The 57,671-nt window shown below is 33.1% G+C and carries 50 protein-coding genes (2 of these 50 running past the window's edge); 20 read left to right on the top strand and 30 right to left on the bottom strand.

Going from position 1 to position 57,671, the window contains the following annotated elements:
* From EV143_RS03710 to EV143_RS03675, 8 genes are all read left to right on the top strand, one after another.
* Positions 1-475: the 3' portion of a GNAT family N-acetyltransferase gene (locus EV143_RS03710; RefSeq protein ID WP_133506619.1), read on the top strand. Its footprint begins 119 nt before the window's first position; only the last 475 of its 594 coding nucleotides appear in the window; its start codon lies beyond the left edge, outside the window; it ends in the stop codon at positions 473-475.
* 105 nt (positions 476-580) lie between these two features.
* Positions 581-784, top strand: a complete 204-nt coding sequence (locus EV143_RS03705; protein ID WP_133506618.1) for a hypothetical protein — start codon at positions 581-583, stop codon at positions 782-784.
* A 33-nt stretch (positions 785-817) separates the two neighbouring features.
* The gene (locus EV143_RS03700) at positions 818-1,624 is read left to right on the top strand and encodes a helix-turn-helix domain-containing protein (RefSeq protein ID WP_133506617.1); all 807 of its coding nucleotides are present in this window, start codon (positions 818-820) and stop codon (positions 1,622-1,624) included.
* A 73-nt stretch (positions 1,625-1,697) separates the two neighbouring features.
* Entirely contained in the window at positions 1,698-2,231 is a 534-nt protein-coding gene (locus EV143_RS03695; RefSeq protein ID WP_133506616.1) for a nuclear transport factor 2 family protein, read from the top strand.
* Positions 2,232-2,247: 16 nt separating this feature from the next.
* A complete protein-coding gene (locus EV143_RS03690) occupies positions 2,248-2,748 on the top strand; it encodes a nuclear transport factor 2 family protein (protein WP_133506615.1) in 501 nt (166 codons plus the stop codon).
* 137 nt (positions 2,749-2,885) lie between these two features.
* Entirely contained in the window at positions 2,886-4,340 is a 1,455-nt protein-coding gene (locus tag EV143_RS03685) for a serine hydrolase domain-containing protein (protein WP_133506614.1), read from the top strand.
* Between the two features lie 111 nt (positions 4,341-4,451).
* On the top strand, positions 4,452-4,868 hold the full coding sequence (locus EV143_RS03680; RefSeq protein ID WP_133506613.1) for a DUF6157 family protein: 417 nt from the start codon (positions 4,452-4,454) through the stop codon (positions 4,866-4,868).
* A 223-nt stretch (positions 4,869-5,091) separates the two neighbouring features.
* On the top strand, positions 5,092-5,538 hold the full coding sequence (locus EV143_RS03675; protein WP_133506612.1) for a hypothetical protein: 447 nt from the start codon (positions 5,092-5,094) through the stop codon (positions 5,536-5,538).
* Between the two features lie 85 nt (positions 5,539-5,623).
* Here the strand turns inward: EV143_RS03675 and EV143_RS03670 are convergent, their stop codons facing one another.
* Positions 5,624-8,005: a penicillin acylase family protein gene (locus EV143_RS03670; RefSeq protein WP_133506611.1), complete on the bottom strand. Its 2,382-nt coding sequence runs from the start codon at positions 8,003-8,005 to the stop codon at positions 5,624-5,626.
* Positions 8,006-8,120: 115 nt separating this feature from the next.
* Between EV143_RS03670 and EV143_RS03665 the strand changes: the two genes are divergently transcribed.
* Together EV143_RS03665 and EV143_RS03660 are read left to right on the top strand one after the other, a co-directional pair.
* A complete protein-coding gene (locus tag EV143_RS03665) occupies positions 8,121-9,677 on the top strand; it encodes a hypothetical protein (RefSeq protein WP_133506610.1) in 1,557 nt (518 codons plus the stop codon).
* A gap of 192 nt (positions 9,678-9,869) precedes the next feature.
* Positions 9,870-11,681: a hypothetical protein gene (locus tag EV143_RS03660; RefSeq protein WP_133506609.1), complete on the top strand. Its 1,812-nt coding sequence runs from the start codon at positions 9,870-9,872 to the stop codon at positions 11,679-11,681.
* 60 nt (positions 11,682-11,741) lie between these two features.
* Here EV143_RS03660 and EV143_RS03655 read toward each other — a convergent pair whose 3' ends face one another.
* The 20 genes from EV143_RS03655 to EV143_RS03560 form a co-directional block, all read right to left on the bottom strand.
* Positions 11,742-12,179: a YMGG-like glycine zipper-containing protein gene (locus EV143_RS03655; RefSeq protein WP_133506608.1), complete on the bottom strand. Its 438-nt coding sequence runs from the start codon at positions 12,177-12,179 to the stop codon at positions 11,742-11,744.
* A 257-nt stretch (positions 12,180-12,436) separates the two neighbouring features.
* On the bottom strand, positions 12,437-13,711 hold the full coding sequence (kynU, locus tag EV143_RS03650) for a kynureninase (RefSeq protein WP_133506607.1): 1,275 nt from the start codon (positions 13,709-13,711) through the stop codon (positions 12,437-12,439).
* Positions 13,712-13,897: 186 nt separating this feature from the next.
* The gene (gene queA, locus EV143_RS03645) at positions 13,898-14,947 is read right to left on the bottom strand and encodes a tRNA preQ1(34) S-adenosylmethionine ribosyltransferase-isomerase QueA (protein WP_133506606.1); all 1,050 of its coding nucleotides are present in this window, start codon (positions 14,945-14,947) and stop codon (positions 13,898-13,900) included.
* Positions 14,948-15,340: 393 nt separating this feature from the next.
* Positions 15,341-16,570, bottom strand: a complete 1,230-nt coding sequence (locus EV143_RS03640) for a 3-phosphoshikimate 1-carboxyvinyltransferase (protein WP_133506605.1) — start codon at positions 16,568-16,570, stop codon at positions 15,341-15,343.
* A 99-nt stretch (positions 16,571-16,669) separates the two neighbouring features.
* The gene (locus tag EV143_RS03635) at positions 16,670-16,996 is read right to left on the bottom strand and encodes a nucleotide pyrophosphohydrolase (protein ID WP_039112916.1); all 327 of its coding nucleotides are present in this window, start codon (positions 16,994-16,996) and stop codon (positions 16,670-16,672) included.
* Positions 16,997-16,998: 2 nt separating this feature from the next.
* The gene (locus tag EV143_RS03630; protein ID WP_133506604.1) at positions 16,999-18,972 is read right to left on the bottom strand and encodes a DUF3857 domain-containing protein; all 1,974 of its coding nucleotides are present in this window, start codon (positions 18,970-18,972) and stop codon (positions 16,999-17,001) included.
* A 1-nt stretch (position 18,973) separates the two neighbouring features.
* A complete protein-coding gene (locus EV143_RS03625) occupies positions 18,974-20,983 on the bottom strand; it encodes a DUF3857 domain-containing protein (RefSeq protein ID WP_133506603.1) in 2,010 nt (669 codons plus the stop codon).
* 31 nt (positions 20,984-21,014) lie between these two features.
* Positions 21,015-22,922 (bottom strand): DUF3857 domain-containing protein, encoded by a 1,908-nt coding sequence (locus tag EV143_RS03620; protein ID WP_133506602.1) that lies wholly within the window; start codon positions 22,920-22,922, stop codon positions 21,015-21,017.
* A 63-nt stretch (positions 22,923-22,985) separates the two neighbouring features.
* Positions 22,986-23,438 carry a D-aminoacyl-tRNA deacylase gene (gene dtd, locus EV143_RS03615; protein WP_133506601.1) on the bottom strand — a complete coding sequence of 151 codons (453 nt, stop codon included), beginning with the start codon at positions 23,436-23,438 and terminating at the stop codon, positions 22,986-22,988.
* A gap of 124 nt (positions 23,439-23,562) precedes the next feature.
* Positions 23,563-24,546, bottom strand: a complete 984-nt coding sequence (gene rsgA / locus EV143_RS03610; RefSeq protein WP_133506600.1) for a ribosome small subunit-dependent GTPase A — start codon at positions 24,544-24,546, stop codon at positions 23,563-23,565.
* A gap of 240 nt (positions 24,547-24,786) precedes the next feature.
* On the bottom strand, positions 24,787-25,869 hold the full coding sequence (locus EV143_RS03605; protein WP_133506599.1) for a bifunctional 3-deoxy-7-phosphoheptulonate synthase/chorismate mutase type II: 1,083 nt from the start codon (positions 25,867-25,869) through the stop codon (positions 24,787-24,789).
* A 13-nt stretch (positions 25,870-25,882) separates the two neighbouring features.
* Entirely contained in the window at positions 25,883-26,740 is an 858-nt protein-coding gene (locus EV143_RS03600; protein WP_133506598.1) for a prephenate dehydrogenase, read from the bottom strand.
* A gap of 93 nt (positions 26,741-26,833) precedes the next feature.
* The gene (locus EV143_RS03595) at positions 26,834-27,979 is read right to left on the bottom strand and encodes a pyridoxal phosphate-dependent aminotransferase (RefSeq protein WP_133506597.1); all 1,146 of its coding nucleotides are present in this window, start codon (positions 27,977-27,979) and stop codon (positions 26,834-26,836) included.
* 84 nt (positions 27,980-28,063) lie between these two features.
* Positions 28,064-28,903 (bottom strand): prephenate dehydratase, encoded by an 840-nt coding sequence (locus tag EV143_RS03590; RefSeq protein ID WP_133506596.1) that lies wholly within the window; start codon positions 28,901-28,903, stop codon positions 28,064-28,066.
* Between the two features lie 450 nt (positions 28,904-29,353).
* A complete protein-coding gene (locus EV143_RS03585; RefSeq protein ID WP_133506595.1) occupies positions 29,354-30,520 on the bottom strand; it encodes a DUF1501 domain-containing protein in 1,167 nt (388 codons plus the stop codon).
* A 12-nt stretch (positions 30,521-30,532) separates the two neighbouring features.
* Positions 30,533-31,930: a DUF1800 domain-containing protein gene (locus EV143_RS03580; protein WP_133506594.1), complete on the bottom strand. Its 1,398-nt coding sequence runs from the start codon at positions 31,928-31,930 to the stop codon at positions 30,533-30,535.
* Between the two features lie 257 nt (positions 31,931-32,187).
* A complete protein-coding gene (locus EV143_RS03575; RefSeq protein WP_133506593.1) occupies positions 32,188-32,670 on the bottom strand; it encodes a hypothetical protein in 483 nt (160 codons plus the stop codon).
* A gap of 116 nt (positions 32,671-32,786) precedes the next feature.
* Positions 32,787-35,180 carry a ribonucleoside-diphosphate reductase subunit alpha gene (locus tag EV143_RS03570; RefSeq protein ID WP_133506592.1) on the bottom strand — a complete coding sequence of 798 codons (2,394 nt, stop codon included), beginning with the start codon at positions 35,178-35,180 and terminating at the stop codon, positions 32,787-32,789.
* Between the two features lie 265 nt (positions 35,181-35,445).
* Positions 35,446-36,423: a ribonucleotide-diphosphate reductase subunit beta gene (locus EV143_RS03565; protein WP_059117724.1), complete on the bottom strand. Its 978-nt coding sequence runs from the start codon at positions 36,421-36,423 to the stop codon at positions 35,446-35,448.
* Between the two features lie 333 nt (positions 36,424-36,756).
* The gene (locus tag EV143_RS03560; protein ID WP_133506591.1) at positions 36,757-37,326 is read right to left on the bottom strand and encodes a DUF3109 family protein; all 570 of its coding nucleotides are present in this window, start codon (positions 37,324-37,326) and stop codon (positions 36,757-36,759) included.
* A gap of 552 nt (positions 37,327-37,878) precedes the next feature.
* Between EV143_RS03560 and EV143_RS03555 the strand changes: the two genes are divergently transcribed.
* The 3 genes from EV143_RS03555 to EV143_RS03545 all read left to right on the top strand — a co-directional run bounded on the left by EV143_RS03555 (position 37,879) and on the right by EV143_RS03545 (position 39,372).
* Positions 37,879-38,457, top strand: a complete 579-nt coding sequence (locus EV143_RS03555; RefSeq protein WP_133506590.1) for a MarC family protein — start codon at positions 37,879-37,881, stop codon at positions 38,455-38,457.
* A 107-nt stretch (positions 38,458-38,564) separates the two neighbouring features.
* On the top strand, positions 38,565-38,765 hold the full coding sequence (locus EV143_RS03550; RefSeq protein WP_017496183.1) for a hypothetical protein: 201 nt from the start codon (positions 38,565-38,567) through the stop codon (positions 38,763-38,765).
* A gap of 1 nt (position 38,766) precedes the next feature.
* The gene (locus EV143_RS03545) at positions 38,767-39,372 is read left to right on the top strand and encodes an FAD-dependent oxidoreductase (protein ID WP_133506589.1); all 606 of its coding nucleotides are present in this window, start codon (positions 38,767-38,769) and stop codon (positions 39,370-39,372) included.
* Positions 39,373-39,469: 97 nt separating this feature from the next.
* Here EV143_RS03545 and EV143_RS03540 read toward each other — a convergent pair whose 3' ends face one another.
* The 4 genes from EV143_RS03540 to EV143_RS03525 form a co-directional block, all read right to left on the bottom strand.
* Positions 39,470-39,784 carry a hypothetical protein gene (locus EV143_RS03540; RefSeq protein ID WP_133506588.1) on the bottom strand — a complete coding sequence of 105 codons (315 nt, stop codon included), beginning with the start codon at positions 39,782-39,784 and terminating at the stop codon, positions 39,470-39,472.
* Between the two features lie 131 nt (positions 39,785-39,915).
* Positions 39,916-41,493, bottom strand: coding sequence for a S41 family peptidase (locus tag EV143_RS03535; RefSeq protein ID WP_133506587.1), 1,578 nt, complete (start codon positions 41,491-41,493; stop codon positions 39,916-39,918).
* On the bottom strand, positions 41,493-41,924 hold the full coding sequence (locus EV143_RS03530) for a deoxycytidylate deaminase (RefSeq protein WP_053472503.1): 432 nt from the start codon (positions 41,922-41,924) through the stop codon (positions 41,493-41,495). Before EV143_RS03530 ends, EV143_RS03535 begins: the two co-directional genes overlap by 1 nt.
* Before the next feature lie 5 nt (positions 41,925-41,929).
* Positions 41,930-42,523, bottom strand: a complete 594-nt coding sequence (locus EV143_RS03525; protein ID WP_133506586.1) for a HupE/UreJ family protein — start codon at positions 42,521-42,523, stop codon at positions 41,930-41,932.
* Positions 42,524-42,694: 171 nt separating this feature from the next.
* Here EV143_RS03525 and EV143_RS03520 point away from each other — a divergent pair, with 171 nt between their 5' ends.
* The gene (locus tag EV143_RS03520) at positions 42,695-43,126 is read left to right on the top strand and encodes a tellurite resistance TerB family protein (protein ID WP_029270629.1); all 432 of its coding nucleotides are present in this window, start codon (positions 42,695-42,697) and stop codon (positions 43,124-43,126) included.
* 113 nt (positions 43,127-43,239) lie between these two features.
* Here EV143_RS03520 and fbp read toward each other — a convergent pair whose 3' ends face one another.
* On the bottom strand, positions 43,240-44,247 hold the full coding sequence (gene fbp / locus EV143_RS03515; protein ID WP_133506585.1) for a class 1 fructose-bisphosphatase: 1,008 nt from the start codon (positions 44,245-44,247) through the stop codon (positions 43,240-43,242).
* 262 nt (positions 44,248-44,509) lie between these two features.
* Here fbp and EV143_RS03510 point away from each other — a divergent pair, with 262 nt between their 5' ends.
* Together EV143_RS03510 and EV143_RS03505 are read left to right on the top strand one after the other, a co-directional pair.
* Entirely contained in the window at positions 44,510-44,983 is a 474-nt protein-coding gene (locus EV143_RS03510) for a GNAT family N-acetyltransferase (protein ID WP_133506584.1), read from the top strand.
* Between the two features lie 138 nt (positions 44,984-45,121).
* Entirely contained in the window at positions 45,122-46,381 is a 1,260-nt protein-coding gene (locus EV143_RS03505) for an aspartate kinase (protein WP_133506583.1), read from the top strand.
* 75 nt (positions 46,382-46,456) lie between these two features.
* Here EV143_RS03505 and EV143_RS03500 read toward each other — a convergent pair whose 3' ends face one another.
* Complete coding sequence (locus EV143_RS03500; RefSeq protein WP_133506582.1) at positions 46,457-46,699, bottom strand: hypothetical protein; 243 nt, start codon at positions 46,697-46,699, stop codon at positions 46,457-46,459.
* 297 nt (positions 46,700-46,996) lie between these two features.
* Between EV143_RS03500 and EV143_RS03495 the strand changes: the two genes are divergently transcribed.
* From EV143_RS03495 to EV143_RS03485, 3 genes are all read left to right on the top strand, one after another.
* Positions 46,997-50,428 (top strand): hypothetical protein, encoded by a 3,432-nt coding sequence (locus tag EV143_RS03495; protein WP_133506581.1) that lies wholly within the window; start codon positions 46,997-46,999, stop codon positions 50,426-50,428.
* A 64-nt stretch (positions 50,429-50,492) separates the two neighbouring features.
* On the top strand, positions 50,493-51,008 hold the full coding sequence (locus EV143_RS03490; protein ID WP_133506580.1) for a hypothetical protein: 516 nt from the start codon (positions 50,493-50,495) through the stop codon (positions 51,006-51,008).
* 241 nt (positions 51,009-51,249) lie between these two features.
* Complete coding sequence (locus EV143_RS03485; protein ID WP_133506579.1) at positions 51,250-52,320, top strand: glycosyltransferase; 1,071 nt, start codon at positions 51,250-51,252, stop codon at positions 52,318-52,320.
* A 2-nt stretch (positions 52,321-52,322) separates the two neighbouring features.
* On the opposite strand, the gene EV143_RS03480 is transcribed toward EV143_RS03485, so the two are convergent.
* The 3 genes from EV143_RS03480 to EV143_RS03470 form a co-directional block, all read right to left on the bottom strand.
* Positions 52,323-53,615 (bottom strand): porin, encoded by a 1,293-nt coding sequence (locus tag EV143_RS03480; protein WP_133506578.1) that lies wholly within the window; start codon positions 53,613-53,615, stop codon positions 52,323-52,325.
* A gap of 163 nt (positions 53,616-53,778) precedes the next feature.
* Positions 53,779-54,864 (bottom strand): sensor histidine kinase, encoded by a 1,086-nt coding sequence (locus tag EV143_RS03475; protein WP_133506577.1) that lies wholly within the window; start codon positions 54,862-54,864, stop codon positions 53,779-53,781.
* 210 nt (positions 54,865-55,074) lie between these two features.
* Positions 55,075-55,758 (bottom strand): response regulator transcription factor, encoded by a 684-nt coding sequence (locus tag EV143_RS03470; protein ID WP_026983516.1) that lies wholly within the window; start codon positions 55,756-55,758, stop codon positions 55,075-55,077.
* Positions 55,759-55,988: 230 nt separating this feature from the next.
* Here EV143_RS03470 and EV143_RS03465 point away from each other — a divergent pair, with 230 nt between their 5' ends.
* On the top strand, positions 55,989-57,671 hold the 5' portion of the coding sequence (locus tag EV143_RS03465) for a TonB-dependent receptor (protein ID WP_133506576.1). It continues 1,137 nt past the right edge of the window; 1,683 of the gene's 2,820 nt are visible here — the first part of the coding sequence; the start codon lies at positions 55,989-55,991; its stop codon lies off the right edge, out of view.

The following is a 57,671-nucleotide window of genomic DNA, read 5'->3' as shown; positions in this document are numbered from 1 at the left end:
GAAATATATGGGAATGTATGTAAAAAATGACATCGACTTCGAAAATTACATTCAAAATACTTTAAAACAAAAAGCAGACGGAATTTGTTATCCGTTTCTAATTATTAACAAAGTCACCAATAAAGTTGCCGGAAGCACTCGTTACGGATATTTAAATCATGCAAGTCAAAAATGCGAAATTGGCTGGACTTGGTACGGAAAACAATTTCAGGGAACAGGTTTAAACAAAGCCTGCAAATATGAATTGCTGAATTTTGGCTTCGAAAACATTCAATTCAGGAGAATACAATTCAGCGCTGATCTTGAAAACAAAAAATCGCAAAGAGCAATTGAAAAATTAGGTGCCGTAAAAGAAGGAATATTTAGAAATAATTATGTTGATGCTGAAGGGAAAAGCAAAGATGATGTTTATTACAGTATCATTTTAGAGGACTGGGAATTTACAAAAAGAGAATGTTTTTCTGAATTTATTTAAACTAGATTAATATCTTTAAAACTGAAACAAAATACAAATTCTGTCGTCTAATACAATTACAATGACCAATCATCATTTTTACAAAAATCATCAATCAATCAAATCATGAAAAAATCAATCATTTTATTATCTTTTATTTTGTTATTTATCGGAAAAGCTTCCGCACAAACAGATGTAAAAATTGCATACGGAAATAATAATGAAGCCGGAAACTACAAACAAATCAACGGCAATTTAGTTTTAATGAGTTTCTTCAACGATCCATTTAATAAAACATCGAGCGTAGAGTTATTTACAAGCAAAAAATAAACACTAAACAATTATCAAACAACATAATAACGCATGAAATTATATTCAGAATATTATGTAAGTGAAAATTGCGAACGTTTCGTGAATAAAATTTGGTGTCTGGACAACAGTATTGGCAAAACTATAATCGAAAATAAACTGGTTTTACCCAACGGTTGCTTTAATCTGGCTATTGTTAGTGGAAATTCTATTGAAGTTCATACGAGTAAAAAGAAGTATGAAATGAACGAGGGATTTTATTTTTGTTCGCAAATGACCAATAAAGTTTTGGTCAATATTCAGCCTAAAACCAAAGTTACGATCATACAATTTCACGCCTGGACACTTTCGATGTTTCCAAATTATGATTTGAGCAATTTTTCGGATTCAATTATTAAAATCACCTCAACTGAATTGCCTTTTAAAACTAAAATTGAAACGGGTTTAAACAGCGATATTGCATCGTTATTAAATATTATTAACGACTATTTTGAAGATTTAAACACCACGCATCCAAACAAAAATCTTGTTGAAAAAATATGCGAAATAATCAAGTTTCATAATGAAGAAATTAATGTTTCTGAAATTGGAAAAAGTTTAAATGCTTCACAACGATTACTTCAAATTAAATTTAAAGCAGCAACGGGACTGACGATTAAAAACTACATTCAGATCCTGAAATTCAGAAAATCGGTCGATCAAATGGTAAATTCTGATTTAGAAAAACTTAGTTTGACGGATGTCGCGCTTTACAACAAATATTTTGACCAGTCACATTTTATAAAAAAGTTTAAAGATGTGACGAAAACAACTCCAAAAATGTTCAACTCAAGCTCTTATTTTCTTTCAGAAAAAAGATAAAATTTCGCATTTGTACAATTTTGCGAATCAGGATTGAACTAATATTGCAAATCATCAATCAAATCAATCAAAAATGAAAATCAACAAATCCTCTTTCCAATTTAAAGCAATTTTAGTTGGAATATTACTTCTCCAATTCTACATTGGATTTTCTCAGGAAGAAAAAAACTCAACATTGTACAAGACAATTATGTCAAAAGACAGCCTACTCTTTAATGTTGGCTTTAATACTTGCGATATCTCACAGTTTGAAAATCTAATTAGCGACGATTTTGAGTTTTATCACGACAAAGACAGCATTTCTGATAAGACTCTCTTTTTACAGAATCTTAAAAAAGGCATTTGTCTTTCGGGTAAAAGCTATAAAGTTCGAAGAGACTTAATAACGGGAAGTACCGAAATTTATCCATTAACCAAAAATGGTGTATTGTACGGAGCATTGCAAACCGGAATTCATCAATTCTTTGAAATTTCTCCCGGTCAAAAAGACAAACCTGGCAGTACAGCAAAATTTACTCACGTTTGGCTATTGCAAAATGGAGTCTGGAAACTCGCAAGATCTTTTAGTTATGATCATCAGATGAAAGCAGCCAAAACGAATAAATAATAGTAAAATCGCAAGTATGATACCTATGATAAATGTATTATCGCTTTTTATATTATTTTTAAGCAAAGAAGTTTTGGGGCAAACGAATAGCGAAGTTTCAGAGATTAATTTTCTCAAATCTGAAATCATCAAGATGGACAATTTGCTGTTTGAAGTTGCATTTAATCAATGTGATGCAGCGGCTTTCAAAAAAATAATAGCTGATGATGTAGAATTGTATGACGATCGTTTTGGCTTCAATGTTTCCCGCGGAGGTAAAATAAAATCTTTAATTACTAAATCTGCCCGACCGGAAAAACTAACCCGAAAATTAAACTCCTGCACCATTGATAAATTGGGAGATTTTGGTGCCGTACAAGTAGGCGAACATACTTTTTATGTTGATGGGATTCCGGAAGCAACAGAAAAATTTATTCATATCTGGGAAAGAAAAGATAATGACTGGAAATTGAAACGAATTGTTAGTTACGAACACAGACCGGTTAAAAAAAATCTTAAAATTTTGTTGTATTTATAAGTTATTACGACAAATGATAAAAAATCGATTGATATTTGAAACAAAATGAAAGAATAGTCGTCTAATAAAATTAGAAGCGTTTCATTCATCATTCAAAATCAAAAAACCGTCGTTAACTCTAACCATTTATCAATCAAATGAAAAAACCAATCAAACTTATTGCAGTTTGCTTTTTTCTATTAGCTGCCTTCACTGTATCGGCTCAGGACAAAGCAAAACAAATTGACCAATTATTGAATCAATACAACCAGTACGGACTATTTAACGGTTCCGCACTTGTATCAGAAAACGGAAAAGTTATTTTCCAAAAAGGATATGGTTCTGCCAATATGGAATGGGATATTCCAAATAAACCTGATACAAAATTCAGATTAGGTTCTATTACGAAACAATTTACGGCGTTTTTAATTGTGAAACTTGCCGAAGAAGGAAAAATAAAACTGGATGTTCCTATTACAACCTACTTACATGATTATCCAAAAGAAGTTGGTGATAAAATCACGATTCAAAATTTGCTAACGCATACTTCCGGAATACCTAATTATACGAATGCTCCAGATTTTCTTAAAGAAAAGGCCAAAAACCCCTATTCTCCGGCTGATTTTGTAAAAACATTTTCGAATTTGCCACTTGAATTTAAGCCTGGTGAAAAATTCGCTTACAGTAATTCTGGTTATTTTTTATTAGGCTATATTATCGAAAAAATTACTGGTAAAACCTATGAGCAGTATTTACAGGAAACTATTTTTACACCTTTAAAAATGGTCAATTCCGGTTATGATCACAGTGACAATGTTATAAAAAACAGAGCTGCAGGTTATGAAAAACAAGGCAAAAAAATCATTAATGCTTCTTACATAGACATGAGTATTCCGTATGCAGCAGGATCTTTGTATTCAACTGTAGAAGACTTATATCTTTGGGATCAGGCACTTTATACTAACAAATTACTTTCAGAAAAATCAATGGAATCTTTGTTTAAACCCTACATTCTCATGGGAGATGGCGGTTACGGATATGGGTGGTTTATTAGTGAAATAACTATAGGAACTAAAGGAAAAGTAAAAATTATTGAACATGGAGGGGGTATAAATGGTTTTAATACTAATATCTCGCGCGTTCCTTCAGACAAAATTCTTATTGTTTTATTGAATAATACAGGTAGGACATTGCTTAGCGAAATGACAGAGTCTATTAGAAATATTTTATACAATCAGCCATTTAATCAGCCTAAAAAATCTCTTGCGTTTGAATTATTAGATGTATTCATAGAGAAAGGTATTAAAAGCGGAACTGAAACTTATACCAAATTAAAAAACGATCCAACGTATGGCATCAAAGAAGGCGATATGAATAATGTTGGATATCAATTATTGCAAACTGGGAAAAAGAAAGAAGCGCTCGAAATTTTTAAAATTAATGTAGAAGCTTTTCCAAAATCAGGAAATGCGTATGACAGTTTAGCCGAGGCATATTTAGAAGATGGAGACAAAACATCAGCGATTGCGAATTATAAAAAATCGATAGAACTTGACCCTTCAAATCAACATGGAAAAGAAGTGTTAGCCGAAATTTTAAAAAACACTAAATAAAAATATTGGTATAAATTATTAACTCCGGCAAATAGAATAAAATCTAATTGCCGGAGTTTTTTTATATAAAATCATTATTTTAGTGTAAAGGCAATTTAAAGAATAAATCAAATGAAAACGCATACTACAAATTATCAAAACACTTTTATTGAAGTTGCAGAAGATAGTCCTGCAACGCGAGGGGAAATTCCGCCAATGAAAGGCGAAAACAAAACAGTTGCCAATATTGAGTTTGAAATGATCAGCAAGAATCCGTACAAATATTCTTCAGATGAAGTTTTGTTTCAGGTATTTGCAGATAAAAATGATTTGACAAAATCAGAATATAACGAAGCCAGAGCACAGTTTTTCTCGAAAGGACAAGCTTGCCTTCGGGCTTCTCCCCTAACGAAACGTTACGGCTGGGGAATTCACAATAATGAAGAAGGAAAAATTGCCTTATTTGGAAGAGAAACTCCCGAGTATGAAAAACTTTCTAAAAACGAAAATTTAAAGATTGTAAAAGCAATGCGATCTTCAAGAAAATAGACTTAGGACAACAACATTATCAAGATCCGTAATTCTTATCCTACGAACTTCCGATGGTAGATTTTTAAAAATCTGTACGATCGGTTTTTTTTATTTAAATATTATTTTTCAATTGAATATTTAGAACAAAAAAACTATTTTAGCCCTGCCCAAAAGAAAGCTCTCAAAGCCCTAAATCAATCCATTTGCAATGCTAAATGTTGCAAGCAATTTGAAATAACCTATGAAAAATTTAAAAAAGCATGCCTTTCTGGTTTTAGCATTATTTGTATTTATCCCTTCTGTTTGTATTTCTCAAACTTCTGTATCGGTACCAATGCCAACGCAGCAAAATACAATTATTGTAAACAAAATCATCGATGCAACAAATTATAAAACCTATTTTGTTGATTATTGCCTGACTAAAATAAACGAAACAAGTTTCAAAGAAAAATGGAACGAGCAAAAAACAAAGGAAATTACAGAAAGCATCAATTTTAAAAACTTTAGAGATGCTGTCTATAATATGTTTGCTTTTTATAATGAAGTTGACTTAGAGACATTATTAAAAGCATACGAAAAAGATCCTGTTTACCAGACTACAAATGTTATGACAACCAATAAAGTCCTGCTTAACAATCTGGATATTTATGCCAAAGATATTGTTGCCGGGAAGTATTTGGCTAAGTAAGGTTCTAAGACACTAAGGTTCTGAGGTTCTAAGTTTTTTTCTTAAAACCTCGAACTTGAAACTTGAAAGAAAATTAATTTTTCTCTTACGGTTTCAAAACCAATTTCGTCGAAGTTTTTACAATCTCTTCCTTATTCAATTTCATTTTTCTGAATTTACCCGCCACAAACATTTCTGCCTGATCGTCGTAATGTTCGCTAAACGGATTTCCGGATTGTCCGGTTGGTAAAATGCTCCAGCTGTTTTCAATATCTGAAAAATCTACAATTCTTCTTGTCGAAGGTCCGCCTTTTACATAATATTTTCCTTCTTCGTTATAACCAAAAAACTGATTATTAATAACCTCGTTCGATCCCGGATCAGCAAAAGGTCCTACGTTAAATAATTTTCGCAACGCAGCGACTTTCCCCATTGGGTGTTCGTGTTCTACTGTATGCACTTTTCCCCAAGTCCAATCAGAAACTGTATTGGCAAATTGCTTTTGAAGTGCCGCAATAGCTTCATGAAACGATTTAGAAACGATTTCACTTCTGTTTTCTTTTTTATTCTTGGTTTTGATATTATCCCACCAAACCGAATTTTCATTCGCAACTTGTCTGGCAACAATTTGTTTTCCTAAAGATAATCCAAGAAACAAATTGAAATTATCTGAACCAATTTCGTCTTCAAAAGTGTTTTTCAAATACAAATAAACCCATTTGTTGTAAATCGTTGGCGCAACATCTTCTAAATTATGCGTTCCTTTCCAGGATTTCAAAGTTGATATGGCCTGCTTCTCTTCTGATGAAAGTGAATTAGTATTGACATTCGAAATTAAATTCGCAACCACGCCCGGCGCAACAGGAGATGTGTTATCAAAAATCATTTTACTTATTGCTTCTTTATCCCAATCCGATTTTGCATCCATTAAAGCTGAAATTCTTTTGGCGCGATCTTCGGGTAAATAATATCCCGGATATAAATAACCATCAATAGCCTCGGGTTGATTATTAGCAGAATATACATAACCCCATTTTGGATTTTCTGCCGAGGGATTTTTCGAGAAATCTAAATATTCAGCAATATCATCTTTGCCGCTTGCACCATCGAGAATAAAAAATGAATTCACGCCTTTATTGTGTTTATAAAGTGTTCCTGTTGCCCACCAGGCCACATTTCCTTTTGCATCACCATACATTACATTCAATCCCGGCGCCGCAACCAATTTTACCGCTTTTTTGAAATCATCTTTACTTTTAGCATGCGAAAGTCCGTAAACGGCATCAAGAATTTGAATAGGCTGTTGGGTATAAATCCACGACATGGCAATCGGATTTTTGCGATCTAAACGTTCCAGTAAATCATTCATAATTGGCCCGTGTCGGCTTGATTTAATCGTTAAGACAACATCAGAAGTATCTTTTACTTTAATTGTTTTCTTTATCGTTTCATAAGCTGCAAAACCGGTTCGCGTTTGGTATTGATTTGAATCTCCGGCTTTATTTTTTTCCTGATAAAAATCGATATCATCATTTTCGAACATGGTTAAACCATACGCATAATCGCGATTGTGTGCCAATAACGGAAACGGTGTTCCGGCCAGATAACAACCGTACAATTCATGATTTGGCGTTACAATATGCGCTTCGTACCAGGTCGCCGGCTGCGAGAACCCAATGTGCGGATCATTCGCAAAAATAACTTTACCGCTTTTTGTTTTGTTTGGTCCGGCAACCCAACTGTTACTGCCAACAAATGGCGGAATTGGAGATTTATCCAACAATGCTGCGACAGATTTTGCAATAGTAGTATATTCTTCAATATTTTCTTTTGAACTTCTAATTCTTGTGGTGTTAAATTCACCTTCAATTCCTAAATCTTTCAAGTATTCAGCACCATATTTATTGCGAATATCGGTCAATAAAGGATCTGTTTTTTGCGCCATTGCAAAACTAAAAGACATATAGCCGAAAATATTGTAAACATCTTTTATGGTAAATTTTTCCTTTTTTACTCCAACCAAAGTAAACTCTATTGGCGTAACACCTTCTTCTAAATACTGGTTAATCCCGTCTAAATACGCAAATGTCAATTGATAACTGGGACTGTTTTTATCTAATTTGGCAATAGCTTTCGCTGAAGCTTCTTCGATACCAATTCCGGAGAAAAACTTATCATTTTTAAGTGCAACCGACCCGAAAATTTCTGATAACCTTCCCGGCGCAATTCTCCGAAGCAATTCCATTTGCCATAATCTTTCCTGTGCATGAACATAGCCCAAAGCTGTCATTGCATCTTTTTCAGAATCGGCATAAATGTGAGGAACTCCAAAATCATCAAAATAAACTGTAGTTTCTTTTTCAAGATTTTTCAATTGTATTTCTCCTTCATATTGCGGTTTCAAATGAAAAATGTAGGCACATAAACCTATACCGGCAATGACAATCAAAACAAATAAAACCAACAGGATTTTTTTAATTTTTTTCATATTTCAAAAAAGATAAAAACAACGAAACGATTAAGATGTAACTTAAAGATAGAATCATATAAGAAACAGCACTTTTTAAAACCCTAAATTTATGTATTTAAAATCAATAGGATAAATGTCAATCTATAAAAAAATAGCAATCGGGGTAATTTCAGTCTTCATTTTTGTGATTTTAGTCAATGTTGGTCTCAATTATTGGATAAAAAAACAATTACCGATTATTATTAACGACAAAAACAATACTCCATACAACATCAATTACGAAAAAATTGAAGTTTCTCTTTTGTCCAGAAACATTCATGCAACTACTTTATTGGTTCATCCTAAAAATCAACCGGAAAATAGTAAAAATGGGCTTTATTCTAAAATTGAGTCTGTTACTATAAAACATTTTAATATTTGGGATCTGGCTTTTCGTGACATTATTGAAGCCGAGAGTATTATTATCGACAAACCCAGAGTTATTCTTTACAAAAAGGGCGATAAACTTTTAAACAGCAGCAAAAGTATTGAGAAGGAAATTGTTGCGCCTTTCAGAAAAATTATTGCGGTTTCTAATATTTATATTAATGAAGGAAGAGTTGATGTTGTTTCTCTGGACACTAATAAGCCCATTTTTAATGCTAAAAATATCATTGTAAAACTTGAAGGAATTTTGATTACTGACGCAACTTTAAAGGAAAAGATTCCGATCCAGTATGAAAAATATGTTTTGTTGTGTGACAGTATTTATTACAAACCAAGTCAGTTTTATAATATTACTATTGGACAAATTAGTACGGAAAACAACTTTTTGAAAATCAAAAAATTTGAACTTTTACCGGCTTATTCGCGAAAAGTTTTTGTTCAGAAACTGGATAAGGAAAAAGATATTTATACGCTAAAATTAGATTCTGCCATGATTAATACCCTGAAATGGGGTTTTAAAAATGATAAGTTTTTCTTTTATACTCCTTCGTTAGTTATCAATCACTTAGATGCTAATATTTACCGAAATAAATTGCCAAAAGATGATTTGAGCAAAAAATATCTTTACAATCATTTATTGCGAAATATCAAATTTCCGTTTCAAATTGATACACTGCAGGTTTTAAAATCTAAATTGGTTTACGAGGAAGAAATTGATTTTACAAAAGGTCCTGGAGTTTTAAATTTTGATCAATTTAATCTACGAGCCACCAATCTGAGAAGCGGATTTGGTTTAAAAAAAACCAACGATGTTAAGATTAAAGTAAATTGTGTTTTCATGAAAACTTCGCCATTAAATGTCGATTGGAGTTTTAATGTTTTAGACCCAAAAGACAGTTTTCATATTCAGGGCGTAATTTCAAATTTTGATGTTGCGGCAATGGGCAAATTCAGCAAGCCTTATATGAATGCTTCGTTTACCGGAGTATTTACCAAATATCGTTTCAATTTTTATGGAAATGACAATATAGCAAAAGGAAACGCATCTTTAGATTATGATGATTTAAAAGTGAAATTATTCAAAAAGAAACATCCTGAAAAAGAAGCAAAACTCAAAAGTGCGATTGTCAATTTACTTGTCAAAAATGATTCGAAAGATAAAGCTAAAAACGCTGATGTAGAATTAGAAAGAATTCAGGAAAAATCATTTTATAACTTTTTATGGCGAAGCATTGCTGAGTCGTTGAAGAAGATTTTGATATAGAATATTTTGCCACGAATTACACAAATTTGCACTAATTTTTAACTGCAGCATATAAAATGATTCGTGTAAATTTGTGAAATTTGTGGCAAACTTTTTTAGTGCAGACTTTTAAACCTATTCAAACCTGACAATTATCAGGTTTTTTAAAACTATTTTTTTCTTCATTTGTTTTTATTTTTAATTGAAAAACAAATGACAAAATCACCTTTACACACTTTTCATATTCCGGTAATGGGGCTTGCATATACTATTGACAGCCCGATTCGGGTGGCGCAATATGGCATTTCATCTGTAATTTCTATTGCTGATGATGACTTAATTGAGAAGATGCGTAATTTTTACAGCACAAAATTTAATCTTCCTTACGAAGAAATAACTCAGAAATTTCACGATTACCGCGCAGAAAGAATTACATCTTATCTAAATTTAGTCGATAAAATTGTAAAGCAAAAATTCGAAACTTTTAAAACTGAATTAGTTGAAAGCAAAACTGCATTAGAAAACTTTATGTTGATGTTACCCAATACGAGTGACATCAAAAAAGGTTTTCAAAATTTACTCGAAGACGGAATTTCTTTTAAAGAAAATATTCAGCATTTTATCGAAACGCATCTTTCAGCCGGAGCAATTGATGTGAATATCATGACAAAACTGGACAAAGATAATTTCATTAAAAACGAACAGCTTCCAATTGAATTTAACGATGCACATGCGGCTTTAAGAGGTTTTGCAAAAAGCAATCTTGAGTCTTCAGTTGTACTTTCTGCAGGAATGAATCCAAGACTGTATAGTTATTTCGAAAACTTTCCGGACTTTTTTCCAAATGAAAATAATGAACTCAAAAAGAAGATAATTCTAAAAGTAAGTGATTTTAGATCGGCAATGATTCAGGGAAATTTCCTGGCCAAAAAAGGACTTTGGGTTTCTGAATACAGAATCGAATCCGGATTAAACTGTGGCGGTCACGCTTTTGCAACTGACGGACTTTTACTGGGAACTATTTTAGAAGAATTCAAACAGAAAAAAGAACAATTACTTCAATCTTCGCATGAATTGATGGTAAAAGTTTTAGAGCAAAAGAATCTCCCGTTTCCTGATCAGCCTTTAGCCGTAAAAATAACGGTTCAGGGTGGTGTAGGAACTTCTGAAGAACATGAATTTTTATTAGACAATTATAATGTGGATTCTGTTGGCTGGGGTTCTCCTTTTTTGTTGGTTCCCGAAGCAACTTCTGTGGATGTTAACACGAGAAAATTATTAATAAATGCGAAGGAAGAAGATTTGTATTTAAGTCATATCTCGCCTTTGGGAGTTCCGTTTAATACTTTGAAAGGAACGTCAAATGAAATTTTAAAACAAAAACGAATTCAGGAACACAAAGCCGGAAGTTCCTGCCCGAAAAAATTCCTGGCTTTAAGTAAAGAGTACGATCCACACGGAATTTGTACGGCATCTAAAAAATATCAGGATATTAAACTAGAGGAATTAGAAAATCATAAAGAAAATCTTTCGCTTACTGCTATCGAAAATGCTAAGTCAAAAATTACAGAGAAATCCTGTTTGTGCGTTGGTTTAGCAAATGCTTCCTATTTAGAAAATGATATTAAAATAAAAGGACAAGCGCAAGGTGTTGTTATTTGTCCCGGGCCAAATATGGCGTATTTTGATCAAGAAGTTTCTCTTTCTGATATGGTTAGTCATATTTACGGAAATACGTCTGTTTTAAGAGCTAATAATCGCCCTAATTTGTTTGTGAAAGAATTGAAAATGTATGTTGACTATTTTAGAAATGAAATTGAAACTGCTTCCGGAGAAATTACAACCAATCAACTTAAAAAATGGAATAGTTTTAAAGCAAATCTTTTAGAAGGAATTGAGTATTATCAAACTTTATTTTCGACAAGTTTTTATTTTAAAAAGGATGTAGAAAAAATTAAAAACCAATTTGATTTTTATAAGGCAGAATTAATCACAATTAAAATTCCGCACCCGAAAATGGTATAAAAAAACAAACCCCAAATTAAAGTTTTAATTTGGGGTTTTTATTAAATAAGAATTTAAATCTTATTCATTTCTTTTATTTTTACTATCAATAACAGCACCTGTTCCAGTTCCTAAAGCTGCTCCGGCTAAACCACCAATAATGGCACCTTCACCTTTTTTCTTACTCACAATTGCTCCGGTTGCAGCACCAACTCCAGCACCAATTACGGCACCTTTAGCAGTTGCACTCCACCCTTTCTTTTTGGTCGTTGTGGTTGTAGTTGCAGTTCCGTTAGCTTGCTGCTGATGCACTACTACTACTTTTTGAGATTCAACTTTTTGTTGCTCTTCTTTTATCTTAGCCATTTCAGTCTTCATAGAATCAACAACTCTTTGTTTATCAATTTCAACTTTCATCGAATCGATACTGGCTTGTTTGGCTTTATTTAGATCTTCCTTATTTTGATTCTGACATGAAACAATTGATAAGGCGGCGAATAAAACATATAAAGTTCTCATAATTTTAGTTTTTATTTATTATATGCTACAAAGTAAAGAGTATTGTTTTTATTAAAGTTACATGATTTAGCCAAAAGGTTATATAATTTGACGACGATTATTTTAAAACGGATTAAACGGATTGTTAAAGCAAAACGCGGATTTAAAAGCGATCTTATTTTTTCACGCAGATTTAGCACAAGATCTAAATTAAAAAAATCTGCCTAAATCTGCAGAATCTGTGTAAAACAAAAACTCTGCCAATCTACGAGAGAACTTTACTTACCTAAAATTCCTCTTTTCAAAATCTGCCCAAAATCGAACATATCTTCATAAGAACAATATAACGGAACCGGCGCTAAACGAATTACATTTGGTTCACGCCAGTCTGTAATAACTCCGTTTTTCATTAAATAATCGAATAAACTTCTTCCTTCTCCATGTAAAAAAACAGACAACTGTGACGCTCTTTCACTTGGATTTGAAGGTGTAATAATTTCAAAATTCCCTTTAACTTCCTTATCTATTTCATGCAAAATGAATTCTAAATAAGAAGTAATATGATCTCTCTTTTTTATTAAAGCATCCATTCCAACCTCAGCAAACATTTCTACCGAAGCTAAATACGGAGCTAACGAAAGTACAGGTAAATTACTAATCTGCCAGCCATCTGCACCATGAACCGGATCAAAGTTTGGTTCCATTTTAAAACGACGTTCTTTGTTGTGTCCCCACCAACCCGCAAATCTTGGCAAATCAGAATTATGATGTTTTTCATGAACGAAACATCCAGAAGCGTTTCCTGGGCCTGAATTCATATATTTATAACTACACCAAGCGGCGAAATCCACATTCCAATCATGAAGTTCTAATTTGATATTTCCTGCAGCATGCGCCAAATCCCAACCTACTTTTGCTCCGGCTTTTTGTCCGGCTTCGGTTATTGTTTTAATGTCAAAAACTTGTCCGGTATAATAGTTTACGCCACCAATTAAAACTAAAGCCAGTTCATCGCCAACTTCTTCAATTTTTGCCAAAACATCTTCAAGGCGAATATTATGTTCTCCTTCTCTGCGTTTAATTTCTACAATGGCATCTTCCGGTTTATATCCATGAAAATGTACCTGACTCTGAAACATATATTGATCTGAAGGAAATGCTTTTTCCTCGCAGATAATTTTATATCGTTTTCCTTTGGGCTGATAAAATGAAACCATCAATAAATGAAGATTCACGGTTAAGGTATTCATTACCGTAACTTCTGATGGTAAAGCACCAACAATTTTACTCAATGGTTCTGCAAATCTTTCCTGATAATCCCACCAGGGTTTTTCGGCATAAAAATGACCTTCAACAGCAAGATCTGCCCAGTCATTCATAACTTCATCGATATAGGCTTTGGTTCGTTTTGGCTGTAATCCTAAAGAGTTTCCTGTAAAATAAATAACGCGTTTGTCATTTACTTTAGGAAAAATAAATTGTTCTTGATAATGATGTAAAGAATCTTGTGAATCAAGTTGTTTAGCGAATTCGCGTGTATTTTGAAAAGTCATTATGTATCTTTTGATTGGTAAAAATAACAACTTTTAAAATATATTGAATAAAATTAACAAAAGGTTTGTTGTCCCAAATTTCAGCCTTAAACTTTTACTGCCATCGAAAACCTAAAACTTAAAACTTTTTAACCATAAAAAAACCCGTCATCACTGACAGGTTTTTTTATTTGATTTGCAATCGAATTAGATGATTAACATCGCATCTCCGTAAGAATAGAATTTGTATTCTTCTTTGATCGCTTCTTCGTAAGCTCTTTTCATTAAATCATGTCCACAGAAAGCAGAAATCATCATTAATAATGTTGATTTTGGTGTGTGGAAATTGGTGATCATGCAGTTTGCAATACTAAAATCGTGAGGAGGAAAAATAAATTTATTTGTCCATCCTTCATAAGGATTTAAAGTATTTTGAGATGAAACTGAGCTTTCGATAGCACGCATCGAAGTTGTTCCAACTGCACAAATACGTTTTTTAGCAATTTTTGCAGCATTTACGATATCGCAAGCTTCTTGTTTAATGATTAATTCTTCAGAATCCATTTTGTGTTTCGATAAATCTTCAACCTCAACCGGGTTAAAAGTTCCTAAACCAACGTGAAGTGTAACTTCAGCAAAATTGATTCCTTTGATTTCTAATTTCTTCAAAAGATGTTTAGAGAAGTGCAAACCAGCAGTTGGTGCTGCTACAGCTCCTTCTTCTTTTGCATAAATAGTTTGGTATCTTTCAGCATCTTCAGCAGTTACTTCTCTGTTGATGTATTTAGGAATTGGAGTTTCTCCAAGTTCTGTCAATTTGTTTCTGAATTCTTCGTAAGAACCGTCATATAAAAAACGTAAAGTTCTACCACGAGAAGTCGTGTTGTCGATTACCTCAGCAACTAACGAATCGTCATCGCCAAAATAAAGTTTGTTTCCGATACGGATTTTTCTAGCCGGATCAACCAAAACGTCCCAAAGACGTTGCTCTGAATTTAATTCTCTTAATAAGAAAACTTCAATTCTTGCTCCTGTTTTTTCTTTGTTTCCGTACAAACGCGCAGGGAAAACTTTAGTATTGTTAAGAATCAAAACGTCTCCGTCATCAAAATAATTGATAACATCTTTAAACATTTTGTGTTCGATAGTTTGTTTTGCACGGTCAATTACCATTAAACGAGACTCATCTCTGTTTTCTGCCGGGAATTCTGCTAAAAGTTCTTTTGGTAAATTAAATTGAAAATGTGATAATTTCATATTTGAATTGTTGATTTTAAAGTGTAGATCTTAGATTTTATATCTAAAATTATAAATCGTGTGCAAATATACGATTGTGAGATAGGCGTTGTCAAGTGTTTTGCTGTTTATTTTCAAAAGTCGTTGATTTACTGCCACTTTGGGTTGATTAAAAATGAGATTTTAGTTAAATAAAACCAAATATTATTATTTGTGTCATTTAGTTGCGGCAGAAATAACATCTAGAGAGCAATGAACCAGAAATTCGTTATGTGATTTCTCCTTCGTCGAAATGACACATCTTTTGGTCACAGCATAAAATTTTCCACAAAAAAACCTCCAATTAAAACTGGAGGTTATTCAATTTAATTCATCTTTATTAAATAAACTTACATTTCTTATATGGTTTAAATTTTACAATTCTGAAATTTGAAAATTCAATGCTTTTAAATCATTCCAAAAATCCGGATACGACTTAGAAACCACTTCTGCATCTTCAATAATTATCGGAACTTTAATTGCCAGCGGCGCAAATGCCATTGCCATACGGTGATCGTTATAAGTGCCAATTTTTATATCATGGCTGATGTTTTGTGAAGCTACTAAAGTCAACGAATCATTGGTTACCGAAATATTAGCTCCAAGTTTTGTAAGTTCTATTCTAAGTGCTTCAAGTCTGTCGGTTTCTTTAATTTTTAAAGTATGAAGACCCGTTAAATGACATCCAATTCCTAAGCCTAAACAAGTTACGACTATGGTTTGTGCAATATCCGGCGTGTTGTTTAATTCAAAGTTTACAGTTTCATAGTTAAAATTTGGTTGTTTAACCAATGTCATTTTATTGTTTTGAAATGTCGTTTTAACTCCCAGTTTTTCGTAAAGAGAAACTAATTCCGAATCACCTTGAAGACTATTTTCTTTGTAACTGCTTAAAGTGATTGTTGCAGCATCGGCTAAAGCTACTAAACTAAAAAAGTAAGATGCTGAACTCCAGTCAGATTCTACGACCATCTCTTTTGAAACAACACTTTCTTTTGGATATACTTTGATTACATTTCCTTCAAAACTAGTTTGAATATCTAAATCATTAAGCAAAGCCAAAGTCATTTTGATATACGGAATTGAAGTGATTTCTCCTTCTAAAGTCAATTCTAAACCATTTTCTAATTTTGAAGCGACAAGTAAAAGTGCTGAAATATACTGGCTGCTTACATTTGCCGCCAAAGTTACTTTTGAAGCGGTAACTTTTTTTCCTTTGATTCGAATTGGCGGATAACCTTCTTCTTTTTCATAAGAGATTTCAACTCCCAATTGTCCTAAAGCCTCAACAAGAATTTTTATTGGGCGTTCCTGCATTCTGCCTGAACCTGTCATTACGACTTCACGGCCTTCATTTACAGCAAAGTAAGCTGTTAAAAAACGCATCGCAGTTCCTGCGTGGTGAATGTCTACAATTTCTTCATTCCCAATTAATGCTTTTTGCATTACTTCGCTATCGTCAGAGTTTGAAGTATTGGCAAGTGTAATATTTGGAAACAAAGCTTTTAGTAATAATAAACGATTGGTTTCGCTTTTTGAGCCTGTAATATTTAATTGTGAATTGTCAATGGTGAATTGTGAATTCGTACTTAATTTTAAATTCATGATCTTAGTTATGAGTTGCGAATTATATGTAATTTAATTCGAGCCTGCAATTTACCACTCCTCATTCATAATTCAAAATTCACCATTGATATTTCACAATTATTTCAATTTATCGTTGTTTTTGTGACGATCTTTATCTCTAACTGATTTCAGATCCATTTTTTTATCAAAAGCAGACTGTAAATCGATTCCTGTTTGATTGGCCAAACATAAAACTACAAAAACAACATCGGCCAGTTCTTCGCCCAAGTCTTTGTTTTTATCGCTTTCTTTTTCTGATTGTTCGCCGTACCTGCGTGCAATTATTCTGGCTACTTCTCCTACTTCTTCAGTAAGTTGCGCCATATTGGTTAGTTCATTAAAATAACGAACTCCGTGTTCTTTTATCCAGGTGTCTACGTCTAGTTGTGCATTTTTTAAATCCATGGTTATATTTTTTTAAGGACAATTTTTTCATTTTGACTAACGATTATCTTCTGAAAAAACTCTTTCAGCATATCGTAGTCGGTAGCTGCAAAAATAGCTTTGTTTATTCCTTTTGTCACCTGAATTTGTATTTTATTTTCTTCGGCAATCATATTCATTACATAAGAAGCATCTTTGTTTTCTGTCATGATCCTCATTGGTTTTGGCATTGATTCGATAACATAACCATCTGGAATTTCAAAGAAAACATTATAAGTATTTTGATCAGGATATCCAAAATAAATAGGCATTTGTCTTTCCTCCTGAACAAATGGATTTGTAATATCAGTGAAGAAAAGTAAAGGTTTTAAGAATATTTTTCCATCAATAACATCATATGCATTGTTAAATGTAAAACTAAATTTTTCGACTACTGGTTTAGATAAATCTTCATTTTTATTTTCTAACGAATAGTCATTGATTTCGATTTTACTCAGATCATTTTCTAATTTTTCAAGATAGGCATCTTCGTTATTATCGTTCAACTTTAATTCTCTAAATTGAAGTGCCGAATAATCTGCTCTTCTTATTCGTATTTGTCCTTCAATTTTTCTTAAATCAGGATTGATAGTAGCTGTTATTGTATAATTGGCTTTTGATGGAGTTTCGGGAATAAGATCAATTTCCTGTGAAGAACCGTCTGCTTTAATTAATCTTCCTTTCCAGTTTAAAAGATTTAATGGCAAAATATTTGGTGCTGCAAACTTGTTTGTTGCATCTAATAAAATTTTATTTCCATCGATTTCAGCCGCCGCAATAACATAATTAAAAACGGTGCGGTTCGGAAATACCGGTACTCCATTTTCGATTGTACTAACTAAAACGGGACTTACTTCTATACCTGCAGTTTTTAGCATCGAAATCAGAATAAAATTTATTTCGGCAACATTTCCTGTTCGTGCTTCGTATGCTTTTTTAACTCCTTTATCTACAAAATATCCTTTTTCTTTGTTCCAGCTCATTCTGTTTTGAACAAACTTAAAAATCGTATTTAATCTTTCCGAAGGTAGATTTGCATTTGCCAACAAACCTTTTAAATCTTCTGAATAATAATTCTTAAGTTTAAGTTCTTTTCCAAAACTATCATTTTCAAAAATACTTTTGGCAACGCCGTCCCATGTTTTTGTTAAATCTACAACGGGTTGTTGCGGAAATCTCTTTCTTTCTAGTTCATTCTGTATAGATCCCGTGTGATTGCTGATGTTGTCTACAAATCTTTCTTTCTTTAGTGCCGGAATATTTTCAGAGGTGTACAAACTATTAATTTGTTTGTAACCAGTAGCAAATATTTGTTTGCTTTCGACTATTTCGCTACTTGATTTAATATTTAATTGGCCAATAAGTATTGTTTTATAGATAAGAAATTCAGGCATCTCGGTTTTATACTCAAAATAATTAACCGGAATATCATATTGAAAATCAAAATCAGGAAGCCGAACTACATTTTGTGATTTTACTACATATTTAAATTCTATAACTGAACCTACTTTTACGTTAGGCAAAGTAATGGTTGTCTGGTTCCAGTATTTATTTATTTTGCTATTAAAAATACCTTCCTTCTTTATTTTTGTTTTTGTGATAGCACCGTTTTCAATATTATAGGTTACAGCACTTGAAAAACTCACATTATCATTATTCAAATTTCCGTATCCTACATAGTAAGAAACTTTATGGTTTGCCCAGCCAAGTCCTTCTTTTTTATAAATTTTAATTTTAAATTCATAAACATGGTTAGCAGTAAAACCTCTTCCTTCACTGTAGGTGAAAAATGTTTTCCCTTTTTTAAATAAAATTGTCGCTGGAGCTGTAGTATCTTTTGTATTTACTTTTTCTTGTAACTCTTCAATTGTTACTTTGTCTAATTCATAATTCTGAGCCTTAACTTTTGAAATACTTATAAGGAAAAAAGCAATTATTACTACACTCTGAAACCTCATATTATATTCTTTTTAAAACTATTTTTTCTGTTTCTTTTGCAATCATTACTTTGTAATATTCCTTAAGCATTTCGTATTTCTCTGTTCCAACAATCGCTTCATTAATTTGATGTGAAACAGTTAATTGAAGTACATTTGCGTTTGCTGCAATATTAAATTTAAAAGTCCCCAAATTATCTTCCATTACTACTGCTGCTGGAGTTGGTAATGTTTCTACTGTAAAGCCTTCTGGAATTTGAATTGTAATATTGTATTTATCCGAAAAAGGATAACTAAAATCTACCGGATACTCACGAACTTCCTGCTTAAACGGATTCTTTTCATTTGTAAAAAACAACATTGGGTTAATATATAATTTACCTCCAATTGATTCACATAAATTACTTCCTGTAAAGGAGTATGTTTCTATAATTGGCAATAAAATATCTTTTTCGTTTGTTCTTGAATATTCGCTTATTTCTATTTTGTTGTTTCTATTCTCTAATTTTTCCAAATACTCTTCTTCCTTTAAACTAGAAATATTTCCTCTGGTTACCAAAGCATTATAATCTGTATATTGTCTTCTTGTTTTTCCGGTAACTTTTCCTTCGGCATCTACACTATAAGTGATAAATACGTTGTCTCCTGATAATTTACTCGGCATTAAATCAACTTCATCAGATGTTCCGTCTTTTCTAATTAATCTTCCCTTCCAGTTCAAGGCTCTTAAGGGTAAAATATTAGGCCCTGAAAATCTATCTGTTGCATCTAGTAAAACACTGCCATTTGGGGTTTCAACCGCAGCAATAACATAATTAAAAGCTGTTCTGTTAGGAAATAAAGATATTCCGTTTGATCTGGTACTTACCAAAACCGGATTTGCGTTTAGTCCTGAATAACGTAACATTGCCGTAAGCATCAAATTTATATCACCAACATTTCCAGATTTTTCTTTGTAGGCCTTTCTTACCCCATTATCACAATCATATCCATGATATCCGTTCCATTTTACACTAGATTTAACATGATTTAAAATAGCCATGATTTTTTCCTCATCTGTGTCTTTACCTGCTAAAATCACTTTTAAGTCATTCTCAAAATAACCTGTTTTATTTAATTCAGGACCAAAAGTATCATAATTGTAAATTGTTTTGGCAACTGAATTCCAGTCTGTAGAATACAACTTTAGAGGCTCATTAGGAAATTGTACTGTCGATAATTCATGTTGGATACTTGAAGTGTAATTATCAATATTATTTACAAAAGACTCTTCTTTCATTGCCGGGAAATTCTCACCTACATAGGTAGTTTGAGTTTCCATATAATCTACTTTATCATGAGAAAAATCTGTTCTCGCATTTGATCCCTGATGTCTTTCTTTAGAAATGAACATGATTGATCTGTTGTTTTTTTTAGTCGAGACCCTAGGAAAAATATATCCTTTTTGTCGAGGATTGTAACTATAGTATTCTGGAACATAAGTAGAAAACTCCGAGTAATTTACAGGAATACTGGTTTGAAAATCCCATTCTCTGATCATCCTTGAAGGACTTCTAACCATATATTTAAATTCGATAACTGAACCTTCTTTTACATTAGGCATTGTAATCTTTTTTTGGCTTCTGTATTTATCTACAACTTCATCAAAAGTCCCTTCACTTTTTAATTTTGTTTTTTCTATTTTACCGCCTACAAGATTGTACGTAACAGCATCATTAAAATATACTTTTTCAGACAAGTCACTGTTGTTTGAATACCAGACACTATGATTTGCCCAGTTATAACCTTCTTTTTTATAAATCTTTATTCTGGTTTCAACTTCAGTAACAGTAATAAAGCCATCATTATCATTGTATTCGATTTTCGAACTTCCTTTTTTGTACAATATTGCAGCCGCGGCGGCAGTATCTTTTGGATGCACTTTTTCCTGAAGCTCTGCAATTGATACTTTTCCTAATTTAAATTCCTGTGCTTTTATATTTGTTATGAATAACAATAAAATGAACAGGCAGAAAGGTTTAAAAATTTTCATTGGTATAAGGTTTGGTTTTGATTGATTCTTGTTAGTTTTTGGTCAGAATAATTTTGGCATTATCGTTTCTTGATACTTGCTCCATAAAAAGGCGATATTCATCATATTCTTTATTCGAATATTTCCCTTTGTTTAAAAACATATAGCGTTTGTAAGTCAGTTTATTGTTTTCTTTTTTAATGATCTCGGTTTTGTATTCTCCAAATTTTCCTTTCAATTCATAGTTTGAAGGCAAAAATTCGATTGTAAATCCTGCTGGTAAATTAATTTCGATTTCATCAGTATCTAAATAGCCTCGCTGAATCTGAAATGGATTTTTTCGGTTTCTGATTCGTTTCACATTTCCTGAATTTTGATTGAAAGCATCAAGAGGAAAAATCATTTTATTGGCCGAAATCGTTGCATAGTTTAAAGCACTTAATTGAATATCTTCGGTAAAGCGAATATTTTCTTTATCGTTAGTAAAATTTATTTTTACAAGTTTTAAATTATTGATGTTACTCCAATATTCTTTATAGCGAGCTTCTTTTTCGGTTGGCTGCAAATGCTCAATTCTAGCCTTAGAATTGTATTGAGAACCTTCTGAAACGATAGAAATCGATCCTGAAAAATTTCCGTTTTCATCTATCGTATAAATTCCTTTATCAATTTGAGTATTGCCTGTGTCAGCATAAATTTTGGTTCTTACAATTTCACCTCCTTCGGGTTTAATTATCAAAACATCTCTGTCATCAGTAAATGTTCCCTGATATCCAAAAGGATCGTCCTGACTTGTACATTCCAGCCAGGTGTAATGATTTCCGCTAGGAATAGATAAAATCATATGATTTCCCTGCATTGCAACAAAATCAGATTCGATATTTGTTTTATATGAATCTCCGTATAAAACCGTATTGTATGACGGAACATCAACAGCCTGCAAAAGCGCTTTTGTATAATTGGTCAATGCCTTACAATCGCCATATCCTAAACGATCAACATCTGTAGCTAACATTGGTTTCCAGCCTCCAATACCAACCTGAATACTAACATATCTCGATTTCTTCTGAACAAAATCATACACTATTTTAGCTTTTTTTATAGGATCTTTTTCATCTCCTACAAGTGCTTTAATTTTTGTTTTTGTTTCTTCAGGCAAATCTGTTGTTCCTGCTAATATTTTTTCAGAATACCATTTCCCAAAATCTGTCCAATTTGTAGCGGTTCCGTCAACCCCTTCAAGATGAAAACGTTCTAAGGCCATCATTACGTTAGGAAACAAGTCTTTATAAGACGGACTGTAATCTTCTTGTTTCTGTGCTAAAATATTTGAAGCGGTATAAGACAGTTGCGTATTTGTATCTGTTATCTTTTTAATATTAAAATTTGAAAACTGAAATTCTTTCTTTTTAAATCCCAGATCATTTGGATAAATAACATTTAAAGAAGAGTTTTCTATACTCACAGCAAAGTTTCTCAAAGGCATCCATCTTGGAATAAATGCTGTTGATGAAGTTTGTACTTCGCTGCTAAATTCAATTGTGTAAGGATAAGAAATTGGAGTATAATCAAGAAAAACATATCTGCTGTCAGAAAAAAGCGTTCCGCCGCCAACAACACTCTGATCTTTAAAATCTTTCCTTTTTATTTTTTTTATTTCTTTACCGGAAGCATCGTAGATTATTGCCTCAATATTTTTAACAGAAGTTGATTTATCATAGAATTCATAAGCTTCTGTAGCATCAAAACCTTTTTCATTAAAAACAGTTACAACACGATGATTTTTTGCATTCATACTGCGTTGAGATAAAATCGTAATCTCTGTTTGATCCAGTCGAACTACAGCATTGGCATTTTCTTTAAGGCTGTCTGAAATTGTTGAAGCAGGATATTCACTCTTTTGAGCGACAGTTATAAGAGAAAAAAAGAGAAAAAATAACGCAAAAACAGGGCTTTTCATTAATAGGGAATTTCACCAAATATATATTATTTTTAGAAATTCTTAACATTTGTTTATGAAATTTTACTCTCTATTTTTGCTGTCCATCATTATAGTTACGGGCCCATCATTTAACAGACTGACTTTCATATCTGCACCAAAAATTCCGGTTTGTATTTTTTTATTGAAGTCTTTTTCTAAAGATTGTACGAATTTCTCATACATGGGAATGGCGAATTCTGGTTTTGAAGCTTTTATGTACGAAGGACGATTTCCTTTTTTGGTTGAAGCATGAAGTGTGAATTGACTAACCACAATTATATCGCCATCAATATCCTGAACAGAACAATTCATGACATCATTTTCATCACCAAAAATTCTCATTTTAATGATTTTCCCCACCAGCCATTCAATGTCTTCCTGAGTATCGACATCTTCAATTCCAACTAAAACCAATAATCCTTTTTGAATATCAGCAACAATTTTAGAATCTACTGTTACGGAAGCCTGAGAAACTCTTTGAAGAACAACTTTCATATTAATGGTGAATTATGAATTGTAAATTGTTATTGTACTTTGAATCAGTTTTTGTTTTAGAAATTATTTTATCGCAATGTGATTGGAATACAAAAATTTACAATTAACCATTTACAATTCACAATTATTTCTGGTTTCTTGTTTCATCACTAATTTTACGATCTTCATCATACGAATCTGTGCGATAATTTTCTTCATCACCTTCCAGAATCTTCAGGTAACTATTATAGCGGGTCCAGGAAATTTCATCTTTTTCTAAAGCGGCTTTTATAGCGCATTGCGGTTCTTCTTTATGCAGACAATTATTAAACTTACACTGATCTTTTAATCTGAAAAATTCAGGAAAATAACCGCTAATTTCTTCTTTTTCCATATCAACAATCCCGAAACCTTTAATTCCTGGTGTATCAATAATTTTTGCATTAAAAGATAAATCATACATTTCAGCAAAAGTTGTTGTGTGCTGACCTTGTTTACTGGCTTCAGAAATGGTTTTGGTTTTAAGATGCAAGGACGGTTCCATAGCGTTGACCAAAGTTGATTTTCCAACTCCGGAATGCCCAGAGAACATACTTACTTTACCAATCATCATTTCTTTCAGCTCTTCAATACCTTTCATTTCGGTTGAAGAAACACGAAGACATTTGTAACCAATTTGCTCATACACATATTGCATATACAATTGATCGTCGAGTGTTGCATCATCAAAAGTATCTATTTTATTAAAAACTAAGATAGTTTCTATATTATAAGCTTCGGCAGTTACCAAAAAACGATCAATAAAATTGAATGTTGTGGGTGGATTATTAATCGTAATCAATAAAAAAACGCGATCGATATTCGATGCGATAATATGCATTTGATGCGATAAATTAACCGATTTACGAACGATGTAATTTTTTCTTTCGTGAATATTATGAATCGTTCCGGTTAAAGTGTCCGAAGTTTCTTCGAGTTCATAATCGACAATATCGCCTACAGCAATAGGATTTGTACTTTTAATACCTTTCATCCTAAACTTCCCTTTCATACGGCATTCTATAAAATCGCCTTTTTCAGATTTTACGGTGTACCAACTTCCTGTAGATTTATATACGAGTCCTGTCATTCAAATTGTAGATTTTAGATCTTAGATTTTAGATTACTCTTAAAACTTATTAAAGTACAAAATTACTGTTTTACAATTGAAACCCACTGATTTCGGTATTTAAAATCATAAAAAAATCTCCAACACTTATTAAAGCGATGGAGATTTAATGTTATAACCTTATAATTGATATAAGAAAAATTAAAGATCTAGATTGTAAAACTTAAATTAACTTATATCACTTATATGATTTAATTCAAATTATGCGTTGAATATTTTTTCCTGGTGACCAATACTTTCCTGGTGAATTGCTTTGAACATTCTCAAAACAAACTCTTCCGTAAGACCTTTTTTCTCACCTTCAAGAATCATTTTTCCTAAGATTTCATTCCAACGATTATTTTGAAGAATCGCTACGTTTGCATCTTTTTTCACCTGACCAATTTCGTCAGCTACTTTCATACGTTTTCCTAATAACTCTAATAAGTTAGCATCAAGAACATCGATATTAGCTCTAAGCTTAGTCATTTTTTGAGTGTACTGATCTGTAGTATCATCCGTTTTTCTAATCGTCAAATCTTTAATGATTTTTTTCAAAGCATCTGGAGTAACTTGTTGAGCAGCATCAGACCAAGCGTTGTCCGGATCGTAGTGCGTTTCGATAATCATACCATCGTAATTCAAATCTAAAGCCTCTTGTGTTACTTCAAAAATCATTTTGCGATCTCCTGTAATGTGAGATGGATCAATGATTAATGGTAAATCAGGGAATTTATTTTGCAATTCGATAGCAATTTGCCATTCTGGAATGTTTCTGTATTTTGTTTTTTCGTAAGTAGAAAAACCTCTGTGAATAACTCCTAATTTTTCAATTCCAGCCATATGTAAACGCTCAACTCCACCTAACCATAAAGCCAAATCCGGGTTTACTGGGTTTTTAACCAAAACGATTTTATCTGTTCCTTTCAAAGTATCAGCAATTTCCTGAACCGCGAAAGGGTTTGCAGTTGTACGTGCACCAACCCATAAAACGTCGATATCATGTTCTAAAGCCAGTTTACAATGCGCTGCAGTCGCAACTTCAGTCCCCATTAATAAACCAGTTTCTTTTTTAGCTTTTTGTAACCATTTCAAACCAATTTCTCCAACACCTTCAAATCCTCCCGGACGTGTTCTTGGTTTCCAGATTCCAGCTCTGAATACACTAACTTTTGAATCTTTCAATTCATGAGCAATTTTCAACACTTGATCTTCTGTTTCTGCACTACATGGTCCTGCTATCACAAGTGGGTGATTTAAATTGAAATCATCTAACCACTTTCTCATTTCTTTTTTATTTTCCATCTTAATTTTTAGTTTATTTTTTAATTGTTAATCCGTTTAATATCTCTTTAATTTTATTTGTGCTTTCCATTTCTTCAAAAATGGCATTGTAATTTTCTTCTTTTAACAAATCCCTAAACCGACTTAGGTTTGAAATATATTCTTCTAATGTTTCGATAACATGTTCTTTGTTCTGCTTAAAAATTGGTGTCCACATTGCTGGTGAACTTTTTGCTAAACGAACCGTACTTTCAAATCCACTTCCAGCCATATCAAAAATATCTTGCTCGTCTTTTTCTTTGTTCATTACCGTTTTTCCGAGCATGAAAGAACTAATGTGCGACAAATGCGAAACGTAAGCAATGTGTTTGTCGTGTGAAGTCGGATCCATATATCGAATCCTCATTCCTATTTCGCTGAAAAGTTTCAAAGCCTTTTCCTGCAATTTAAAAGTGGTTTTTTCTACTTCGCAAATAATATTCGTTTTCCCCTGAAACAAACCTTTTATCGCCGCCGAAGGTCCAGAGAACTCTGTTCCCGCAATTGGATGCGTTGCAATAAAGTTTCTTCTTTTTGGATGACTTGCTACTGCTTCGCAAATTGGTTTTTTAGTCGAACCTACTTCAAAAACAATTGTTTTGTCTCCAACTAAATCCAATACTTTTGGCAAAACCACCAACGCCACATCCACCGGAACCGAAACAATTACGAAATCGGCTTCAGCCAAATCTTCAAAACTTCCTGCCTGATCGATAACGCCTAAATCAATTGCTTCCTGCAAATGTTTTTCGTTATTATCAATTCCAAAAATAGTAGAGTTCGGATGTTTTTCTTTGATGTCCAGCACCATCGAGCCACCAATTAATCCTATTCCTATTACGTATACTTTCATATTTATTTTTATTTTTTGTCATTGCGAGGAAAGAAGCAACCACACTAACAATTGACTCAGCAACTGAGATTGCTTTGTTCCTCGCAATGACTTCTAAAATCGATCAATCGCTTCTTGTACTTTTTCTTCCTTCACACACAACGAGAATCTGATATAACCTTCACCATTACTTCCGAAGATTGTTCCTGGCGTGATAAAAATATGTTTCTCGTATAATATTTCGTCAATGAACTTTTCTGATGATTCGATTCCTTCCGGAAGTTTTGCCCAGACAAAAAGTCCAACTCCTTCTTTATAAACTTCGCAGCCTAATTTTTCAGCTAACTTTTCTGTTAATTCTCTACGGCGTCTGTAAATTTTGTTTTGATCTTCAAACCAGGATTTATCGCAATTTAAAGCTGCGATTGCACCTTTCTGAATTCCGTAGAACATACCGCTGTCCATGTTGCTTTTCACTTTTAGAACTGCATCGATAATTTCAGGTTTTCCTAAAACCATCCCAACTCTCCAGCCAGCCATATTGAAGGTTTTACTAAGCGAATTCAATTCTAAAGCCACTTCTTTTGCGCCTTCGATTTGCAATAAACTCATTGGATTATCATTCAAAACAAAACTATACGGATTATCGTTTACCAATAATATGTTGTGTTTTTTAGCAAAAGCAACCAATTTTTCAAATAACGCTAAACTTCCTCTTGCTCCTGTCGGCATGTGCGGATAGCCCAGCCACATTATTTTTACTTTCGAAAGATCTAGCTTTTCTAAAGCTTCAAAATCCGGCTCCCATTTGTTTTCTTCTTTCAAATCATAATAAACCGGAACCGCTCCAACCAAATTTGTTACCGACGTATAAGTCGGGTAACCGGGATTCGGAATTAAAACGTGATCGCCTTCATTTAAAAAGGCTAACGAAATGTGCATAATTCCTTCTTTTGAACCCATCAAGGGTAAAATCTCATTGTTCGGATTCAATTCAACACCAAATTGATTCTGATAAAAATCGGCCATCCCCTTTCTCAACTCCGGTAATCCCTGATAGCTTTGATAACCATGTCCGTTTTCATCTAAAATTGCGGAAGCAACCGCTTCAATAACTTCTTTTGACGGACTCAAATCAGGGCTTCCGATTCCCATATTGATGATCGATTTTCCTTCAGACTGCAATTGACGAACTTCTCTCAATTTTGATGAGAAGTAGTATTCTTCAACTGTATCTAATCTTTTTGCTGTTGTAATCATTTTTTATTTATTTTTTGCTTTAAGCTTTAGGCCGTAAGCTTTATGCTCTTCTATTTTGACTTTATGACTTTCGACTTTCCAACTTTAAGACTCACTCAAAGGTTTTGTGTTTTTATATTCTCCCAATATTTTAAAATATTCTGCCATTATATTTAATAACGATTTGGCTTTTGCAAAATCTTCGTATTTCTCGAATGTTACGTCTACGAAAAAGGAATATTTCCAAGGTGTTTCAATTTTTGGAAGCGACTGAATTTTCGTCAAGTTCAATTTGCAGTCGCTCATTACATTTAGAACTGCTGCCAAACTTCCTCTTTTGTGATCCAATTCAAATTTGATGGAAGCTCTGTTAATTTCGTTTTCAGGCAAAAATGAATTTTGCTTTTTAATGATCACAAAACGAGTCATATTGTTTTTGATTGTTTGAATTTCCGGTGCAATAATTTCAAGATCATACATTTCTGAAGCCGTTTTGCTTGCTATTGCCGCAATTCCGGTTAATTGTTTTTCCTGAATTCTTCTGGCAGTTTCAGCTGTATCTTTATCTTCAACTAATTTGATATTTGGATATTGTTTTAAGAAATCCATACATTGCAAAATGGCCATTGGATGTGAATGAACTTCTTTTATGTCTTCAATTCTCTGACCTTTTAAAGTCATTAAATTTTGGTGAATGCTTAAATAATGTTCTCCAATGATGTGCAAATTATTCTTATCAATTAAAGCATAATTCGGAATAATTGGTCCCGCAATCGAGTTTTCAATCGCCATAACGGCCTGATCTGTTTTTCCTGAAAGAAGGCTGTCAATTAATTCTTCAAAAGACAAACATTCATCAATTTCCACGTTTTCAGAGAAATACTCTTTCACAACCTGATGATGAAAAGAACCTTTTATACCTTGTATTGCAATTTTAGTTGTCATATATTCAAAAAAAAATCCTGATTTTCATCAGGATTGTATATTAGTTTTATTTGTCTTTTTTAATTTTCTCAAATAACCATAGCACAATCCTTACTTCTACTAAAGAAGAAATAAAAAGAGTTGCTAAAATAAAAACGGTTATTAGACATTTTGTTTGTGTTTTTCAATAAATTCTCTGCGAATGTATAAATTATTTTCACCTCTCCAAAAAAAATATTGCATTTTATGAAACAAAAAGGGATTTCTTAACAAATTCCCTTGCTTTTGTATGATATCATAAAAAATACGGCTTTTTTTTCTAAGGTTCTGAGGAACTGTGTTGCTAAATTTCTGAGTTTATTTGTTTTTTGCCACAAATTAGCACAAATTAATATTATGATTTTAAAATCAAATTTCTCAAATTCTATATTAAAAATTCGTGCTAATTCGTGCAATTCGTGGCCAACTGTTTTAAAACAATCCCGAAACCGGCTTATTCTTAATACCAATTTTAGAATAATCAAAATTCATTTTTTGCTGTAATAATGAGGCGTACACACTTCTAAAGTCAGTTTCATATTTTAAATCGCCATTGTCTAAATCAGATAAATTCGGATTATTACCTAAAATAGTTCCTTTGTTATTTCCTCCAATAATAAACATTGGTGCTGCTGTTCCGTGATCTGTTCCGTTTCCGTTGTCTCTTACTCTTCTTCCAAATTCAGAAAACACAACAATGGTAACATTTTGAAGCAATTGCGCTTGTTTTAAATCCTGATAGAAACTAAATAATGAATCATTCAGGTCGGTTAATTTTCTTTCATGAAGTGCAAGTTGATTATCATGCGTATCAAATCCGCCAAGCGAAGTATAATATACTTTCGAATTCAGATTTCCTTTTATCAATCGGCCAATCCATTCTAGGTTTTTAGACAATTCGGTTTTTGGATAACTAATTTCTGATTTTGATTTTGCCAAAGCTTTCTGAATTTCATCAGATCCTTCTGTAACCGAATTGGCAATTTTTCGAACAAAGTCTAATTGAGGATTATCAGACAATTTTACATTCTCTTCTCTGTCTGATTTTATTTTGAATCGGTTTGGATCTTTTACGGTTATCGAATTTGGTTCCAATCCTTTTAAGGCCAAATTATCAATTGAATCCAGATTTATTCCTGCTGTTGCCTGATGTCCATCGCATTGAAGATCTAAATATCTTCCCAGCCAGCCTTCATTGATATACTTATTAGAATCTGTTGCGGTTTGCCAAATTTCCTGGCTTCTAAAATGAGATCGAATGGGTTCCGGATATCCAACATTCTGAATTACCGTTAAATCTCCGTTTTGCTGCATTTGAGCAAAATCTTTTAGAGAAGGATGAAATGCCATTCCTTTATTTTTTCCGATAACTACATCTTTACTTAAAGCTATTTTAGTTCTCAAATCATAATATAACGGATCTTCATAGGGAATAAAAGTATTTAATCCGTCATTCCCTCCGTTCAACTGAACAAATACAATACACTGCTCCCCAATTACCAAATTGTTTTGCGAACCAAAAGCATGTAAAAAGTCAGGAAGTACAAGCAATCCGCCTGTAAAAGTTCCTGTTAACGTTAGAAAATTTCTTCTGTTCATAGCTGTAGTTTTCTAAATTAATTGATATTCGGGTAACTTAGTAATGTAATTAAAGAGTCTTATTACGGCAAAATTGGCGTGAGCTTCTTTGGGATCAAAATCGTATTTCAGTAATTTTTCCATGTCTTTCTGTATGGAATCATTTACTTTAAATAATAATCTGTCTGATAATTCAGTAATGATGGTTTTATTATTTCCGTCTGAATCAAAAGCTATTTTTACTTCGATTTTTTCGAATTTTGATTTTGGTTTCTCCGTATCGCCAGCCATTGTTTTGATTACTTTTTTCGTAATGCTTCTGCCGCTGCAAAGCAAGTCTGATGTATTATTCCGTTGCAGATAAATTTGAGAAGTCAGCCATGAATTTCCGCCATCCCAACCTTTCACATTTATTTGATTGTATAAATCCATTCCTTGCTGTTTCAGGAAATATACAATCATGGCGTCATCGACAGTTTTCATTTGCAATTCATCAATAAGCTGTAAAATATACACCAACGGATCTTTGATTTTGGTTCCGGAAGTATCTTTAGCATATTCTTCAGTAAAAATTTTGGTTAGCAGCGGTTCTATTTCGAACTTTACTTTTCTGAAATAATCCCCATAATAAACCACCAAATTTTCCGGCGGTTTATCATAAACAAACCATTTTAGAATTTTTCGGGTTATTAAATACGGAATGTTTTTCTGTTCAAAAATAATATCAACTAAATCATCTGCTTTCCAGTTTCCGGTTTTCCCGAAATAGGTTTTATCGCTATTGTCTTCGGCAAATTTTCTGTAAACCGCTCCATCATCTCCTACATTTAATCCGGCTAAGGCTTTTGCACCTTCTTTGATATCGCTTTCGGTGTAATTCCCAATTCCGACTGTGAATAATTCTAATAATTCCCGGCTTAGGTTTTCGTTGATTTTACCTTTTTTATTGTCTCCGTTATCTAAGTATTTCACCATTGCATTCGATTTCAAAATCTGTTTGGTCAGTTGTTTGAAGTTTCCGAAAGCATGTTCGCGCAAAATCATATTGTGTTGGTAAACCCAATAATTAACTTTTACTTTTTGGGAAGTTGAAACAAAATGATTGTGCCAGAAACAGACCATATTTTCGCGTAATGGAAATTCGTCGTTTCGTATTTTGGAAATCCACCATTTTTTAAATTCGATTGCAGAATAAACTTCCCTTTTAAGAAGCTTCTTTTTGGCTTCAGAATCGGCTGTTTTTATAGATTCTCGCAGTTCTTTGAGTTCGATTAATGTTTTGGGATCATCTTCTAAAAAAACCGGAAGTTGTGTGTCAAATTTTGATTCATAGGAATGCTTTAGAAATTTTTCTAATCCTAACTTTTCAATTTTATCAGATTCTTTTCCGGAAAAACCTAACCGTAACGACCAAAGATTGCTTTTTTTCATAACGCAGGAATTTGTTTAGAAATAAGACTTTGTTTTTATTGAAAGGTTTAATTGGAGGTTCTAACATTCTGAGTTGCTAAGGCTCTAAGGTTTAGAAGTCTTTGGTAATAATTTAAAACGAAGGCTTCTAACGAATATTGTCATTCCGAAGAATGAGGAATCTTCGTAAGTAACTCAAATATAAAGTTAAGCCACAAAATAAGGAAGTATTGTGAAGTCCTTCTCTCAAACTTTCCATTACTATTTTTGTCATTATGTTATCTTTTCACATTATTAAAATCTTCTTGAGTTATAAGCTTTTTACTAAGCATAATTCTCAACCAATCTTCGGCTTGCTTTTTAGAAACTTTATCCGTTTTACTAATATCAATTTTTGAAAAATCTTGATAATTTTCTTCTACGTTGTTTTTCTCACAAAAAGCAGAAAAGTAATCAAAATAAGCTCTTTCATAATGATATTTCTCAGCCATAATCATAGAATATACCATTACACTGTCCGTCCTTTGATCAAAACAACAATCTTTAAAACTATAAAAGAGTTCATCATAAGCATCAGTATCTCCATATTTTTTAACTCTATTAATCAAGGTATCATAATTGGTCGTCATAGTACTTATCGTTCTAACCTCATCCTGATTAACTTCATTTAGTTTTTCTTTTTGTATCTGTATATCCTCTATTTTTTCCTTACATGAAAAAATACACAATAAAAAAACTAAGCCTAAAATCTTATTTACCATATTGTTTGAATACTATTTAGCAAAAAAAGCAGCTATCATTACAATAACTGCTTTCTATTAATCTAAAGAATAAAATCTTTTCTCTTTATTCTATCTTCTTTCTTCTAAAAAAAGAATTAAGACCCACACATTTCACAATCTTCAGGACCTGCAGCTTGTGCTTTTAAAAGCATTGCTTTATAATCCTCAATATTGATCTCTTCAGTTTCTGCAACTAAAGCTGGAGCTGTTTCTTCTTTTTTATCGTTGTTTAATGTGAATTTAATCGCATCAACAGCTGATTTTGTTCTTAAATAATACATTCCAGTTTTCAAACCTGATTGCCAAGCATAGAAATGCATAGACGTAAGTTTAGAATAGTTTGCATCTTGCATGAATAAGTTCAATGATTGCGATTGGTCAATGAAATAACCTCTTTGGCGTGACATATCAATAATATCTTTCATCGACATTTCCCAAACCGTTTTATATAGTTCTTTTAAGTCTTGCGGAATCACATCAATATTTTGAACAGATCCGTTATGACGCATAATTTCTTGTTTCAAAGTCTCATTCCACAAACCTCTTTCTACTAAATCATGAAGCAGGTGTTTGTTTACTACAATGAATTCTCCAGACAATACACGACGTGTGTAAATGTTTGATGTATAAGGTTCGAAAGCTTCGTTGTTTCCTAAAATTTGAGAAGTTGAAGCTGTTGGCATTGGCGCAACCAATAATGAGTTACGAACTCCATGTTCCATTACTTCTTTTCTTAATGAAGTCCAGTCCCAACGACCAGATAATTCTTCATCTTTCATTCCCCACATGTTGTATTGGAATTCTCCTTTAGACATTGGAGATCCTTCAAATGTAGAATATGGTCCTTCTTCTTTTGCCATTTCCATAGAAGCGGTTACGGCAGCAAAGTATAAAGTTTCGAAAATTTCCTGATTTAAAGCTTTTGCTTCATCACTTGTAAACGGTAAACGCAACATAATAAAAGCATCTGCTAAACCTTGTACACCTAAACCAACCGGACGGTGACGCAAATTAGAATTTTCAGCTTCTTTTACAGGATAATAATTTCTGTCAATTACTTTGTTCAGGTTACGGGTTACACGTTTTGTAACATTGTAAAGTGCTTCGTGATCAAATTTTCCGTTCTCAATAAACATTGGCAACGAAATAGAAGCCAGGTTACAAACTGCAATTTCATCTTTAGAAGTGTACTCCATAATCTCAGTACACAAGTTTGAGGAACGAATTGTTCCTAAATTCTTGTGGTTCGATTTACGGTTTGCCGCATCTTTGTACAACATATAAGGCGTTCCTGTTTCGATTTGTGATTCAAGGATTTTCTCCCATAATTCACGTGCACGAATGGTTTTTCTACCTTTTCCTCTAAATTCATAATCAAGATACATTGCTTCGAATTCTTCTCCGTAAACATCGTAAAGTCCAGGACATTCGTTCGGGCACATTAAAGTCCATGATGCATCTTCCTGTACGCGTTTCATAAATAAATCTGAAGTCCACATTGCGAAGAATAAATCACGCGCACGCATTTCTTCTTTTCCTGTGTTTTTCTTTAAATCCAAAAATTCAAAGATATCCGCATGCCATGTTTCGATGTAAATCGCAAAACTACCTTTACGTTTTCCACCACCCTGATCTACGTAACGAGCTGTGTCGTTGAATACTCTCAACATTGGCACAATTCCGTTTGAAGTTCCGTTTGTACCACGAATATAAGATCCTGTAGCACGAACGTTATGAATAGAAAGACCAATTCCTCCCGCTGATTGCGAGATTTTAGCCGTTTGTTTTAATGTATCGTAAATACCATCAATACTGTCATCCTGCATTGCCAAAAGGAAACAAGAAGACATTTGTGGTTTTGGAGTTCCTGCATTAAACAACGTTGGTGTTGCATGCGTAAAGAACTTTTTAGACATTAAATCGTACGTTTCGATTACCGATTTTAAATCGTCTAAGTGAATACCAACCGAAACACGCATCAACATATGTTGTGGTCTTTCGACGATTTTTCCGTTTATTTTTAGCAAATACGAACGCTCTAAGGTTTTGAAACCAAAGTAATCGTAATTGAAATCTCTTGTATAAATGATATGAGAATCAAGAAAAGCTGCGTTTTCCTGAATTACTTTAAATACTTCATCCGAAAGTAATGGCGCTTCTTGTCCGTTTCTTGGATTTACGTAATTGTACATATCTTTCATCGTTTCTGAAAACGACTTTTTAGTATTAGAGTGTAGGTTTGAAATTGCCACACGAGCTGCCAATTGCGCATAATCAGGATGTGCAATAGTCATAGATGCCGCCGTTTCTGCTGCAAGATTATCAAGTTCAGAAGTAGAAACTCCGTCATACAATCCTTCAATAACTCTCATGGCTACCTTAACAGGATCTACAAGCTCATTAAGCCCGTAACACAATTTTTTGATTCTTTCTGTAATCTTATCAAACATTACGGGCTCTTTGTGGCCATCTCTTTTTACTACATACATAAGCTTACTTTATTTTAGTTATTGAAAAAATGAAAGTCTCTAGAAAACGAATTCCAGTACTTAAACATTGTGTGTTTTTTAATTATTTTTTGAGAATTACAGCATTCTCAATAGCTACCCTGTTCAAATCTGAAATCAGATCGAAAATGTGTCAAAAATTATTGAATCTACGATTTGGGAAAAGAGATTCTGAAATGTTTTTTATTGTAAAATCTTAATCTTCTTTTAGTGTTTATTTGGGGTAAAACACTAAATATTATGTTGTCTAAAAATCTGCATCGAATGAAATTTTCTGAGCATCACTATCTGTGTTCATCACACCTGATTTTTGATACTCGGCAACACGTTTTTCAAAGAAATTAGTTTTTCCCTGAAGAGAAATCATATCCATGAAATCAAACGGATTCGCTGATCCATAAACACGCTCGCAACCTAATTCTACTAATAATCTATCAGCAACAAATTCCAGATATTGCGTCATTAAAACAGCATTCATTCCAATTAAGCTTACCGGAAGAGATTCTGTTACAAACTCTCTTTCAATATCTAAAGCGTTAACAATGATTTCTTTAATTCTGTCTTTTGGAACTTTGTTAATCAAGTGATGATTATGCAAGTGTACTGCAAAATCACAATGTACGCCTTCGTCACGGGAAATCAACTCATTAGAGAATGTCAAACCTGGCATTAATCCGCGTTTTTTCAACCAATAAATAGAACAAAAAGCACCAGAGAAAAAGATTCCCTCGACGGCAGCAAAAGCAATTAGTCTTTCTGCAAACGAATCAGAATCAATCCATTTTAGAGCCCAGTCTGCTTTTTTCTTAATTGCAGGAAAAACTTCCAAAGCATTAAACAATTCTGCTTTTTCTGCTTCATCTTTCACGTAAGTGTCAATCAATAATGAATAGGTTTCACTGTGAATGTTTTCCATCATGATCTGAAATCCGTAGAAAAACTTCGCCTCGGCATATTGCACTTCGTTAACAAAGTTCTCAGCAAGGTTTTCATTTACGATTCCGTCAGAAGCTGCGAAAAAAGCTAAAATATGTTTGATAAAATATCTTTCGTCATCACTCAATTTATTATTCCAGTCTGTCAAGTCTTGATGCAAATCAATTTCTTCAGCAGTCCAAAAACTAGCTTCCATCTTCTTGTACCATTCCCAAATATCATGATGTTTGATAGGAAAAATAACGAAACGATTCTTGTTTTCTTGTAAAATTGGTTCGACTTGTGACATGCTATTTTGTTTAATTTTTGTGGTGAATTTTTTCTTATTCAGAACGATTACAAAGATTGTCATTTATCGCCAAAAATAAAAGCCAAACTTATTCACAATCGGACGTAGTTTTTAACAAAGGAAGAAAAGGGAATATTTTTCGGACAATAATTAATTTATTGTAAATGAGCAATTTAATATTATCATCTACACCTTAAGACATCTATAAAATAGACTCTTTTTAAAACAAAAGCAAGAAAATTTTAATGTTTTTAAAAGTTTTTTTGAATGCCTTTTTGATTTTTTTAAGTGCATTTTTCACACTTTCCAGCAATGGTAATGGCTACCGAATTTTTATGAATTTTTTAGTTCTTGGGCAACTTTTTCAAGCTCCAAATACCAGTCTTCGCCAAAGCGACGAATCAAGGCTTCTTTAACAAATTTATAAACGGGAACTTCTAATTCTTTACCTAAAGAACAGGCATCATCACAAATTTCCCATTTGTCATAATTCACCGCAGCGAACTCTGTAAAATCTTTTACACGAATTGGATATAAATGACAAGAAACCGGTTTTTTCCAATCTACAATTCCTTGATTGTATGCTTGCTCAATTCCGCAAAGTGCTGTTTTTCCGTCAAAAATAACATAAGCACAATCTTTTTCGTCGATAAGCGGCGTTTCAAGATCGCCATCAGTTCCTTTTACCCAGGTTCCTTGCGCTTCGATTGCTGCAATTCCCTCTTTGCGTAAAAATGGTTTTACTTTTGGGTAAATTTCTTCCATGATTTTAGTCTCTGCTTCACTTAATGGTGCGCCGGCATCTCCGTCAACACAGCAAGCTCCTTTACAAGCTGACAAGTTGCACACAAATTCTTTTTCAAGAATATCTTCTGAAATAATGGTTTTACCTAATTGAAACATGATAATAAAATACTGAAATTTATAAAATGCAAAGATAGTCAAAGAAAGCAGATAAAATACGGTATAGTTTAACTACTAAGTGGCTTGAGAATTTACCGCAAAGAGCTCAAAGATTTTTCTCAAAGATTCGCAAAGATTTTAAATTAGAAAGTAATATAATATTTCCAAAGTTCACAAAGCTTTACAGAATATACAATCTCAAAATCTGCTTAGATCTGCCAAATCTGCGTGAAAATAATTTACCACAAAAAGCGCAAAGCTTTTTAGCCACAGATTAACCGATACAACTTTGTAAACTTTTTTTAGGTGTTGTTTTGCAAGCTTTGCTGATCAACTTTGCGAATCTTACGAAAAATCTTTGTGCTACTCTGCGGTAAAATCCTAACATCACCTGCAAATATGTAAAGCAAACAACTATTTGTTATAAAAATCATTATTTTAGTCAATAATACGTGTTTTTATAACAAAAATACTTCATGACCTATATAATATAAAAAAGCCCTAACTTTATTATCTACTTTTGCACATCTTTTAATCTATAAATTAAAAAACATGTTAGAGATTGATTTTAAAGAAATTATAACTGTTGGAATGGTACTTTTTGCTGTAATTGATATTGTAGGTTCTATTCCTATTATTGTGAATTTAAGAGCTAAAGTGGGGCACATCGAATCTGAAAAGGCTTCGATCGTAGCCGGAATGATTATGATTGTTTTTCTCTTTGTTGGAGAAGGCTTCCTTAATCTTATAGGTATAGATGTTCATTCGTTTGCCGTTGCAGGTTCTTTTGTATTATTTTTTCTGGCTTTGGAGATGATTTTAGGAATTAGAATTTACCGTGACGAAGAACCGGGATCTGCTTCTATTGTTCCTTTGGCTTTTCCATTAATTGCCGGTGCGGGAACTATGACGACTTTACTTTCGCTTCGATCTCAATTTCATACCATTAATATTATAATCGCTATTCTTCTAAATATCATATTGGTATATGTTGTTTTGAAATCTTCTAAAAAAATCGAAACTTTATTAGGAGAAAACGGACTTGGCGTTGTTCGCAAAACGTTTGGTGTGATACTTTTAGCAATTGCTGTTAAATTATTCGCTGCTAATGTTAAAGGTTTGTTTGTCTAACATTTAATTTTATAAATTTACCCTCTATAAAATAGAATTATAATGTTTAGCTGTGTTTTTCACAGGAAAGACTTTAGATTATTATTTTAGACAAACAAAACAGCCATATGAAAATTTTCACTTCAATCTTAGTGCTTCTAGCATTAGCTTTAATCGTTTTTAATATTACGTTGCTAGACTTTAAAAACCCTTTTCAAGGTGACAGTGTGGTAGCTTTTATTGGAATCGCAGCTTCTTTTTGTGCCGTTTTGATTCTTTTAATTTTTAGAATTTCAAAAAGAATCGAAGAAAAAACAAACGGTCGATAATATGTTCGACGTTTTAATTATTGGCGGAGGCGTATCAGGCATGTCTTGTGCACTCATTTTAGGATCCGCTAAAAACAAAGCCTTTGTCGCCGATAAAAAAATCGGGATTTTTACACATCAAAAAAATTCTTCTTTACAGGAAGCAATTTTCCACAATGCTTATGGTATAACTCCAGGTAAACTAGGCCCTGATTTACTTATAGAAAGTACACAGGATTTAGCGCTGACTTATCCGCATATTCATCAAATATCAAATGAGAAGGTAATAAAAGTTGAGGGTGCTTATCCTGAATTTACTGTTGTTACCAACAAAAACTCATACCAAACTAAAAGTATCGTTATCGGAATTGGTTCTGCGAATACTTTTGATATTGAAGGTTTAATGCAATATATTGAACCTCACAAAAAAGCTTTACCGGAAAAACAGCGTATTCAGCTTAAAAACGACGATCATAAAGTAGCTGATGGCATTTATGTTATTGGAACTTTAGCCGGCTGGAGAAGTCAATTGGCTATTGCTGCAGGAAGTGGCGCTGCGGTTGCTACAGATATTCTTACTTTATGGAATAACGGCGTTCAAACGCATTCGCACGATAGCATTCGATAAAATTATTAAACCATATAAGCTATATAAGTCAATATAAATGCTTACGCAATATATTAAATGGACTTATATAGCTTATATGGTTTAATTTAATGAGTTTTTATTTTACCGAAACAATTTGTGTTACTTTGATATGTTTTTCATCATCGGTTTTCCAGATTTCTCCTTTTAATGAAACTACATCTCCAATTTTTAATTGTTTGTAATTTTGAGGTCCGCCTACATTTACAATACTGATGATTGCAAAATAAACTTCTTTAGTATCTGTGGTAACTTTGGCAGTGTAACCATCTTTTCCTGATTCTATCGAATCTACTTTACCTGTAACTGAATTGTTATTATCTTTCATACCTGCGCAAGAAATTACAAAAGCCATCAAAATTGCAAGAAGACTTAATCTTTTTAAATTTTTCATATTTTATGTTTATTTAACCGCAATGCTAACTCAGATTTATATAAAGGTAGCAACGATTTATTATTTAATTATACTGCAAAGTAATCAAGTTTTATACCAGATTCGTTACATTATATTTTAAAAAATTATTATTATTTCTTTGAATTTGTAACTGCCTTAATCATAGCGTCATCCTTCAAGACAACATCATAATAATATAATTCGCCATATAGTTGGCGGGCAAATTCTGCAGTAATATATCTATTAACCAAAGCTTTTGTGTGATCTAATTTTAAATCTAAACCAGCTAATAGAATGTAGTTTTTGAATTTTTTAAAGTAAACATCTGAATTTTTCATCTTCGCTAAAAATTCATTAAAATGAAGTTCTGCAAAAGTATTTCTGTTTTTATCCAGTTCTTCAAAAACAAAATGACCAACGATTCCGGTTTGCAACAGATAAGCCACATTCTCGTTTCCGTGCTCAGCTTCCATTGGTACAAAAACATCCGGAACAATTCCACCGCCACCGTAAACAATTCTTCCTTTTGGTGTTTTAAATTTCAAAGAATCAGCAACTTTTATACTGTCTTTTGCATAAAGTTCTCCAGATTTAATACGATCTTCAGATTCTTTATAATATTCTTCGTTGCCTTTTGTATAGGGTTTTTGAATTGATCTTCCGGTTGGTGTGTAATATCTTGCGACTGTAAGTCTTACGGCAGAACCGTCATTAAAATCCATTTCGCGCTGTACTAAACCTTTTCCAAAAGAACGACGTCCAACAATAGTTCCGCGATCGTTATCCTGAATCGCTCCGGCTAAAATCTCACTTGCCGATGCGCTATTTTCATTAATTAAAACATACAATTTCCCGGTTTCAAAACCTCCGCTTTTGGTTGCGTATGTTTTATCTGTCGTTCCGTTTTTATTTTTTGTAAAAACAATTAGCTGCTTGTCTCTTAGAAACTCATCAGCGATAGCTATAGCTTCTTCCATATAACCGCCGCCATTGTCCCGAAGATCGACTACTAATGATTGAATTCCTTTTTGTTTTAATCTTGCTAAACCTGTTTTGAATTCATTAAAAGTTGTTTCGGCAAAACGATTTATTTTGATGTAACCTGTTTTATTATCAATTAATAAAGAAGCATCAACACTTTTTAGCGGAATCACATCTCTTTTTATTTTAAACTTAAGTTTCTTTTGTTCTGATTTTCTAAAAACCGTTAGTTCAATTTCAGAACCTTTTATTCCTTTCAATTTTGAAAACAAACTATCTGAAGGTAATTTTCGCCCGAACAATTTCGTTTTTCCGGCAAATAGAATTCGGTCTCCTGATTTTAATCCGGCTTTCGCCGAAGGACCATTTTCAACCGGCCTGATAATGGCCACAGAATCGCGGTACATATAAAAATTAATTCCGATTCCCACAAAATCTCCTTTCATGCTTTCGGCAACTTCGGCTTGTTCGCTTGGCGGAATATAAACGGAATGCGGATCTAATTTTGACAGAATATTATCTACGGTAAGATTTACAATAGAGTCTGTATTGACATTGTCAACATATTCATTGTTGATGAAATCGATAAGTTTATTTAGTTTGGTTTTCGAACTGTTTTTAGCCAAAAGCTGCTCATCTGCAGGAGCATTCATCATGCTTCCGAGAACTGTGCCAAGAGCAAAGGTTGCTCCTATAACTATGGGTAAATATGTTGAATTAAATTTCATTATTCTTCTAAAACAGGAATATGCTCGACTTCAATACCTGCTTTTATTAAAAACTGAATTCCTGAGTCGTCACGATAACCATCCTGATACACTACTCTTTTTATTCCGGACTGATGTATCAATTTACTGCATTCCTTGCAAGGCGAAAGTGTAATATACAACGTGGCTCCTTCGCAGGATTGTGTTGAGCGGGCTACTTTTAAGATTGCATTGGCCTCGGCATGCAAAACGTCCCAGCGTGTTAATCCTTCTTCGTCTTCGCAGCAATTTTCAAATCCTGATGGCGTACCGTTGTATCCGTCAGAAATAATCATTCTGTCTTTTACAATAATCGCGCCCACTTGTTTACGTTTGCAATACGAGAGCAAACTCCATTCTTTTGCAATTCGAAGATACGCTTTATCGTATTTGTTTAATTTTTTTACTTCCATTTAATTTATCTGTTCCAAATAGGGCTTTCTACAATCATCGGAATAACAACTCCAACTATAAAAGCCGACATTACAAGTGCCCAATCGCGTTTTGAAAAACGAAATACGGTTTGTACTATATATGATAGCACTAAAACTACAAAAACCACCACGATTTGTGCGGCTTCAATCCCTAATGCAAATTCCCCTAAAGGTACTAATTTTGATGTTGCTGAACCTCCCAAAATAGTCTTAAAATAATTTGAGAATCCAAGTCCGTGAATAATTCCAAAAAACAAGGTTACGAAGAATATCAGATTCAAACCATCATTTTTAGCTGCTTTTCCTGCTGTAAAGAGATGATAAAAAGCGGTTATTAAGATTGTAATGGGAATTAAAAACTCAACAAGGCTTACTTTTACGGCAACGATTCCAAAAACAGAAAGCAATAAAGCCAAAGTATGTCCAATTGTAAAAACAGAAACCAAAAGCAAAATGCGTTTCCAGTCTTTAAAGGTGTACGGAACTGTTAATGCGATTAAAAAAAGAACGTGATCGTAAGCGTGAATATCTAAAACGTGCTTTAATCCTATCTGAAAATAAATCCAAAATTCTGACATAGGTAAAATGGTATTAATTGATTAAGGGGTTGTAAACTTACGATTAATTTTGAAAATTAAAGAAACCCCGATATTAAATCAACGCAGAAAAATAAGTTAAATTTTATGAGAAAATTAAAATTAATAATTTAAAATAAGATTTATATTTGCGTGATAAAAAACTCTATAATTATGTCATTTTCAGATTTATTCGATAGCGAATTCAAACAAAGAAACAAAGGTCACTTTTCAGCTATTGTTCGTGTAGCTTTAGCAGACGGCGTAGTGCATCCTGAAGAAAAAAGTTTCTTGGATAAATTAGCTTCACGTTTAGAAATTTCAGAGACTGAATACGAAGAAATTCTTAACGATCCTTTAAAATACCCAATTAACCCGCCTTATTTACACGTTCAGCGCTTAGAGCGTTTATACGATTTAACGAGAATGGTACATGTAGATCACCATTTAGAAGATCAGCAGGAAGTAATGTTAAGAAAATTAGGAATTGCTTTAGGTTTTACGCCAAGCAACGTAAATTATATCATAGCAAAAGCATTATCATTAGTAGATAAAAAAGTAGATGCAGACACTTTTGTTTACGAAATGCAACATATGCATAAATAAAAAAAAGCTCCTTAATTGGAGCTTTTTTTTTTGATATTACCATTAAGATATTAAGATTCATTAAGGCTAAAAACTTAATTTTACTTACTCTCTTAATGGTGAAATTATTTTTGTTATTGTGCCTCCGCCATAAATTGCTCCGCTTTTTCGACCATATTATAACTTCCACAGAAAAACGGAACTCTTTCGTGCAATTCAGTTGGCTGGATTTCCATAATTCTTCCAAAACCGTCTGTTGCTTTTCCGCCTGCCTGTTCTGCAATAAAAGCCATTGGATTACATTCGTACAATAAACGTAATTTTCCTTTTGGTGCTTTTGAACTCGTTGGATATAAATAAATTCCGCCTTTGATCATATTTCTATGAAAATCAGAAACCAGACTTCCGATATATCTTGAAGTATAAGGTCTGTCTTCTTCTTCGCGCTGACAATATTTTATGTAGTTTTTTACGCCTTGCGGAAAATGCACATAATTTCCTTCGTTTACCGAATAAATATGTCCGTCTTTCGGGAATGTCATATTCGGATGTGAAAGATAAAATGTTCCGATTGCCGGATTTAACGTAAATCCGTTTACACCGTGTCCTGTTGTATACACCAACATTGTCGAAGTTCCGTAAATTACATAACCTGCCGCCACCTGATTAATTCCGGGCTGTAGAAAATCTTCACTTGTAACCGGAGTTCCAATTGGTGTAATTCTTCTAAAAACCGAAAAAATAGTTCCAAGAGAAACATTCACATCAATATTAGACGAGCCGTCAAGCGGATCCATTAAAATGACATATTTGTTATTATTACTGTTGTCGCTCCCCTTGACAGTAATAAATTCGTCATTTTCTTCCGAAGCAATTCCACAGACAATCTCACGGTTTATTAACGTCTGGATAAATACTTCGTTGGCATACACATCTAATTTTTGCTGGTCTTCTCCCTGAATATTTTGCTCGCCGGCAGCGCCAATAATATCCACCAATCCGGCTTTGTTTACTTTATAGTTTACAACCTTGGCTGCCAAACGTATAGAGTTGATAATTCGGGAAAGCTCTCCCGACGAATACTGAAATGCTTTTTGGTTCTCAATAATAAACTCTCCTAGTGTTTTATTGCGTTCTTCCATTACTATATCGTTGTAGTTTTAATTTTAAGTCACAAATATCGTTTTTTTTGTGAGAATGGTTTAAAAATTATTTCGTTAGTTTGCCACTATTGTATATTTGCTAATTAAAGCTGAAAATATTGCATAAAAAAATACATATTTAGCTAATAACTGATTAATAATAAGAATATAGGAAATTGCCTTTTTTAAAATCTTCTGTGTTAAACAGACGCATTGCAAAAGAAAAAAGTCAACATATAACAAAAAATAATTACTGTAATATATGAATATTAGAAAAGGAAATCCCGAAGACATGAAAGCCGTTTTGGGGTTAATACAAGAACTGGCAATATTCGAAAAAGAACCTGAAGCAGTTGTTATAACAGAAGCTGATCTGGTTCGGGATGGTTTTGGTGAAAAACCTTTGTTTCATGTTTTTGTTGCAGAACTTGAAAAAGAAATTGTAGGAATTGCACTTTATTATTACCGCTACTCTACCTGGAAAGGAAAAACGATTCATCTTGAAGATTTAATAGTGAAAGAAAAAATGCGCGGTACTGGTTTAGGATCTGCACTTTATGCTGAAATCATGAAACAGGGAAAAAGAGATAATGTTCGAAGAGTAGAATGGAATGTTCTCGACTGGAATACGCCGGCTGTAAAATTCTACGAAAATTCAGGAGCAAAAATCCTTCAAGGCTGGCAAGTTGTACAAATGGACGAAGCTGGGATTAACTCTTTTCTGGAGAAATTATAAAATATATATTTTGCCACGAATTCCACTAATTGGCGCGAATTAATTGGTGAAAATTAGTGGAATTCGTGGCAAAAAAACATAAGGGAATACTTGATTTCATTCAATCTGAAATCTAAAATTAAAAATCTAAAATTAAAAATGAGAGTATTTAAATTTGGTGGTGCATCGGTAAAAGATGCTGAAGGAATTAGAAACGTATACGACGTTTTACAAAAAGTGGGTTATGAAGATGTGATTTTAGTCGTTTCGGCAATGGGGAAAACCACAAATGCTCTTGAGGTTGTTATCAAGAATTATTTTGATAAACCGGCAGAGTTAAATTCATCTGTACAGGAAATTAAAAAATATCACAATCAAATAATAATGGATTTATTTGATGATGAAAAACACGCTGTTTTTACTGCTGTAAAAGAGCAGTTTTCTGAATTAGAATATTTCCTGGCGCACAATAAATCGCCAAATTATAATTTTGTGTACGACCAGATTGTAAGTTTTGGAGAATTGATTTCGACTACAATTTTAAGTCATTTTATGAATTTTAGTGGCATTAAAACACACTGGCTGGATGTTCGTAATTTCATTAAAACCAATGCAAACTACAGAGATGCAGAAGTAGATTGGGAAACAACGCAACAACTTATCAGTAAAAATGTTCCTAGAAAAACATTAAATATCACACAAGGATTTTTAGGTGCTGACGAAAATAATTTCACTACAACTTTAGGCCGTGAAGGTTCTGACTATACGGCGGGAATTTTTGCGTATTGCTTAAATGCCGAAAGCGTAACCATCTGGAAAGACGTTCCCGGAGTTATGAATGCCGATCCGCGCTATTTTGAAAATGCGAGTTTGCTAAACCAAATTTCGTATCGTGAAGCTATCGAATTGGCTTTCTACGGCGCGACGGTTATTCACCCAAAAACGTTACAGCCTTTGCAGAAAAAAGAAATTCCGTTATACGTAAAATCGTTTATCAACCCGTTATTAAAAGGAACTTGTGTTTCTAAAGGTGTCGATTTAGAACCGCAATATCCGTGTTTTATTGTAAAAAGAAACCAGTTATTGATTTCGCTTTCGTCTATAGATTTCTCTTTTATTATGGAGGAAAATATCAGCGAGATTTTTGCTTTGTTTCATGAATTTAAAATCAAAGTAAACTTAATTCAGAATTCTGCTATTAGTTTTTCTGTTTGTGTAGAAGATAAGTTTGAAAATTTCAATGACTTGAATGCGATTCTTTCGAAAAAATTCAAAGTAGATTATAGCGAAAATGTGACTTTGTACACGATTCGCCATTTTACAGAAAATGCCGCACAAACGGTCGAAGAAAACAAAGCTGTTTTGCTTAAACAAGTAAGCCGTGAAACAATGCAAATTGTTACTAAAGAGATTAACTAAATCTTCTTTATAAGTTAATTATACAATTCAAATATATTTAAGAAAGGCTTCGCTGATTGGCGAGGCCTTTCTTTTTTAGTTTTTGCCTTTATTTAAATGGCTAATTATGTTTTTTAGATCTTCAATCTGCAATTCATATTGTTTTATTTTTTTATAAATACGGATTGTTTCATTTTCTGTTAAATTTTCTTCGTTTACCAAATTTTCATAGAGCGAAGGCATCCAGTCTCTTTTCACCAAATCTTCCGGATTTATTTCAAACACTTCACAGATTTTAGTAAAATGATTGGCCCACGAAGTACTTTCTCCGCGTTCCATTCGGGCATAAGCAGAATTTGAAATGCATAAAAATCAGCTGCCTGTTCTTGCGAGAGATTTTTGGCTTTGCGCAAGTGTTTTAGTTTATTTCCTATAATAATGTTCATATCTAAAATTTAAACATTATAAACGTAAGAAATATTCTATAAAAAAGCAATTCGCAAATAATTATTTTATCTTTTTTAAATTAGCTATCTCGCTCTATTATTCTCGCTTTGTTCAATGTCTGTTTTCTTATAAGCCTCAAAATTTACCAATTATAAATACTACTTTTGGCTTTTCAGAGTTACAATCCTTATGTTGAAAAAATTACTGTTTTTTACGGTGCTTATTTGGTTTTCTGGTCTTCAGGCTCAGGAAACGGAATCATCGTATCAAACCAAAAAAGTAATTGCAACGCGAGACACAATTCACCTTGAAAAATTCAGTATTAATTCGAGTTTTTTCGAGCTTTTAAATTCACGTAACGAACCAGTCGATTCTACTTTTTATAAAATCGATTTTCAAAAAGGAACTTTACTTTTAAATGAAAAATTCAATGTTGCTTCTGATACTTTAATTGTCAATTATTTAAGATATCCTGATTTCATAACGAAAGAATACGGAATTTACAATGAAAGCCAGGTTGTGAGTAATGATGTTGGAACGGAGAAATTATACAAACTTGAAAACGCCAATGCTAAAAAAGTCACTCCGTTTGATGGTTTAAATACTTCCGGAAGCATTACGCGAGGCGTAACAGTTGGAAACAATCAGAATACGGTTTTAAATTCAAATTTAGATCTTCAGATTACAGGAAAAATATCTGATAAAGTGAGTTTACGGGCTTCACTTCAGGACAGTAATATTCCGTTGCAGGATGGCGGTTATTCGCAAAAGCTGGATCAGTTTGATAATATTTTTATGGAACTTTTTAGCGATGACTGGAACATCCGCGCAGGCGATGTGTTTTTAGAAAACCGGAAAACACAATTCCTGAATTTCAATAAAAAAGTTCAGGGACTTTCGACAAGTGTTGATTTTGATACAGAGGAGAGTAAAACCAATGTTTTTGCATCGGTTGCTTTTGTAAAGGGACAATATGCCAAAAGTACTTTTACAGGTCAGGAAGGCAATCAGGGCCCGTATAAATTGAAAGGCCAAAACGGAGAATTGTATGTTCTGGTTATTTCAGGTTCTGAGCGTGTTTATGTAAATGGCGTTTTGCTGAAACGTGGCGAAAACAACGATTATGTTATTGATTACAATGCCGGTGAAATTGTTTTTACATCGCTTTTTACAATTACTTCTGAAATGCGTATTTCTATTGAATATCAATATTCTGAAAGAAATTATAACCGAATGGTTACGTACGCCGGCGCAACGCACGAGAATAAAAACTGGAGTTTTGGTGGTTATTTGTATTCTGAAAATGATTTAAAAAACCAGCCTCTGCAACAAAATCTTTCTAAAGATCAGGTTCAGCTTTTAAGTCAGGCAGGAGACGATCAAAATTTAATGGTGGCGCCTTCTGCTTATGAAGAGGCTTACGCTGATAAAAAGATTTTGTATAAAAAAATCCTTCTCAATTCGGTTGATGTTTATGAATATTCGAATGTTCCTACTGATGTTTTATACAATGTAAAGTTTAGTCTTGTTGGCAATAATCTTGGGAATTACATCATTCAAAACAATAATTCTGTCGAACGTATTTACGAATATGTTGCGCCTGTAAATGGTGTTTTGCAGGGAAATTACGAACCAATTGTAAAACTCGTTGCACCAATAAAAATTCAGGTTGCTACTTTTTTAGGAAAATACAATCCGAATAAAAAAACGTTGATCGATTTTGAAATCGCAATGAGCAACAACGATCTCAATTCATTTTCTAAGATTGATGATTCTAATAATGACGGAATTGCTGTTAAAACCAACATTAAAAAACGTCTTTTTACGAGAGACTGGACTTTAGATGGTTTTGCCAATTATCAGTTTGTGCAGAAAGATTTTAGATCTGTAGAACGTTTGTATAATATTGAATTTAATCGGGATTGGAATTTAAACACAACACTTCTGGGCAATCAGAGTTTGTTGGTTACAGGACTAAATTTTGATTTATTTTCGAAAAAAGAAACTTCGAATATTGGTTTGTTTACGTACCAATTTGAGAAATTAGATTTTACCGAAAGTTATTCAGGATCAAGACATACAGCAAATGCTTTTTTTAAATTGAATAAATGGACGATTCAAAATCAGGGAAGTTTTTTAAATACGGATGCTACAAATTCTACTTCAAAATTTATTCGGAATTTAGCCAAAACCAAATATCATTTCGGTAAAAACTGGGTTGGCGGTAGTATTCAGATCGAAGATAACCAGGAAAAAGATAAAGTTACGAACCAGTTTTCGGCCTTGAGCCAGAGATTTTCAGAATATGGAGTTTTTGTTGGCCGTGGCGACAGTACCAAAGTTTTTGTAGAATTGGGTTACTTACAACGTCGCAACGACAGTTTGCAAAATGGTTTGCTGCAACATGTAAACGATTCTAAAATGTATGTTTTGAAATCGAAACTGATCCAGAATAAAAAAACAGATCTGGCGGTTTATGCCAGTTATCGAACTTTAAATTTTACGGATGTTTCGCGTAAAAATGAGCCTTCATTAAATTCGAGAATTCTATACAACGACCGATTTTTTAATCAGTTTATGCAAATAGGAACGGCTTACGAAACGAGTTCAGGAACTATTGCGCAACAGGAATTTACATATATCGAAGTACCAACCGGACAAGGTGTTTATACCTGGAATGATTATAACGGCAACGGAATTCAGGAATTGGAAGAGTTTGAAGTTGCTCCTTTTCCGGATCAGGCGAAGTTTATTAGAATCTTTTTACCGAATCAGATTTATATTAAAACCAATCAAAATAAATTTTCACAATCGGTTACACTGAATCCGTTGCAATGGCAAAATAAAACGGGTTTTAAAAAAGTGGCTTCATATTTTTACAATCAGACTTCGTTTATTATGGACCGAAAGGTAAAAAGTGATGGCGATCGTTTAGAGCTGAATCCGTTTAGTTCTTCTGAAGAAAATGTTTTGGGACTGAACTCGAGTTTCAGAAACAGTTTATATTATAATCGTGGAAAACAGAAACATTCCGTAACGTATTCTTACCTTATTAATAAAGGAAAAAATCTGCTTTCGATCGGGTCTCAAAATGTCACTAATAATTCGCATCAATTACAGTATACACATTTGTATCAAAAAAGCTGGTTGTTCAATTTCTTTACCAAAATAATAAAAACAAATTTGGTTTCTGAAGATTTTACAGAGAAGAATTATGATTTGGAAGGGTATCAAATTGCACCAAAAATCAGTTATTTGTTTTCGAAAAACACGAGTCTGGATTTCTTTTATGAATTGCAAAACAAGAAAAACCAGATTGGAAATTTTGAAACTTTAGAACAAAATCGCCTTGGAACTTCTTTCTCGTATGCGGGAGATAAAAAAGTAACGGTGAATGGTGAGTTTTCTTTTTATGAAAATAAGTTTGACGGAAATGAATTTTCATCGGTAGGATTTCAGATGCTGGAAGGGCTTCAGGCGGGACAAAATTTAGTATGGAAATTGCTTTTACAGAAGAACATCACGCAGTTTTTAGATGTGAATTTGAATTATCAGGGACGAAAAAGTGAAACTGGAAAAACGGTTCATACGGGTAATGTTCAGCTTCGCGCGTATTTTTAACTTCCTGCGAAAAACATTACAATAAATTGATTATTTTTAATTGAAATTTTTAATCTCGAAAACTATGAAAAAATTATTAATGCTTTGTTTTATGATTGTTTTATCAAGTAATTTTTACGCGCAGGAAACAACAAAAACAACTAAAGAGAAAACCGAAACTGCTGCTGCTAAAAAGAAAAAAGCTGCTGCTGAAAAAGAGGCCACAGACGCAAAAAAAGAAGCTGCAAAAGCTAAAAAAGCGGCAAAAGAAGCTAGTGATGCATCAGGAAAAGCAACAACCGAAGCAGCAAAAAAGAAAAGCGATGCTGCAAAAGCAAAAAGAGAAGCTAAGGCTGAAAGCACAAAAGCAGATGTAAAGAAAACGGAAGCAAAAGCTGCGGATACAAAAGCAAAAGCATTGAAAGATGGGACTGCAACTAAAAAATCAACAGCAAAATCTTTGAAGGAAACGACAGAAAAAGCTCCAAAAGTGGCTGATAAAGTTACCGGAGAATACAACGGAAAAAAGGTGTATACGGGACCAAAAGGTGGAAAGTATTACATTAATAAAAACGGAAACAAGACTTATATTCAGGATTAAAATAGAACAAATCATTATATAAAAGGAACTGTTACTAGTTCCTTTTTTTGTTTCTGAGCCTCTCAAAAGCCATTTAGCAGTTAACATACAAATAACTTTGAGTAAAAAATTCTAATGTTATTTAAATCTTTTAACTGAAAAACGAGACTTTACATTGAATATAGAGTTAATAATTTAGTAATATGTCCGAAATAACACCAAAAACATATTTCTCTATCTTCGTTTCAAAAAGCGTTACACTATGAGCATTGAATATTCTGCGAATAAAACTATATTAATTGCTCCGTTAAACTGGGGACTTGGCCATGCTACAAGATGTATCCCAATAATTAAGGCGCTTCAGGAAAATAATTATATTCCGATAATCGCTTCTGACGGTATTGCATTGGCTTTATTACGAAAAGAATTTCCATACATACAAACTTTAGAATTGCCATCTTATCATATTGAATATGCTAAAAATGGCAAAAACTTCAAATGGAAACTGATCAAAAATTTGCCTAAAATGATTACGGCAATTTTAGATGAGAAAAAAATGGTGAATTCGTGGATTAAAAAACACGGAATCGACGGTATTATTTCAGACAATCGATTGGGTGTTTTCAGCAGAAAAATCCCTTCTGTATTTATGACTCATCAATTGAATGTAATGACGGGAAACACCACTTGGTTTACCAGTAAATGCCATCAACATATTATAAAAAAATATTCAGAATGCTGGATTCCTGATACGAATGACACTGTAAACTTAACGGGCGAATTAGGTCATCTAAAAACGAATCATTTAAACTTAAAATATATTGGTCCTTTGAGCAGAATGCGTAAAAAGGAAACTACAAAACTGTATGATTTAATGATTATTCTTTCGGGACCTGAACCGCAACGTACGTATTTGGAAGAAAAATTAAAAGAAGAAATTGTTCGTTATGAAGGTAAAGTTGTTTTTGTAAAAGGGGTTGTTGAAAAAGACCAAACAAAACTGGAATCAGGAAATGTTACGTATTACAATTTCATGAATTCAAAACAATTAGAGCAAACCTTCAACGAAAGTGATTTGGTTTTGTGCCGTTCCGGATATACAACTGTTATGGATTTAGCCAAATTGGGCAAAAAAGCTTTTTTTATACCGACTCCGGGACAATACGAACAGGAATATCTTGCCATAAAACTTCAGGATGAAAACCTTGTTCCGTATGCATTACAGGACGATTTCAAGATTGAAGATCTTTCAAAAGTAAAATCGTTTAAAGGTTTGTCTCAATTTGATGATGAAATAGACTGGGATTCGTTATTTAAGGTTTTTGAAGAATAATATTAGAAGTTAAACTGCGCTTGCAATCGCAATAAATTTCCTTGTTGCCTGTTGATTGGAAGCGCACTGTCTTCAAAAGTTCTGTCGGCAATAACATATTCTGCCGTAAGTTCGAATGCTTTTATTGGCTGCCATTCTATACCAAATTCATAATCTCTTACGACATAACTTCTGGCATCTTTCTCATATTTTTTTCCTCCGTCATAATATTGAAATTTGGCGAAAGGATAGATATGTTGTTTTTTAATATCCCATTTATAGTTCAATAAAACGTAACCTCCATTTAAATCTGTTTCGTCAACAGTGTTGGTTAACGTATTATAGCGTGGTCCGGTTCCAATATTATATTCGGTTTGAATTCCGAAAGGTTTTGGGTATAAAACAAAGGTTGCTCCTACGCGCTGGTCTTTTACATACTGCGGATCATCGACGATAACGCCAGAGGAAACTTCTCCGGTAAATGCCCATTTTCCTGTATAAGCCTGAATTCCGGGTTCGATAATCTGATTTCCGATAACAAACGGATACGTTACTCTTGCAACAACATTCAAATCTCTGTTTCCGTCTATTTTATTAGCGATTTGTCCGTTGTAAACGCCAAAGGCAAATACTCCATAATCTCCAGACCCTTTATATCCGTCTTTAACCAGCATCGCAAAACGCTCTCTGATTTCGGCTGGAGCCCAATAAAAGAATATCCCTAAATCGCGTTCATTTGCTATTGAACTGTTTATGCCGTCAGCACGGTCTAAAGTCAAACGTACAGAACTTGACTGCATGTTTTCAAATCCGTAAGGGATTTTACTTTGACCAATACGAACACGATATTCTTTTTTCTTATCAAAAGAAAGGTCAAAATATAAATCACGAATTTGTACAAAGTTTTGAATTCCGGTAACGGGTGAACTGGCAAAATCAGGTTGAAAATAGAAAAATACATTTGGGTGAACCTGACCTGAAAACACTAAACGCGCACGTCTGATAAAAAGTCCGTTGTTTGCCTGAGCATTGGGAGCGGTAGAAGTTGTTCCCCAGGATTTATCGCATTGTTCGCATGAAACTTTATCATTTGTAGAGAACAGACCATTGTAACGTATTTGTGCATAACCTCTTAAAGAAATTCTGTCGTACCAATGTTCGTCAGCAACTCCGGATTTGGTGTCGGGAAGTTTTGCTTTGTTGATTGAATCAAGAAGGCGAATGACTTCTTTTTTGACATCTTCTTTACTCAATTCCTGTGCATTTGCAACACAAGTAAAAAGCAATAAAATCGCAATTATTTTTCTTTTTATCATTTTTTCCCCAACACATTAGAATTGAAGATGCAAAGATGTATCATCAATGTTAAGAAATCATTAACAAGATGTTACCAAAATAAGAATAATTGTTTCGAAATAGTTATGCGAATATTATTTAGATTTTCAAAACCTCATTTAATATGCTTTAAAAGAGGTCAGCTTACAATTTTTTAACTTCAGGTTTTTGCGTTTTATAAGTTTTTTCGAGTGTAAAAGAGAACTCAGAACCAATCCCGAATTCGCTTTCTACATATACTTTTTCTTTGTGGGCTTCGATAATATGTTTTACGATCGCCAACCCTAAACCGGAGCCGCCTTCAGATCGGGTTCCGCTTTTATCAACTCTGTAAAAGCGTTCGAAAAGTCTTGGAATGTTTTGTTTTTCAACTCCTTCTCCGTTATCACTAATACGAATTAAGACTTTTTTCTTGGTTAAGTTTACTACGCCAACTTCGGTTAAACCGCCGTCTTTACCATATTTAACTGAGTTGACAATCAGGTTTTCCAGCACTTGCTGAATCCTGTCCTGATCACCGCGAACAATAACTGACTTTACATTTCTGCTTTCAAAAGCCAATTTAATTTTCTTTTTATCGGCTTTCATTTCCAATAAATCAAAAACATTCTGAATGAGCTCAACGATATCAAAATCAGTCATATTCAAATCTAAATCGCCAGATTCGAGTTTGGTAATCATATCTAAATCTTCAACGATATAAATTAATCGCTCTACTCCTTTTTCGGCACGTTTCAAATATTTCTTCCTGATTGTTTTATCCTCCATCGCACCATCCAGCAAAGTCGAAACATAACCCTGAACGGTAAACAAAGGCGTTTTAAGTTCGTGAGAAATATTTCCTAGAAACTCTCTTCGGTATTGTTCTCTGATTTCGAGCATTTCGATTTCGAGTTTTTTATCTGTGGCAAACTTTTTCACTTCGCGTGAAAGTGTTTCCATATCTGTAGTTATGGGCTGATTGATAAGTGTTGTCGATTCTAATAACGAAACCTCATCATATATTTTTTTGACTCTTCTGTAAATAAAGCGTTCTACACGATATTGTAAAACTAAAAAAGAGAAAATATAAATTGATATAATAAAAATTAATCCAAATGCAATTTGATGTTTCAATTGACCTTTATAAAATAAAGACATCAATATCATCACAAATCCTGTTGCAAAAAGGCTTATGTATAATGCCGATTTTACAGCAAATTTGTATGTTTTTTTAAAATTAATTTTCATTGATATTTTTTAATTTAACCATTAGAGAGAGTAAGAAAAATTAAGCTTAACTCAAAAACCATATAAGAAATTGAAGTTCATACAAATTTAATGAACTTCAATTTCTTATATGGTTTAAATTTATGGAATGTTATTGAAACAATTTGAATCCGTCAAATCTTAACTAAAATCCGCAGTTAAAAGAACCTCAGTATTTTAGAGACTTTAAAACTAAACTTCAAATTTATAACCAACTCCTTTTATTGTTTTAAAAAGATCTTCTCCAATCTTTTCACGTAATTTTCTGATGTGAACATCAATTGTTCTTCCTCCAACTACTACTTCATTTCCCCAAACTTTATCAAGGATTTCATCTCTTTTAAAAACTTTTCCTGGTTTTGAAGCTAACAGGTAAAACAATTCGAATTCTTTTCTTGGTAAAGCGATTTCCACATTGCCTTTTATGATCTTGTATTCTTCGCGGTTAATCTCGATTCCGCCAACATTTAAGGTATCGCTAACAACTTCCTGTTCTTTTAATCTTCTTAACAAAGCTTTCACTTTGCTTACCAATAATTTTGGTTTTATTGGTTTGGTAATGTAATCGTCAGCACCGGCATCGAAACCAGCTACCTGAGAATAATCCTCACTTCTTGCTGTTAAAAATGTTATAATAACGTTATTTAATTCTGGTATTTTTCTAATGTGTTCACAAGCTTCCATACCGTCCATTTCTGCCATCATCACATCCATAATAATAAGGTCCGGTAATTCTTTCTGAGCTTTTGCAATTGCATCTTTTCCGTTAGAAGCTGTTACAATCTGGTAGCCTTCCTGAGCTAGGTTATAACCCACAATTTCCAGAATATCCGGCTCATCATCAACTAATAAAATCTTTGTTTGTGTTTTTTTCATAAAATAGCAAAAATTGAGTTTTCTCATCAAATTTTATGGTACCAAATCTGATGGTTTTTAATTGCGATGGTAAATATAATAATAAAACGACGGTTAAAAACCGCTGTTAACGGTAATTTAATCTCGTAACAATTTGATAATCTACAGAACACAAAAACATAACAAGTGCGTAACATGAACTTTACAGGGCGGTTCTTTCTTTGCAAAAAAATAAATTAAACACAACTAAGATGAAATTCAATTTAAAATTTCTATTATTCACATTACTTATCTGCACGATTTCGATCGCACAAACCAAAGGTACAATTTCTGGCGTATTAACCGACAAAGAAATGAATAATGCAGCACTTCCTTTTGCAAATGTTTTAATAAAAGGAACAAACATTAGTACTAACACTGACATTGACGGAAAATATTCATTATCTGTAAATCCCGGAACTTATACTGTAATCCTTAGCTTTTTAGGATATGAAACTGTAGAAGTTCCTGCAAACGTTGTTGCGAATGAAACTGTAACAATTAATAAAGCCCTTTCTTCAGGAGCCGGTTATACTTTAAAAGATGTTGTTGTAAAATCTACAGGAGCAAACAGAGAAAAAGAAACAGCTTTATTGTTAGACCAAAAAAATGCTGTAGTTATTAAACAAAGTATTGGCGCACAGGAAATGTCAAGAAAAGGCGTTAATGATGTTGAGGAAGGTTTAACAAAAATAACAGGAATTACAAAAGTAGGATCAAGAGGTTTATTTGTACGCGGTCTTGAAGATCGTTACAACAACTTATTGATTAATGACTTATCAGCACCTACTAATAATCCTTTTTCAAAAATTGTTCCTTTAGATTTGTTTCCAACAAATATTGTTGGGGTAATTGACGTGTACAAAACATTTAATCCAAATATCTATGGTGATTTTGCAGGCGGAACTTTTAATATTCAAACTTCAAAGCCAACAAAAAGTATTACGAAAATAAATATTGGAGCAGGTTATACAACCGGAAACAGCTTTAAAGATTTCTTATTATCAACTGATGCAGATACAGCAACAGGATTTTTCGGATTTAATGGTAAAGATAGAGAATTACCAGGTTTTCTTGGAGATCAGGCAACGAGACAAACTTTCACAACAGATCAGGCATTAAATTCAATAAGTGGCAATAAAGGTTTTAATGTCAGTCAAACAAAAGCACCTTTAAATTCAACTCTAAACTTATTGCATGCTGAAAAATTTAATTTAAGCAACAATCGTAGTTTTTCTTACTTATTGTCTATTAATTACGATAATAATTATGCTATTAGAGAAGGTGTTGACAGAACTATCGATTTACAGTCTTCCGGATCTAAGTATATAAACAACTTTATAACCACTGAGTATCGTTTCAAAACCACAAACTCAGCATTAGTTGGTTTAAACTACGGCACTGACAGGCTTAAACTATCGTTCAATACATTGTACATCAGAACTAACTTAAACTCTATAAAAGATCAGGAAGGAGTATCAGCAGGGACAGCTGCTGAAAATGGATTTATCCGTACCAATCAATTAGACAAAAGTGATTATTTAAATGGCCAATTATTAGGTGAATATGCATTAACCAAAGACAAAAATCAAACTATCAAAGCTGGAGCTTCATATGCAATCACAAAATATGAACAACCAGATAGAAAGTTTTTCTCAGGTCTTAAAACTGGTGATGATTTGATAAGTTCATCTTATGGTGGAAATAATTACCTGCGTCAATATTTAACTGTCGATGGTAATTCATTTTATTCAGCATTAGTAGAGTATAATTTGAAGTTCGGGAAAAATGACAAACAAAACAAATTAACCGTTGGATACAATGGCAACGGATCTATGATGGAATCTTCATACCGTTTTGTTGCAAGTACCGGTAATGATGGTTTTACTTCAAGC

Origin of the sequence: Flavobacterium chryseum, from assembly GCF_004362015.1 — a bacterium.
Classification (GTDB): Bacteria; Bacteroidota; Bacteroidia; order Flavobacteriales; family Flavobacteriaceae; genus Flavobacterium.
This window is presented reverse-complemented; position numbering and strand designations above follow the sequence as displayed.

Excerpts from the sequence above, each read along its gene's own strand:
- EV143_RS03705 (WP_133506618.1), top strand. The coding sequence starts at position 581 with ATGAAAAAATCAATCATTTTATTATCTTTTATTTTGTTATTTATCGGA.
- EV143_RS03700 (WP_133506617.1), top strand. The coding sequence starts at position 818 with ATGAAATTATATTCAGAATATTATGTAAGTGAAAATTGCGAACGTTTC.
- EV143_RS03695 (WP_133506616.1), top strand. The coding sequence starts at position 1,698 with ATGAAAATCAACAAATCCTCTTTCCAATTTAAAGCAATTTTAGTTGGA.
- EV143_RS03690 (WP_133506615.1), top strand. The coding sequence starts at position 2,248 with ATGATACCTATGATAAATGTATTATCGCTTTTTATATTATTTTTAAGC.
- EV143_RS03685 (WP_133506614.1), top strand. The coding sequence starts at position 2,886 with ATGAAAAAACCAATCAAACTTATTGCAGTTTGCTTTTTTCTATTAGCT.
- EV143_RS03680 (WP_133506613.1), top strand. The coding sequence starts at position 4,452 with ATGAAAACGCATACTACAAATTATCAAAACACTTTTATTGAAGTTGCA.
- EV143_RS03675 (WP_133506612.1), top strand. The coding sequence starts at position 5,092 with ATGAAAAATTTAAAAAAGCATGCCTTTCTGGTTTTAGCATTATTTGTA.
- EV143_RS03670 (WP_133506611.1), bottom strand. The coding sequence starts at position 8,005 with ATGAAAAAAATTAAAAAAATCCTGTTGGTTTTATTTGTTTTGATTGTC.
- EV143_RS03665 (WP_133506610.1), top strand. The coding sequence starts at position 8,121 with ATGTCAATCTATAAAAAAATAGCAATCGGGGTAATTTCAGTCTTCATT.
- EV143_RS03660 (WP_133506609.1), top strand. The coding sequence starts at position 9,870 with ATGACAAAATCACCTTTACACACTTTTCATATTCCGGTAATGGGGCTT.
- EV143_RS03655 (WP_133506608.1), bottom strand. The coding sequence starts at position 12,179 with ATGAGAACTTTATATGTTTTATTCGCCGCCTTATCAATTGTTTCATGT.
- kynU (WP_133506607.1), bottom strand. The coding sequence starts at position 13,711 with ATGACTTTTCAAAATACACGCGAATTCGCTAAACAACTTGATTCACAA.
- queA (WP_133506606.1), bottom strand. The coding sequence starts at position 14,947 with ATGAAATTATCACATTTTCAATTTAATTTACCAAAAGAACTTTTAGCA.
- EV143_RS03640 (WP_133506605.1), bottom strand. The coding sequence starts at position 16,570 with ATGAATTTAAAATTAAGTACGAATTCACAATTCACCATTGACAATTCA.
- EV143_RS03635 (WP_039112916.1), bottom strand. The coding sequence starts at position 16,996 with ATGGATTTAAAAAATGCACAACTAGACGTAGACACCTGGATAAAAGAA.
- EV143_RS03630 (WP_133506604.1), bottom strand. The coding sequence starts at position 18,972 with ATGAGGTTTCAGAGTGTAGTAATAATTGCTTTTTTCCTTATAAGTATT.
- EV143_RS03625 (WP_133506603.1), bottom strand. The coding sequence starts at position 20,983 with ATGAAAATTTTTAAACCTTTCTGCCTGTTCATTTTATTGTTATTCATA.
- EV143_RS03620 (WP_133506602.1), bottom strand. The coding sequence starts at position 22,922 with ATGAAAAGCCCTGTTTTTGCGTTATTTTTTCTCTTTTTTTCTCTTATA.
- dtd (WP_133506601.1), bottom strand. The coding sequence starts at position 23,438 with ATGAAAGTTGTTCTTCAAAGAGTTTCTCAGGCTTCCGTAACAGTAGAT.
- rsgA (WP_133506600.1), bottom strand. The coding sequence starts at position 24,546 with ATGACAGGACTCGTATATAAATCTACAGGAAGTTGGTACACCGTAAAA.
- EV143_RS03605 (WP_133506599.1), bottom strand. The coding sequence starts at position 25,869 with ATGGAAAATAAAAAAGAAATGAGAAAGTGGTTAGATGATTTCAATTTA.
- EV143_RS03600 (WP_133506598.1), bottom strand. The coding sequence starts at position 26,740 with ATGAAAGTATACGTAATAGGAATAGGATTAATTGGTGGCTCGATGGTG.
- EV143_RS03595 (WP_133506597.1), bottom strand. The coding sequence starts at position 27,979 with ATGATTACAACAGCAAAAAGATTAGATACAGTTGAAGAATACTACTTC.
- EV143_RS03590 (WP_133506596.1), bottom strand. The coding sequence starts at position 28,903 with ATGACAACTAAAATTGCAATACAAGGTATAAAAGGTTCTTTTCATCAT.
- EV143_RS03585 (WP_133506595.1), bottom strand. The coding sequence starts at position 30,520 with ATGAACAGAAGAAATTTTCTAACGTTAACAGGAACTTTTACAGGCGGA.
- EV143_RS03580 (WP_133506594.1), bottom strand. The coding sequence starts at position 31,930 with ATGAAAAAAAGCAATCTTTGGTCGTTACGGTTAGGTTTTTCCGGAAAA.
- EV143_RS03575 (WP_133506593.1), bottom strand. The coding sequence starts at position 32,670 with ATGGTAAATAAGATTTTAGGCTTAGTTTTTTTATTGTGTATTTTTTCA.
- EV143_RS03570 (WP_133506592.1), bottom strand. The coding sequence starts at position 35,180 with ATGTATGTAGTAAAAAGAGATGGCCACAAAGAGCCCGTAATGTTTGAT.
- EV143_RS03565 (WP_059117724.1), bottom strand. The coding sequence starts at position 36,423 with ATGTCACAAGTCGAACCAATTTTACAAGAAAACAAGAATCGTTTCGTT.
- EV143_RS03560 (WP_133506591.1), bottom strand. The coding sequence starts at position 37,326 with ATGTTTCAATTAGGTAAAACCATTATTTCAGAAGATATTCTTGAAAAA.
- EV143_RS03555 (WP_133506590.1), top strand. The coding sequence starts at position 37,879 with ATGTTAGAGATTGATTTTAAAGAAATTATAACTGTTGGAATGGTACTT.
- EV143_RS03550 (WP_017496183.1), top strand. The coding sequence starts at position 38,565 with ATGAAAATTTTCACTTCAATCTTAGTGCTTCTAGCATTAGCTTTAATC.
- EV143_RS03545 (WP_133506589.1), top strand. The coding sequence starts at position 38,767 with ATGTTCGACGTTTTAATTATTGGCGGAGGCGTATCAGGCATGTCTTGT.
- EV143_RS03540 (WP_133506588.1), bottom strand. The coding sequence starts at position 39,784 with ATGAAAAATTTAAAAAGATTAAGTCTTCTTGCAATTTTGATGGCTTTT.
- EV143_RS03535 (WP_133506587.1), bottom strand. The coding sequence starts at position 41,493 with ATGAAATTTAATTCAACATATTTACCCATAGTTATAGGAGCAACCTTT.
- EV143_RS03530 (WP_053472503.1), bottom strand. The coding sequence starts at position 41,924 with ATGGAAGTAAAAAAATTAAACAAATACGATAAAGCGTATCTTCGAATT.
- EV143_RS03525 (WP_133506586.1), bottom strand. The coding sequence starts at position 42,523 with ATGTCAGAATTTTGGATTTATTTTCAGATAGGATTAAAGCACGTTTTA.
- EV143_RS03520 (WP_029270629.1), top strand. The coding sequence starts at position 42,695 with ATGTCATTTTCAGATTTATTCGATAGCGAATTCAAACAAAGAAACAAA.
- fbp (WP_133506585.1), bottom strand. The coding sequence starts at position 44,247 with ATGGAAGAACGCAATAAAACACTAGGAGAGTTTATTATTGAGAACCAA.
- EV143_RS03510 (WP_133506584.1), top strand. The coding sequence starts at position 44,510 with ATGAATATTAGAAAAGGAAATCCCGAAGACATGAAAGCCGTTTTGGGG.
- EV143_RS03505 (WP_133506583.1), top strand. The coding sequence starts at position 45,122 with ATGAGAGTATTTAAATTTGGTGGTGCATCGGTAAAAGATGCTGAAGGA.
- EV143_RS03500 (WP_133506582.1), bottom strand. The coding sequence starts at position 46,699 with ATGGAACGCGGAGAAAGTACTTCGTGGGCCAATCATTTTACTAAAATC.
- EV143_RS03495 (WP_133506581.1), top strand. The coding sequence starts at position 46,997 with ATGTTGAAAAAATTACTGTTTTTTACGGTGCTTATTTGGTTTTCTGGT.
- EV143_RS03490 (WP_133506580.1), top strand. The coding sequence starts at position 50,493 with ATGAAAAAATTATTAATGCTTTGTTTTATGATTGTTTTATCAAGTAAT.
- EV143_RS03485 (WP_133506579.1), top strand. The coding sequence starts at position 51,250 with ATGAGCATTGAATATTCTGCGAATAAAACTATATTAATTGCTCCGTTA.
- EV143_RS03480 (WP_133506578.1), bottom strand. The coding sequence starts at position 53,615 with ATGATAAAAAGAAAAATAATTGCGATTTTATTGCTTTTTACTTGTGTT.
- EV143_RS03475 (WP_133506577.1), bottom strand. The coding sequence starts at position 54,864 with ATGAAAATTAATTTTAAAAAAACATACAAATTTGCTGTAAAATCGGCA.
- EV143_RS03470 (WP_026983516.1), bottom strand. The coding sequence starts at position 55,758 with ATGAAAAAAACACAAACAAAGATTTTATTAGTTGATGATGAGCCGGAT.